This window comes from Streptomyces sp. NPDC037100, from assembly GCF_055606225.1.
In genome coordinates this window covers 10795-66750 of sequence record NZ_JBVJSX010000004.1, presented here as the reverse complement: position 1 = coordinate 66750, position 55956 = coordinate 10795, and the positions used below count along the sequence as shown (strand labels likewise).

General features: G+C 71.6%; 51 protein-coding genes and 1 pseudogene (1 of these 52 only partly in view). 29 read left to right on the top strand and 23 right to left on the bottom strand.

Going from position 1 to position 55956, the window contains the following annotated elements; translation table 11 throughout:
• Nucleotides 1–129, bottom strand: the start of a protein-coding gene (locus tag ACZ7EG_RS14525; protein WP_471078776.1) for an RNA polymerase sigma factor SigF. Its footprint begins 786 nt before the window's first position; the window shows 129 of its 915 coding nt (coding positions 1–129); it begins with the start codon at nt 127–129; the stop codon falls past the left edge of the window.
• Nucleotides 130–379: 250 nt separating this feature from the next.
• Here ACZ7EG_RS14525 and ACZ7EG_RS14520 point away from each other — a divergent pair, with 250 nt between their 5' ends.
• From ACZ7EG_RS14520 to ACZ7EG_RS14505, 4 genes are all read left to right on the top strand, one after another.
• Nucleotides 380–757 carry an STAS domain-containing protein gene (locus tag ACZ7EG_RS14520; protein ID WP_031102780.1) on the top strand — a complete coding sequence of 126 codons (378 nt, stop codon included), beginning with the start codon at nt 380–382 and terminating at the stop codon, nt 755–757.
• A gap of 243 nt (nt 758–1000) precedes the next feature.
• Complete coding sequence (locus ACZ7EG_RS14515; protein ID WP_471077274.1) at nt 1001–1555, top strand: ATP-binding protein; 555 nt, start codon at nt 1001–1003, stop codon at nt 1553–1555.
• Nucleotides 1556–1994: 439 nt separating this feature from the next.
• Nucleotides 1995–2696: an LPXTG cell wall anchor domain-containing protein gene (locus tag ACZ7EG_RS14510; protein WP_471077271.1), complete on the top strand. Its 702-nt coding sequence runs from the start codon at nt 1995–1997 to the stop codon at nt 2694–2696.
• A 92-nt stretch (nt 2697–2788) separates the two neighbouring features.
• Entirely contained in the window at nt 2789–3850 is a 1062-nt protein-coding gene (locus tag ACZ7EG_RS14505) for a hypothetical protein (protein WP_471078773.1), read from the top strand.
• Between the two features lie 59 nt (nt 3851–3909).
• Here the strand turns inward: ACZ7EG_RS14505 and ACZ7EG_RS14500 are convergent, their stop codons facing one another.
• On the bottom strand, nt 3910–5448 hold the full coding sequence (locus ACZ7EG_RS14500; protein ID WP_471077268.1) for a peptide MFS transporter: 1539 nt from the start codon (nt 5446–5448) through the stop codon (nt 3910–3912).
• Between the two features lie 514 nt (nt 5449–5962).
• On the opposite strand from ACZ7EG_RS14500, the gene ACZ7EG_RS14495 reads away from it, so the two are divergent.
• Nucleotides 5963–6640, top strand: coding sequence for a response regulator transcription factor (locus tag ACZ7EG_RS14495; RefSeq protein WP_471077265.1), 678 nt, complete (start codon nt 5963–5965; stop codon nt 6638–6640).
• A 28-nt stretch (nt 6641–6668) separates the two neighbouring features.
• On the top strand, nt 6669–7943 hold the full coding sequence (locus ACZ7EG_RS14490) for an ATP-binding protein (RefSeq protein ID WP_471077262.1): 1275 nt from the start codon (nt 6669–6671) through the stop codon (nt 7941–7943).
• A gap of 226 nt (nt 7944–8169) precedes the next feature.
• Here the strand turns inward: ACZ7EG_RS14490 and ACZ7EG_RS14485 are convergent, their stop codons facing one another.
• Complete coding sequence (locus ACZ7EG_RS14485; RefSeq protein ID WP_471077259.1) at nt 8170–8670, bottom strand: GtrA family protein; 501 nt, start codon at nt 8668–8670, stop codon at nt 8170–8172.
• A gap of 162 nt (nt 8671–8832) precedes the next feature.
• Here ACZ7EG_RS14485 and ACZ7EG_RS14480 point away from each other — a divergent pair, with 162 nt between their 5' ends.
• From ACZ7EG_RS14480 to ACZ7EG_RS14460, 5 genes are all read left to right on the top strand, one after another.
• Nucleotides 8833–9972 (top strand): 5-(carboxyamino)imidazole ribonucleotide synthase, encoded by a 1140-nt coding sequence (locus tag ACZ7EG_RS14480; protein WP_471077256.1) that lies wholly within the window; start codon nt 8833–8835, stop codon nt 9970–9972.
• Nucleotides 9969–10496: a 5-(carboxyamino)imidazole ribonucleotide mutase gene (gene purE, locus ACZ7EG_RS14475; protein WP_107092465.1), complete on the top strand. Its 528-nt coding sequence runs from the start codon at nt 9969–9971 to the stop codon at nt 10494–10496. Before ACZ7EG_RS14480 ends, purE begins: the two co-directional genes overlap by 4 nt.
• A gap of 5 nt (nt 10497–10501) precedes the next feature.
• Nucleotides 10502–11689, top strand: coding sequence for a dipeptidase (locus ACZ7EG_RS14470; protein ID WP_471077252.1), 1188 nt, complete (start codon nt 10502–10504; stop codon nt 11687–11689).
• A gap of 48 nt (nt 11690–11737) precedes the next feature.
• Nucleotides 11738–11869, top strand: coding sequence for a hypothetical protein (locus tag ACZ7EG_RS14465; RefSeq protein WP_471077249.1), 132 nt, complete (start codon nt 11738–11740; stop codon nt 11867–11869).
• 193 nt (nt 11870–12062) lie between these two features.
• On the top strand, nt 12063–13199 hold the full coding sequence (locus ACZ7EG_RS14460) for a dipeptidase (RefSeq protein ID WP_471077246.1): 1137 nt from the start codon (nt 12063–12065) through the stop codon (nt 13197–13199).
• A 255-nt stretch (nt 13200–13454) separates the two neighbouring features.
• Here the strand turns inward: ACZ7EG_RS14460 and ACZ7EG_RS14455 are convergent, their stop codons facing one another.
• On the bottom strand, nt 13455–13847 hold the full coding sequence (locus tag ACZ7EG_RS14455) for a VOC family protein (protein ID WP_471077243.1): 393 nt from the start codon (nt 13845–13847) through the stop codon (nt 13455–13457).
• A 14-nt stretch (nt 13848–13861) separates the two neighbouring features.
• Complete coding sequence (locus ACZ7EG_RS14450) at nt 13862–14233, bottom strand: VOC family protein (RefSeq protein ID WP_471077240.1); 372 nt, start codon at nt 14231–14233, stop codon at nt 13862–13864.
• Nucleotides 14234–14349: 116 nt separating this feature from the next.
• On the opposite strand from ACZ7EG_RS14450, the gene ACZ7EG_RS14445 reads away from it, so the two are divergent.
• Entirely contained in the window at nt 14350–14868 is a 519-nt protein-coding gene (locus ACZ7EG_RS14445) for a CGNR zinc finger domain-containing protein (protein ID WP_471077237.1), read from the top strand.
• 133 nt (nt 14869–15001) lie between these two features.
• On the opposite strand, the gene ACZ7EG_RS14440 is transcribed toward ACZ7EG_RS14445, so the two are convergent.
• The gene (locus tag ACZ7EG_RS14440; protein WP_471077234.1) at nt 15002–16345 is read right to left on the bottom strand and encodes a UDP-glucose dehydrogenase family protein; all 1344 of its coding nucleotides are present in this window, start codon (nt 16343–16345) and stop codon (nt 15002–15004) included.
• Nucleotides 16346–16534: 189 nt separating this feature from the next.
• On the opposite strand from ACZ7EG_RS14440, the gene ACZ7EG_RS14435 reads away from it, so the two are divergent.
• The gene (locus ACZ7EG_RS14435) at nt 16535–17692 is read left to right on the top strand and encodes an acyl-CoA dehydrogenase (RefSeq protein ID WP_471077231.1); all 1158 of its coding nucleotides are present in this window, start codon (nt 16535–16537) and stop codon (nt 17690–17692) included.
• 40 nt (nt 17693–17732) lie between these two features.
• Here ACZ7EG_RS14435 and ACZ7EG_RS14430 read toward each other — a convergent pair whose 3' ends face one another.
• Nucleotides 17733–18983, bottom strand: a complete 1251-nt coding sequence (locus tag ACZ7EG_RS14430) for a phospholipase D-like domain-containing protein (RefSeq protein ID WP_471077228.1) — start codon at nt 18981–18983, stop codon at nt 17733–17735.
• Nucleotides 18984–19221: 238 nt separating this feature from the next.
• On the opposite strand from ACZ7EG_RS14430, the gene ACZ7EG_RS14425 reads away from it, so the two are divergent.
• The gene (locus tag ACZ7EG_RS14425) at nt 19222–19587 is read left to right on the top strand and encodes a four-helix bundle copper-binding protein (protein ID WP_471077225.1); all 366 of its coding nucleotides are present in this window, start codon (nt 19222–19224) and stop codon (nt 19585–19587) included.
• Between the two features lie 61 nt (nt 19588–19648).
• On the opposite strand, the gene ACZ7EG_RS14420 is transcribed toward ACZ7EG_RS14425, so the two are convergent.
• Nucleotides 19649–20950, bottom strand: a complete 1302-nt coding sequence (locus ACZ7EG_RS14420) for an LCP family protein (protein WP_471077222.1) — start codon at nt 20948–20950, stop codon at nt 19649–19651.
• A gap of 119 nt (nt 20951–21069) precedes the next feature.
• Here ACZ7EG_RS14420 and ACZ7EG_RS14415 point away from each other — a divergent pair, with 119 nt between their 5' ends.
• On the top strand, nt 21070–21627 hold the full coding sequence (locus ACZ7EG_RS14415) for an acyl-CoA thioesterase (RefSeq protein ID WP_053675667.1): 558 nt from the start codon (nt 21070–21072) through the stop codon (nt 21625–21627).
• Nucleotides 21628–21831: 204 nt separating this feature from the next.
• Here the strand turns inward: ACZ7EG_RS14415 and ACZ7EG_RS14410 are convergent, their stop codons facing one another.
• Nucleotides 21832–23313, bottom strand: a complete 1482-nt coding sequence (locus ACZ7EG_RS14410) for an LCP family protein (protein WP_471077218.1) — start codon at nt 23311–23313, stop codon at nt 21832–21834.
• A 127-nt stretch (nt 23314–23440) separates the two neighbouring features.
• Here ACZ7EG_RS14410 and ACZ7EG_RS14405 point away from each other — a divergent pair, with 127 nt between their 5' ends.
• A complete protein-coding gene (locus ACZ7EG_RS14405) occupies nt 23441–24478 on the top strand; it encodes a glycosyltransferase family 2 protein (protein WP_471077215.1) in 1038 nt (345 codons plus the stop codon).
• Between the two features lie 90 nt (nt 24479–24568).
• Here ACZ7EG_RS14405 and ACZ7EG_RS14400 read toward each other — a convergent pair whose 3' ends face one another.
• A complete protein-coding gene (locus ACZ7EG_RS14400) occupies nt 24569–24907 on the bottom strand; it encodes a hypothetical protein (RefSeq protein ID WP_471077212.1) in 339 nt (112 codons plus the stop codon).
• Here ACZ7EG_RS14400 and ACZ7EG_RS14395 point away from each other — a divergent pair.
• Nucleotides 24896–25045, top strand: a complete 150-nt coding sequence (locus ACZ7EG_RS14395) for a hypothetical protein (RefSeq protein ID WP_471077209.1) — start codon at nt 24896–24898, stop codon at nt 25043–25045. The genes ACZ7EG_RS14400 and ACZ7EG_RS14395 overlap by 12 nt on opposite strands.
• A 75-nt stretch (nt 25046–25120) precedes the next feature.
• Here the strand turns inward: ACZ7EG_RS14395 and ACZ7EG_RS14390 are convergent, their stop codons facing one another.
• The 4 genes from ACZ7EG_RS14390 to ACZ7EG_RS14375 all read right to left on the bottom strand — a co-directional run bounded on the left by ACZ7EG_RS14390 (nt 25121) and on the right by ACZ7EG_RS14375 (nt 32222).
• Nucleotides 25121–26779 (bottom strand): LCP family protein, encoded by a 1659-nt coding sequence (locus ACZ7EG_RS14390; protein ID WP_471077206.1) that lies wholly within the window; start codon nt 26777–26779, stop codon nt 25121–25123.
• Between the two features lie 226 nt (nt 26780–27005).
• A complete protein-coding gene (locus ACZ7EG_RS14385; RefSeq protein WP_471077203.1) occupies nt 27006–28760 on the bottom strand; it encodes an LCP family protein in 1755 nt (584 codons plus the stop codon).
• A gap of 232 nt (nt 28761–28992) precedes the next feature.
• Nucleotides 28993–30753: an LCP family protein gene (locus ACZ7EG_RS14380; RefSeq protein ID WP_471077200.1), complete on the bottom strand. Its 1761-nt coding sequence runs from the start codon at nt 30751–30753 to the stop codon at nt 28993–28995.
• A 242-nt stretch (nt 30754–30995) separates the two neighbouring features.
• Complete coding sequence (locus ACZ7EG_RS14375; protein ID WP_471077197.1) at nt 30996–32222, bottom strand: LCP family protein; 1227 nt, start codon at nt 32220–32222, stop codon at nt 30996–30998.
• Between the two features lie 291 nt (nt 32223–32513).
• On the opposite strand from ACZ7EG_RS14375, the pseudogene ACZ7EG_RS14370 reads away from it, so the two are divergent.
• Nucleotides 32514–33259, top strand: a pseudogene (locus tag ACZ7EG_RS14370) (Tn3 family transposase).
• A 108-nt stretch (nt 33260–33367) separates the two neighbouring features.
• Here ACZ7EG_RS14370 and ACZ7EG_RS14365 read toward each other — a convergent pair.
• From ACZ7EG_RS14365 to ACZ7EG_RS14355, 3 genes are read right to left on the bottom strand one after another with little or no spacing between them, the layout of a single operon-like run.
• Nucleotides 33368–34204 carry an ABC-2 transporter permease gene (locus ACZ7EG_RS14365; RefSeq protein WP_471077194.1) on the bottom strand — a complete coding sequence of 279 codons (837 nt, stop codon included), beginning with the start codon at nt 34202–34204 and terminating at the stop codon, nt 33368–33370.
• Nucleotides 34201–35763 (bottom strand): DUF1349 domain-containing protein, encoded by a 1563-nt coding sequence (locus ACZ7EG_RS14360; protein WP_471077191.1) that lies wholly within the window; start codon nt 35761–35763, stop codon nt 34201–34203. Before ACZ7EG_RS14360 ends, ACZ7EG_RS14365 begins: the two co-directional genes overlap by 4 nt.
• On the bottom strand, nt 35760–36707 hold the full coding sequence (locus ACZ7EG_RS14355; protein WP_471077188.1) for an ABC transporter ATP-binding protein: 948 nt from the start codon (nt 36705–36707) through the stop codon (nt 35760–35762). Before ACZ7EG_RS14355 ends, ACZ7EG_RS14360 begins: the two co-directional genes overlap by 4 nt.
• Before the next feature lie 125 nt (nt 36708–36832).
• Here ACZ7EG_RS14355 and ACZ7EG_RS14350 point away from each other — a divergent pair, with 125 nt between their 5' ends.
• The 3 genes from ACZ7EG_RS14350 (at nt 36833) to ACZ7EG_RS14340 (ending at nt 40015) form a co-directional block, all read left to right on the top strand.
• Nucleotides 36833–38086 (top strand): sensor histidine kinase, encoded by a 1254-nt coding sequence (locus ACZ7EG_RS14350; protein WP_471077185.1) that lies wholly within the window; start codon nt 36833–36835, stop codon nt 38084–38086.
• Nucleotides 38083–38760 (top strand): response regulator transcription factor, encoded by a 678-nt coding sequence (locus tag ACZ7EG_RS14345; RefSeq protein WP_471077182.1) that lies wholly within the window; start codon nt 38083–38085, stop codon nt 38758–38760. The genes ACZ7EG_RS14350 and ACZ7EG_RS14345 overlap by 4 nt, the downstream gene beginning before the upstream one ends.
• A 520-nt stretch (nt 38761–39280) precedes the next feature.
• Nucleotides 39281–40015, top strand: a complete 735-nt coding sequence (locus ACZ7EG_RS14340; protein ID WP_471078770.1) for a recombinase family protein — start codon at nt 39281–39283, stop codon at nt 40013–40015.
• 198 nt (nt 40016–40213) lie between these two features.
• Here ACZ7EG_RS14340 and ACZ7EG_RS14335 read toward each other — a convergent pair whose 3' ends face one another.
• The gene (locus ACZ7EG_RS14335; protein ID WP_471077179.1) at nt 40214–40984 is read right to left on the bottom strand and encodes a TIGR03089 family protein; all 771 of its coding nucleotides are present in this window, start codon (nt 40982–40984) and stop codon (nt 40214–40216) included.
• Nucleotides 40985–41134: 150 nt separating this feature from the next.
• Here ACZ7EG_RS14335 and ACZ7EG_RS14330 point away from each other — a divergent pair, with 150 nt between their 5' ends.
• The 3 genes from ACZ7EG_RS14330 to ACZ7EG_RS14320 all read left to right on the top strand — a co-directional run bounded on the left by ACZ7EG_RS14330 (nt 41135) and on the right by ACZ7EG_RS14320 (nt 43986).
• Entirely contained in the window at nt 41135–42592 is a 1458-nt protein-coding gene (locus ACZ7EG_RS14330; RefSeq protein ID WP_471077176.1) for a peptidoglycan recognition protein family protein, read from the top strand.
• 134 nt (nt 42593–42726) lie between these two features.
• A complete protein-coding gene (gene manB, locus ACZ7EG_RS14325) occupies nt 42727–43809 on the top strand; it encodes a mannose-1-phosphate guanylyltransferase (RefSeq protein ID WP_471077173.1) in 1083 nt (360 codons plus the stop codon).
• Between the two features lie 39 nt (nt 43810–43848).
• Nucleotides 43849–43986 (top strand): hypothetical protein, encoded by a 138-nt coding sequence (locus tag ACZ7EG_RS14320; protein WP_471077170.1) that lies wholly within the window; start codon nt 43849–43851, stop codon nt 43984–43986.
• A 220-nt stretch (nt 43987–44206) separates the two neighbouring features.
• Here ACZ7EG_RS14320 and ACZ7EG_RS14315 read toward each other — a convergent pair whose 3' ends face one another.
• From ACZ7EG_RS14315 to ACZ7EG_RS14300, 4 genes are all read right to left on the bottom strand, one after another.
• Nucleotides 44207–45208 carry a DNA-3-methyladenine glycosylase family protein gene (locus ACZ7EG_RS14315; protein ID WP_471077167.1) on the bottom strand — a complete coding sequence of 334 codons (1002 nt, stop codon included), beginning with the start codon at nt 45206–45208 and terminating at the stop codon, nt 44207–44209.
• A 63-nt stretch (nt 45209–45271) separates the two neighbouring features.
• Nucleotides 45272–46603, bottom strand: coding sequence for a coenzyme F420-0:L-glutamate ligase (locus ACZ7EG_RS14310; RefSeq protein WP_471078767.1), 1332 nt, complete (start codon nt 46601–46603; stop codon nt 45272–45274).
• A 20-nt stretch (nt 46604–46623) separates the two neighbouring features.
• Nucleotides 46624–47583, bottom strand: coding sequence for a 2-phospho-L-lactate transferase (gene cofD / locus ACZ7EG_RS14305; protein ID WP_471077164.1), 960 nt, complete (start codon nt 47581–47583; stop codon nt 46624–46626).
• 34 nt (nt 47584–47617) lie between these two features.
• A complete protein-coding gene (locus ACZ7EG_RS14300; RefSeq protein ID WP_471077161.1) occupies nt 47618–48124 on the bottom strand; it encodes a cysteine dioxygenase in 507 nt (168 codons plus the stop codon).
• A gap of 657 nt (nt 48125–48781) precedes the next feature.
• Between ACZ7EG_RS14300 and ACZ7EG_RS14295 the strand changes: the two genes are divergently transcribed.
• The 3 genes from ACZ7EG_RS14295 (at nt 48782) to ACZ7EG_RS14285 (ending at nt 54494) form a co-directional block, all read left to right on the top strand.
• Nucleotides 48782–49045: a WhiB family transcriptional regulator gene (locus ACZ7EG_RS14295; RefSeq protein ID WP_020137941.1), complete on the top strand. Its 264-nt coding sequence runs from the start codon at nt 48782–48784 to the stop codon at nt 49043–49045.
• A 215-nt stretch (nt 49046–49260) separates the two neighbouring features.
• The gene (locus tag ACZ7EG_RS14290) at nt 49261–52953 is read left to right on the top strand and encodes a glycosyltransferase family 2 protein (protein ID WP_471077158.1); all 3693 of its coding nucleotides are present in this window, start codon (nt 49261–49263) and stop codon (nt 52951–52953) included.
• On the top strand, nt 52950–54494 hold the full coding sequence (locus ACZ7EG_RS14285) for a DUF5719 family protein (RefSeq protein ID WP_471077155.1): 1545 nt from the start codon (nt 52950–52952) through the stop codon (nt 54492–54494). Before ACZ7EG_RS14290 ends, ACZ7EG_RS14285 begins: the two co-directional genes overlap by 4 nt.
• A 10-nt stretch (nt 54495–54504) precedes the next feature.
• On the opposite strand, the gene ACZ7EG_RS14280 is transcribed toward ACZ7EG_RS14285, so the two are convergent.
• Entirely contained in the window at nt 54505–54960 is a 456-nt protein-coding gene (locus ACZ7EG_RS14280; RefSeq protein ID WP_471077152.1) for a metallopeptidase family protein, read from the bottom strand.
• Nucleotides 54961–55303: 343 nt separating this feature from the next.
• On the opposite strand from ACZ7EG_RS14280, the gene ACZ7EG_RS14275 reads away from it, so the two are divergent.
• The gene (locus ACZ7EG_RS14275; protein WP_471077149.1) at nt 55304–55678 is read left to right on the top strand and encodes a DUF3499 domain-containing protein; all 375 of its coding nucleotides are present in this window, start codon (nt 55304–55306) and stop codon (nt 55676–55678) included.
• A gap of 61 nt (nt 55679–55739) precedes the next feature.
• The coding region (locus ACZ7EG_RS14270) for a hypothetical protein (RefSeq protein ID WP_471077146.1) at nt 55740–55956 on the top strand (217 nt) is incomplete at its 3' end.

Below are 55956 nucleotides of genomic sequence, written 5' to 3'. Positions count from 1 at the left end.
GTCCGGAAGTCCGGCGAGGAGGCCGTCCTGTGTGACGAGCATCTCGGCCTGCTCGATGGGATCCAGATGGTCCGGAGGGGGTGTCGACGTCGCTTTGTGGGTACGCGATCCGTCGAGCCGGGGTGACATGGTGTCCTCCATCGTTCTCGGCATATGGCTGCCGGAGCCGTTAGGTGCACTGCGGTGTGCGGCGCCTCCAAAGCCGGCCGTGTCGGGTACGTGTCCTTACTAGGCCTACCCGCTTTCCCGAGCCCACCGCAAGTGCGTTCTGTGGGCATATGTCCGTTTGTGTGTAGTTGTTCGGGTGTCGAAGCGTGCTGAGAAGGCGTAGTGTTCGAGGTCGTCAGCAACCACCTCGGCGTCGGGAGAGAGAGACGGCATGGACCGCGGGACGGTCGGCAGCGCACAGTCTGGCCGGCTTCTGGTGGAGGTGCGGGAAGAGGGCTCTAGTGCCGTCGTGACCCCGGCGGGTGAGTTGGATCACCACACCGCCGATCTGTTGCGTGAGCCACTCGAGGACTGCCTCGCCAAGGGATTCAAGCGCCTCGTCATCGATTGCGCGCGCCTGGAGTTCTGCGACTCCACGGGGCTCAATGTGCTCCTCGGGGCGCGGCTGAAGGCGGAGGCCGCCGGTGGCGGCGTCTCGCTCGCCGGCATGCAGCCGGTGGTGGCGCGCGTGTTCGAGATCACGGGTGCGGACGCGGTCTTCAGTGTCCATGACTCGCTCGAGGCGGCCCTGGCCGACGAGTCGGGCTGACCGGCGGTGCGTCGGCGCGCGGTGCCTCGGCGATCCCTCTGTGACCGGTATCCCAGCCCTGTCACGTCTTTCGTGCGGAATACATGGGTGTTCAGTCGGTCCCCCAGGGCAGGAGACATCCTGAACCTGTCGGGTACCCGGCTGGCCGGGGCGCCACGAAACCGACGTGCCGCGCACTGCGTGACTGACTGTGTAGTGAATTTTTTTAATCGTGAACTGGTGAATCGGTGAGGTGAAGCGCTGATGAGCACCACCCGGCCTTACCCGCCGGGCGACCGCGGGCCGGATCCCAGCGGCGCTTCCGGGGCGTCCGAGGGCGGCGTAGCGGCGACCGGTGCGTCCGGCGAGGGCGCGGGAGCGCCGTCCGGGCCCGCGTCGCCGCCGGGGGGTCCGCAGGTGCGTCGGCTGAGCTTCGAGGACGAGAGCGGCGTCGTTCCGCTGGCCCGCGACTTCACCCGCCAGGCGCTGTACGCGTGGGGCTGGCTGCCCGCCGCCTCCGCCGACCAGCGGGCCGCCGCCGAGGATGTGCTGCTGGTCGTCTCCGAGCTGGTGACCAACGCCTGCCTGCACGCCGAGGGGCCGGACCAGCTGCGGATCTCCTGCGACAACAAGGTGATCCGCGTCGAGGTCGCCGACCGGGGTGCCGGCCAGCCCGCACCCCGTACTCCGCACCGCGCGGGACGCCCGGGCGGTCATGGCATGTTCATCGTCCAGCGCTTGTGCCTGGACTGGGGCGTGGTCCGTACGCCGGGAGCCTCCGGCAAGACGGTGTGGGCAGAACTGGGCGCTCCTGCCTGATCCTGGGGGGCCTCTGTCCGGTCTGCGCGCACCTGCCTGATCCTGGGGGCCTCTGTCCGGTCTGCGCGCACCTGCCTGATCCTCGGGGTCTCTGTCCGGTCTGCGCGCACCTGCCTGATCGTGGGGGCCTCTGCTCGATCCGGGCGCACCGGCGTGATCACAGGGGCACCTGCCTGCACGCTTCTTCACCTCCCGCCCGGTGTCCTTTCGGTCACGGTGCTCTCGCGGCCGTGCGTCCGAACGGGTGACCGTCCTTGCCGCGGGGCGCCGCCGCGCATCCCCCATACGTCGCTCAGTGCGCCGCATCCCCCATACGTCGCTCAGTGCGCCGGATCCCCCACAGATCCGGCGTGCGCTGTGTCTTCCCTCCTCAAGGCCCCGGGCGTACCTTGACGGCCCGATCTGATACGCCGTCAGGAACAGGAAGGGGAGCGGCACCGTGTCGTACCGGAAACGAACCGCCGCGCTCGCGTCCGCCGCGGCCCTGGCCGGCTCGGCGGTGTGGATGGCCGCCCCCGCCGCCCGGGCCGAGGTCGTCGACGTGAACTACCAGTGCAAGACACCGATCGGCGACAAGAGCGCCGTCTCTCCCATCGACATCAAGGGCGTCAAGAGCGGAGGCGGCTACCGGATCACCATGTCCTGGCAGAAGGGCGTCTCCTCCAGCCCGGTCGAACTGGGCAAGGGCGCGATGACGCCGAGCGCCACCATCGCCCTGGGCGGCGCGGACAGCGGCACCCTGTCGGTGACCGGCCCCGCCAACGACGCGGCCATCCCGGCCAACACGCCCATCAAGATCAGCGACCTGAGCGGCACGTACACGCCGAAGAAGAGCGGCGAAGTCACCTTCACGGCCGGCGTGCTCACCATCAAGGCGCTCGGCACGACGACCACCTGCACGCCGACGAACGACCCGGGCCCGTCCCTCACCCTCGACGTCGAGGCCGCGGGGGGCGGCGGCACGACCGGATCCGCCCAGGGCGGCGGCTCCGGCCCCGACACCGGCGCCGGACTTCCGCAGACCGGGCCCGAGGACTCGGCCGTCGCCCTCGGCACCCTCGGCGGCACCGTCCTGCTCGCCGGCGCTGCAGGTGCCCTGTGGCTGACACGACGCCACCAGGGGGCACGGGCGGGCCGTTGAGCGCGCGACCCGCCTGGCGGGTGCACCAGCGCAGGACCGCACGCCGCTCGGTCCGGCCCCACGCCGGCACCGTACGACCGCTGGAGCCGCCGATGCCGTCCGCCGTCCGTCTTCCGTACGTGTCGTTGCCGGTGCTGCTGGCGCTGCTGGTCCTGGCGGGTTCCGCGTCCGTCGGGGCGGTGGACCGGCCCGCCGTCGAGCTGTCCAAGGCCCAGGCGGGCACGGGCGGTTCGGTCACGGTCAGCGGCAGCGGCTGGCGGCCGCGTGCCCTGCTGACGCTGCTCGTGTGCGGGCAGGCGGAGCCGCGTCGGGGCGTGACCGGCGGCACCAATTCCTGTGCCAATGCCGACGGCCGGGCCGTCACGACCGGCGCCGACGGGCGCTTCCGCAGCGAACTGCCCGTCGTGGAGCCGCCCGTGCCATGTCCCTGCGTGGTGCACGTGGCCACCGTGACAGGAGCCGCGGCCGAGGCCGACGCGGCCCTCCAGGTCGCCGGACACGCGGTCGAGCCGCTGCCCGCGGAAGCGGCCGGCGGACGGCTGTCCCTGCTCGCGGAGACCCGGCTGCGGGGCTCCGGCGGTCTGCTCACCTGGTTCGGCTCCCCGCCCTCCCGGACCCTGGTGGTCACCGTCGGCAACGTCGGCACGTCCCCTGTGCGGAACCCGGTCTTCCAGGTCGGCACCTCGCACGGCGTGTTCGCCCCCCAGTGGCAGGAGCAGCGGTGGCGCGGCACGATCCGGCCCGGTGGCAAGGCTCGCATCGAGCTGCCCGTGGAACTCGGCGCCGGGGCGCACGGCGACTACACGGTGTCGCTGAAGTACGGCGGCAAGGTGCTCGCCGAACACCCCTGGGGCGTGGGCCGCCCCTGGGGCGTGACCCTGTTCTGGGTCCTCGTCCTCCTGGTCGTACCGGCGGCGCTGGTGCGGGGCGGACTGGCCGTGATCGACCACGCACGGCCCCGTCGCCCGGGCCACGCGGCCCGCCCGGCCCGCCGCCTGCCGCCCCCGGCCTCCCGCCGGGCCTCCGCCACGCCCAGTGGCCCGGGCGACGGGGCCCGCCCGGCCCGCCGCCTGCCGTCCCCGGCCGCCCGCCGGGCCTCCGCCACGCCCTGGTTCGCGCCGGACGGCGATCCACCGAGATCGACCGGGACATGAGGAAGGGCCGCCACACCCGGGGGTGTGACGGCCCTTCTCCCGGAGTCGGGCGGCCGCGCTCAGTGGACGTCGCCCATCAGGGACTTGACCTTCCTGCGGTACATGTACACCGCAAGACCGGCGAGCACGGCGAGCACCGCCTCCACGGCGACCGCACCGGTGCCGCTCAGGTCCACGCCGCCGACGGCCGGGTTGGAGAGCAGACCGGTCACCGAGTCGCCCGCCGTGACCGCGAGGAACCAGACGCCCATCATCTGGCTGGCGTACTTGGCGGGGGCCATCTTCGTCGTCACGGAGAGGCCGACCGGCGAGAGGCACAGCTCACCGACGGTCTGGATCAGGTAGATGCCCACCAGCCACATCGGGCTGACCAGCGTTTCGCCGCCGGCCATGCCCAGCGGCAGCAGGAAGAAGAAGAACGAGACCCCGATGAAGAACAGCGCCGCGGCGAACTTGGCGACGGTGCTCGGCTCCTTGCCCTTGCGGTTCAGCCACAGCCAGAACCAGGCGAAAACCGGGGCCAGCGCCATGATGAACACCGGGTTCAGCGACTGGTACCAGGAGGAAGGGAAGTCGAAGCCGAGCAGCGACCCGGAAGCCTTCGTCTCACCGAACGCCTGGACCGTGGATCCGCCCTGGTCGTAGATCATCCAGAACGCGGCGGCCGCGACGAAGAACCAGATGTAGCCGGTCATCTTCGACTGCTCGACCGTGCTGAGCTCCTTGTCCCGCTTGATGCGGATCAGCACGCCGGCCGGGATGACCAGGCCGATGACCGTCAGCGGGATCATCGCCCAGTTCAGCGTGAAGTGGCCGGTGAAACCGACGACGCCGTAGAAGACGGTCGCGGCGATCAGCCACAGCAGGCCCTTGCGCAGCCAGGACGTGCGCTCCTCGGCCGCCAGCGGCTTGGGCACGATGTTGCTCTGCGGGCTGAGGTTCCGGGTGCCGATGAGGAAGGCGGCGAGGCCGATGCCCATGCCGACCGCGGCCAGACCGAAGCCGAGGTGCCAGCTCACCTGCTGGCCGACGGTGCCGATGATCAGCGGCGCGAAGAAGGCACCCATGTTGATGCCCATGTAGAAGATGGTGAAGCCGCCGTCACGGCGCGGGTCGTCCGGTCCGTCGTAGAGGTGGCCGACCATCGTGGAGATGTTGGCCTTCAGCAGCCCCGAGCCCAGGGCCACCAGCGCCAGACCGGCGAAGAAGGGCGCCTGGCCGCCGGGCAGGGCCAGCACCAGGTGGCCCGCCATGATCGTGACGGCTGCGATCGCCACCGTCTTGCGCGGCCCCCAGACGCGGTCGCCGAGCCAGCCGCCGGGCATGGCGAGCAGGTACACCATCGACAGGTACACCGAGTAGATGGCCGTCGTCGTGGCGAGGTCCATGCCCAGACCGCCGCCCATGCTGCCCTTCTTGGCGTCCGGACCGCCGGAGAGCAGGTAGACGACGAGCAGGGCCCGCATGCCGTAGAAGCTGAAACGCTCCCACATCTCGGTCATGAACAGAGTAGCCAGTCCGCGGGGGTGGCCGAAGAAGGTCTTCTCGGCACCGGGGGTGCCCGGTCGGGCCGAGTCCTTCGTCAGGCTGGACGCCATGGTCGTTCCTTGCTGCTCGGGACGCGCCCCGCAGCAGCGGTGGTGCGCCCGGTGGGGGCTGCCGGCACCGGTGGGTACGGCCGTCCGTCCGACGCCTTCGGGGGGTCCGCTCCGGGTCACGGAGCGGTGGGCGGTCGCCACCGGGATCCACGCCTCTACGCGCGTCGCCGCACTACGAGGCCCGGCTACTGGTCGTTTCTCGTTGGGGCCGGCGAGAACCGGCCCGCACACAAAAGAGACCCTCAGGGCAAACGGCCTCTGAAGGTCGCCATGGTGCTACAGGCGTTGATTCACCATACGGCAGGACACCGACCCATATGGAAGGACTTGAGACACGGATCACAGGTGTCGGGGGAACCGCACGCCCGTTTCCAAGGTCCTTTCCACGATCCCACCCCATGGACGGAGGTTCTTACGCTTACCTCAGGCACGTAAGAACCGTGCATGCCGACGGTAAGAATCAGGGGTTCCGGTCACACCCCAGCTCAGGGCGTTGCAGGTCTACCATCACCTCATGACCCGTGTACTGCTCGCCGAGGACGATGCGTCCATCTCGGAGCCGCTGGCCCGTGCTCTGCGCCGGGAGGGCTACGAGGTCGAGGTCCGTGAGGACGGACCCGCCGCTCTCGACGCCGGATTGCAGGGTGGCGTCGATCTGGTCGTGCTCGACCTCGGCCTGCCCGGCATGGACGGCCTGGAGGTGGCCCGGCGGCTGCGTGGCGAAGGCCACGCCATCCCGATCCTCATCCTGACCGCGCGGGCCGACGAGGTGGACACCGTCGTCGGGCTCGACGCGGGCGCCGACGACTACGTCACCAAGCCGTTCCGGCTCGCCGAACTGCTCGCCCGGGTGCGGGCCCTGCTCCGGCGCGGCGTCTCGGAGCCGCAGCAGCCGCCCGCCACGCACGGCGTGCGCATCGACGTCGAGTCGCACCGCGCCTGGATGGGCGAGGAGGAGCTCCAGCTCACCGCCAAGGAGTTCGACCTGCTGCGGGTGCTGGTGCGCGACGCGGGCCGGGTCGTCACCCGCGACCAGCTGATGCGGGAGGTCTGGGACACGACCTGGTGGTCGTCGACCAAGACCCTCGACATGCACATCTCCTGGCTGCGCAAGAAGCTCGGCGACGACGCGGCCAACCCCCGCTACATCGCCACCGTGCGCGGTGTGGGTTTCCGTTTCGAGAAGAGCTGAGCCGCGAGGCGGGCTCGGGTAACAGGACATGCGTCGCCGACTGATCCAGTCCACGCTCGCCGTGGTGCTCGTCGTGATCGCCGTCTTCGGCGTCTCCCTCGTCATCGTCGAGACCCGGACGATCAGCAACAGCGCCCAGGAGCGGGTGGAGTCCGAGGCGGTCCGGCTGGCCAGCATCGTCGACAGCCGGCTCTTCGGGGCGCAGCAGGTCGACGCGGAGGTGCTGCGCGAGCAGGTCACGCAGGACCGCTACTACGCGGTGATCCGCATTCCCGGCGAGTCGCCCATCCAGGTCGGCGACAAGCCGGAAGGTGACGTCATCACCGCGACCGCGCCCGGCGAGGAGGGCGAGACGGTCACCGTCCAGGAGCCGCGCTCGTCGGTGACCCGCGAGGTCGGGCGGACGCTACTGATCATCGCGCTGGTCGCGCTGCTGGCGGTGGTGGCCGCGGTGCTGCTGGCCGTCCGCCAGGCGAACCGGCTGGCGTCCCCGCTGACCGACCTCGCGGAGACGGCCGAGCGGCTCGGCTCGGGCGATCCACGGCCCCGGCACAAGCGGTACGGGGTGCCCGAGCTGGACCGGGTGGCGGACGTGCTGGACGGCTCCGCCGAGCGCATCGCCCGCATGCTGACCGCCGAGCGCCGACTGGCCGCGGACGCCTCCCACCAGCTGCGCACACCGCTCACGGCGCTGTCGATGCGGCTGGAGGAGATCACCCTCACCGACGACCCGGACACGGTGAAGGAGGAGGCGACGATCGCGCTGACGCAGGTCGAGCGGCTCACGGACGTCGTGGAGCGGCTGCTGACGAACTCCCGCGATCCGCGCACCGGCTCCGCCGTCTCCTTCGACCTCGACGAAGTCATCCAGCAGCAGCTCGCGGAGTGGCGGCCCGCGTACCGCAGCGCGGGGCGGGCGATCGTCAGCTCCGGCAAGCGGCATCTGCGCGCGGTGGGCACACCCGGCGCGGTCGCGCAGGTCCTGGCCGCGCTGATCGAGAACTCCCTCATGCACGGCGGCGGCACGGTGGCCCTGCGCACCCGCGTCACCGGCAACCAGGCGGTCATCGAGGTCACGGACGAGGGCTCCGGAGTCCCCGCCGACCTCGGCGCCCGCATCTTCGAACGGGCGATCAGCGGCCGCAACTCCACGGGCATCGGCCTGGCGGTCGCCCGCGACCTCGCGGAGGCCGATGGAGGCCGCCTGGAGATGCTCCAGACCAAGCCCCCAATCTTCGGCCTGTTCCTGTCCCGCACGGCACTGCAGAAGCCCACGGACGACGAGGAGCCGATGGTCCGCTAGGGCCTGCCGTTCGGATCAGGCCACAGGAGACTCACGGTGCTGGTCGATGCAGGTGAGCGGGGTCTGGTGCGTGTGGCTGCAAGGCGGAGGGGGCGTCGACGCGATGGGGGCCCCTCCCACGCGAGCGCGGCCGAGCGTGGGGGAGTCGGCAACCGACGGCAACGCGGCAGATGTGCGTGTCAGGCCCCGCGTCTGTGGCGTGGCCCAAACGACAGGCCCCAGGGGGCTACGGCACCTGCTGCTTCGCCTTCGGCAGGTCGGTGGGACCGGTCCGCGGGACAGGGGCCGGCACGGGCTCCCGGGCGGGCAGCGCGCGGAAGACCCAGGAGCGGTAGGACCAGAAGCGGAACAGGGTCGCGATGCCGATGCCCAGGAACTTGAAGACGTTGTTCTGGAGCGGGGTGTTCCAGCCGAAGCCGTACGTGGCCGCGTACAGGACGCCGTTCTCGATGACCAGGCCGATCGCGCTGAACAGCAGGAACAGGGTCATCTCACGGGTACGGCGGCTCTTGTCGCGGTCGCGGTACGTGAAGTAGCGGAAGCCGACGTAGTTGAAGACGATCGCCGCGATGGTCGCGATGACGCTCGCGCGGACCACCTGGAGCTCGGTGGTGTGGCGTACGAGGTTGAAGACGAGGAGGTTGACCAGCACCCCGGCACCGCCCACGGCGCCGAACTTGGCGACTTCGCGAACGACCCGTCGGAGCCGGGAGACACCATGTCCCATGGTCGTGCAGGCCCCCGTCCGTCGTCGGCGTCGATCCAGCCATGCTAACCACCCTCCCGCGCGATCTTCCTGCGGATGCCGGTGGGCCGCCGGAGATGGTCCGGGCGGGGCCGGTGAGGGACAGGAAACCGGCCACCCTGGCGCGGCCGATACCCTGGGGGCGTGACGTTCCCGGTAGTCGGCATGGTCGGCGGTGGCCAGCTCGCTCGTATGACACACGAGGCGGGCATCCCGCTGGGCATCAGGTTCAAGCTCCTCAGTGACACCCCGCAGGACTCCGCTGCGCAGGTCGTGAGCGATGTCGTCGTCGGCGACTATCGCGACCTCGACACGCTGCGCGAGTTCGCCCGGGGGTGCGATGTGATCACCTTCGATCACGAACACGTACCCACCGAGCACCTCAGGGCCCTGGAGGCGGACGGCATCCCCGTGCGCCCCGGCCCGGACGCGCTCGTGCACGCCCAGGACAAGGGGGTGATGCGCGCGAAGCTCGACGCGATCGGCGTTCCCTGCCCCCGGCACCGGATCGTGTCCGATCCGCAGGACGTGGCCGCCTTCGCGGCTGAGGGCGACGGCTTCCCGGTCGTCCTCAAGACCGTCCGCGGCGGCTACGACGGCAAGGGCGTGTGGGTCGTCGACTCCGCCGAGGAGGCCGCCGACCCCTTCAAGGCCGGCGTCCCCGTGCTCGCCGAGGAGAAGGTCGACTTCCTCCGCGAGCTCGCCGCCAACGTCGTCCGCTCCCCGCACGGCCAGGCCGTCGCCTACCCGGTTGTGGAGTCCCGCCAGGTCAACGGCGTCTGCGACACGGTCATCGCCCCGGCACCCGACCTCGACGAGGCCCTCGCCCTGGAGGCCTCCGGGATGGCGCTGAACATCGCCAAGGAGCTCGGCGTCGTCGGGCACCTCGCGGTCGAGCTGTTCCAGACCCGCGACGGGCGGATCCTCGTCAACGAGCTGGCCATGCGCCCGCACAACTCCGGCCACTGGTCGATGGACGGCGCCGTCACCAGCCAGTTCGCCAACCACGTCCGCGCGGTCCTCGACCTGCCCCTGGGCGACCCGCGCCCGCGCGCCGAGTGGACGGTCATGGTCAACGTCCTCGGCGGCGACTACCCGGACATGTACTCCGCGTACCTGCACTGCATGGCCCGCGACCCCCAGCTCAAGATCCACATGTACGGCAAGGACGTGAAGCCCGGCCGCAAGGTCGGTCACGTCAACACCTACGGCGACGACCTGGACGACGTGCTGGAGCGCGCCCGTCACGCAGCCGGCTACCTGAGAGGCACCATCACCGAATGAGCCCTGTTGTTGGCATCGTCATGGGGTCGGACTCCGACTGGCCCGTCATGGAGGCCGCCGCCAAGGCCCTCGACGAGTTCGAGATCGCCTACGAGGTCGACGTCGTCTCCGCGCACCGCATGCCGCGCGAGATGGTCGCCTACGGCGAGCAGGCCGACGCCCGCGGGCTCAAGGTGATCATCGCCGGGGCTGGTGGCGCCGCCCACCTGCCCGGCATGCTCGCCTCCGTCACCCCGCTGCCGGTCATCGGCGTGCCCGTGCCGCTGAAGTACCTCGACGGCATGGACAGCCTCCTGTCCATCGTGCAGATGCCGGCGGGTGTCCCCGTCGCCACGGTCTCCGTCGCCGGTGCCCGCAACGCCGGTCTGCTCGCGGCCCGCATCCTCGCCGCACACGATGAGGAACTGCGCGGCCGGATGCGCGACTTCCAGCAGGAGCTGAACGACCAGGCCACCGAGAAGGGCAAGCGCCTGCGTTCCAAGGTCGAGGGCGCGGGCGGCTTCGGCTTCGGCGCGGGGAAGTGACGGCGATGTCCGCCCAGGAGGCGGCCCGGGAACTCCTGCGTGAGTTCCCGGTCGTCGACGGCCACAACGACCTGCCCTGGGCGCTGCGCGCGCAGGTCCGCTACGACCTCGACGCCCGGGACATCGCCGCCGACCAGAGCGCCCATCTGCACACCGACATCCCCCGGCTGCGCGCGGGCGGGGTCGGCGCGCAGTACTGGTCGGTGTACGTCCGCACGGACTCGCCCGACCCGGTCGCGGCCACGCTCGAACAGATCGACTGCGTACGCCAGTTGCTGACCCGTCACCCCGAGGACCTGCGGCCCGCGCTCACCGCGGCCGACATGGAGGCCGCGCGCGGGGAGGGCCGCATCGCCTCCCTCATGGGGGCGGAGGGCGGCCACTCCATCGCCAACTCCCTGGGCACCCTGCGCGGCCTGTACGGCCTCGGTGTGCGGTACATGACCCTCACCCACAACGACAACGTCGACTGGGCGGACTCCGCGACCGACGAGCCGAAGGCCGGTGGTCTGACCGCGTTCGGCCGTGAGGTCGTCCGGGAGATGAACCGGCTCGGCATGCTCGTCGACCTGTCCCACGTGGCGGCGACGACCATGCGGGACGCGCTCGACGCGAGCTCGGCCCCGGTGATCTTCTCCCACTCGTCGTCACGAGCGGTGTGCGACCACCCGCGCAACGTCCCCGATGACGTCCTGGAGCGGCTGCCCGCCAACGGCGGCATGGCGATGGTGACGTTCGTGCCGAAGTTCGTGCTCCAGGCGGCCGTGGACTGGACGGCCGCGGCCGACGAGAACATGCGCGCCCACGGCTTCCACCACCTCGACACCACCGCGGAGGCCATGAAGGTCCACCGTGCCTTCGAGGAGCGGCACCCGCGTCCGGTCGCCACGGTCTCGACGGTGGCCGACCACCTGGACCACATGCGCGAGGCGGCCGGCATCGACCACCTGGGCATCGGCGGCGACTACGACGGCACGGCCTTCACCCCCGACGGCCTCGCCGATGTCTCCGGCTACCCGAACCTCCTCGCGGAACTGCTCGACCGCGGCTGGTCCAAGGCCGATCTGGCCAAGCTGACCTGGAAGAACGCGGTCCGGGTGCTGGACGCGGCGGAGGACGTGGCCCGGGGGCTTCAGGCGACCCGCCCACCGTCCAACGCCACGATCGAGTCGCTGGACGCGCCCATCGGCTGAGCGTCGAGGGCGGGACGGTCGGTGCAGCCGGTCGCCCCGCCCGCGTACATGAGGGAACACTCGCGCATCGCGTTCCTCGTCGCCACCCCGAAGCCGGTCGGCGACCTCACCGCCGAGCGTGCCCGCGTCGACCGGATGATCGCCGGCCCGGTCCGCTCGCGGGACACCTGGACGAGGTGATCGAGGCCGCCCGGCTCCCCTGAGGGCACCCGCGCACGCGGAGCCGGCCCGGCTGGTCTGGCGGCGGGCCGCGCTCGCCGACCCGCTGCCGGGACGGTGCCGACGCCGTACTCCGAACGCCCCGCCCACCAGGAACCACGTCCCGCCCCGTGCGACGGTGGCCGTACCTCACGAACGACCGTACGGAGCCGCCATGGCAGATCTCCAGGACGACCTGCGCACCGCCGCCGTGGCCGCCGGCGAGTTCGACGAGCTGGCCGAGCCGTACCCCGACGAGGGCCTTGTCACGGCGGAGCCCTACGAGCCCGTCTCCGACCCGGACGACGCGCCCATGACCCGGGCCCGCGCCATCCTCGCCGCCCACCCCGTCGCCGACGGCTACAACGGACTGCCCTGGGCGCTCAAGCGCCTGTCCTGGTACGACCTGGAGGACGGCGAGAGCACCGTCGACACGGACGTGCCCCGGCTGCGCAGCGGCCATGTGGGTGCCTTGTTCTGGTCGTTGCACCTGCCCGAGGGCCTTGGCGCCGACCGGGCCGTCGGTGCCACCCTGGAGCAACTGGACCTGGCGAAGACCATCGTGCGGACCTGCGAGGAGGGTCTGCGGCCGGCCTGCACGGCCGGGCAGGTCGCGGACGCCCGTAACTGCGGCCGCGTCGCCGTGCTCCTCGGGCCCGCCGGTGCCCCGGCTCTGGGCGACTCGCTCGGTATCCTGCGCCAGCTGCACCTGCTAGGGCTGCGGGTCCTCACCCTGACCGGGGTGTCCTGGGCGAGTGACGCGGGGCTGACCCGGTTCGGTGAGGAGGTGGTGCGCGAGATGAACCGCCTCGGCGTGATCGCGGACCTCTCGGGCGCCTCCGCGCAGACCCTGCGCCGGGCCCTGAGCCTCTCCCGGTCTCCCGTGCTGTGCAGCCGCTCCGCGGCCCGGAGCCTGCGCCCCCACCCCGCCAACCTCCCCGACGACCTGCTGGCGGAGCTGGGCGCGGCCAAGGGGCTGTGCCTGGTGCCGCTGACGGCCGAGCAAGCGGGCCCCACCGTCCGTGATGTCGCCGACCACCTCGACCACATCCGGGACGTGGCCGGAGCACACAGCGTCGGCCTGTCCGGCACCTACGACTCCGGGGCGGCCCACCCGCAGGAGCTCGCCGACACCTCCTGCTATCCCCGGCTGGTCGCCGAGCTGCTGCGGCGCGGCTGGGAGGAGGCCGATGTGGCCCTGCTGACCTGGGGCAACGTCCAGCGCGTCCTGCGGGGGGCCGACTTCACGGCCCGCGCCGCCCAGCAGCGCCGCGAGCCGTCGACGGCGACGATCTCGGAGCTGGACGGGTAGCGGGCGCGCAGGCCCGGGCGTGCTTGTCGGACCGGGCGCGCCGGGCGTGCTGTTCGGGTCGGTCGCGGTGCCCGGCTCGAAGGTGTTCCGCTCGGCTGGTCGTGTTCGAGCCGGGGTGCGCCGGGCGTGCTGTTCGGGTCGGTCGCAATGCCCGGCTCGAAGGTGTTCCGCTCGGCTGGTCGTGTTCGAGCCGGGGTGCGCCGGGCGTGCTGCTCGGGTCGGTCGCGGTGCCCGGCTCGAAGGCGTCCCGCTCGGCTAGTCGTGTTCGAGCCGGCACAGGCAGAACGGGTGTCCCACCGGGTCGGCGTAGACGCGGAAGTCCTTCTTCTCGTCGTCCTCCTTGTCCAGCACCCGCGCGCCCAGCGCCAGCACCCGCTCCTCGGCCGCGTCCATCTCGTCCCAGGTCGACCCGGCGTCGAAGTCAAGGTGGAACTGCTGGGCGTTGCGGTCGGCCCGCGGCCATTCCGGGGCGGTGTAGCCGGGGGAGCGCTGGAAGGCGAGCCGGGGCCCGCCCGGGACGCGCAGCACCACCCAGTCGGCGTCGTCCTCCTCCGGCGTACCGCCGACGACCTGCGCGTAGAAGCGGGCCAGCTCGCGGGGGTCGGGGCAGTCGAGGACCACGGAACGGAAACGTGCCACGGCGGACATGGGACCTCCAGAGGTCAGCAGGCGCAGAGGCAGAACGGGTGCCCGGCCGGATCGGCGTAAACCCGGAAGGACCGGTTCCGGTCCTCGGCGTCCAGCGCTTTCGCGCCGAGGGCCAGCACGCCCTTCTCGGCCGCGTCCAGGTCGTCCACCACCAGGTCGAGGTGGAACTGCTGCGAGCCGTCGGGTGACGGCCACTGCGGCGGCACGTGTCCGGGAGCGGACTGGAAGGCCAGGGGAGTGCCGCCCGGCACCTTCAGGTCGACCCACACGTCGTCCCCGTCGGTCTCCACCGTCGGCGTGCCCCCGAGCACCTCCGCGTAGAAACCGGCCAGCGCGTGCGGGTCGGGACAGTCCAGGACGACGACACCCAGCTTGGCGAGAGCCATGACTTCCTCCTCGGAGTCGGCGTTACCTGCAGAGGCGGGTAACCAGTAACCGTTACTGCATGCTCCCTCATTGGAGGTAACCTCGCAAGGGGATTCGCGAGAGGTACGGTCCAGCCATGACGGAGAGATCGCCCGCGCCCGGCGGCCTGACCCTGGTCGAGGCCCTGGTGAACACGCTGGACATCGAGTCCGGCGTCGACGCGCTGGACACCCCCGAGGGCCGGGAGCGCCTCGGCATCACCGCGGACGAGACCGACCGGGCCCGTGCCCTGCGCGAGTCCCTGCGCGCGACCCTGCTCGCCCACGCCGGCCACCCGCCGCACCGCGAGGTCACCCCGCTCGGCGTACTCCTGGCCGAAGCCCCGCTCCTCGTCACCGTCGACGCGGCGGACGGCTCGGCCGCGCTGGCCCCCGCCGACGACCGTTCCCTGCACGCACGCGTGGCCGCCGCCGTCGCCGAGGCCCTGGTCGCCGGCACCTGGACCCGCCTCAAGGCCTGCGAGGCCGTCGACTGCCACTGGGCCTACTACGACCGCAGCCCGGCCGGCCGCGGCCGCTGGTGCTCCATGCAGGTCTGCGGGGCCCGCGCGAAGATGCGCCGCTACCGGGCCAAGGACGTCGCGAGGGACGTGTAGGGGGCGCCCTGACCCCCGTTGCCGCCCCGCCTCACGGCCGGGTGGTGCAGAATGCACGAAGACGCCGGTTCGGCCGACTGAGCCTCGGCCGAACCGGCGTCACCTGTCTCCGCGTCCGCGCGTCCGCCCGCGATCAGGCCTTCGGGCGCCCCATCGCCCGGTACGTCCAGCCGGCCTTGCGCCAGAGCTGCGGGTCCAGTGCGTTGCGGCCGTCCAGGATGACCCGCGCCGCCGCGACCTCGCCGAGGGCCTCGGCGTCCAGCTCCCGGAACTCCCGCCACTCCGTCAGATGCAGCACGATGTCGGCGCCGCGCACGGCGTCCAGCGCCGAGTCGGCGTAGCCGAGGGTCGGGAACACACTGCGGGCGTTGTCCATGCCCTTCGGGTCGTAGACCGTGACCTGGCCGCCCTGCAGGTGGATCTGCCCGGCCACGTTGAGCGCGGGGGAGTCCCGCACGTCGTCCGAGTCGGGCTTGAAGGTCGCACCCAGCACCGCCACCCGCTTGCCCAGGAACGGCCCGCCGCCCAGCGCCTGCCGGGCCAGCTCCACCATCTGCCCGCGCTGGCGCATGTTGATCGAGTCGATCTCCCGCAGGAACGTCAGCGCCTGGTCCGCGCCCAGCTCACCGGCGCGCGCCATGAACGCCCGGATGTCCTTCGGCAGACACCCGCCGCCGAAGCCGATCCCGGCCCGCAGGAACTTCCTTCCGATCCGGTCGTCGTACCCGATGGCCTCCGCCAGCTTGGCCACGTCACCGCCCGCGGCCTCGCACACCTCCGCCATCGCGTTGATGAAGGAGATCTTCGTGGCGAGGAAGGAGTTCGCGGAGGTCTTCACCAGCTCCGAGGTCGGGAAGTCCGTCACCACGAACGGCGAGCCCTCGGCGATCGGCGTCGCGTACACCTCCCGCAGCAGCTTCTCGGCCCGCTCGCTGCGCACGCCCACCACGAGACGGTCGGGGTGCAGCGTGTCGTCCACGGCGAAACCCTCGCGCAGGAACTCCGGGTTCCACGCCAGCTCGGCGTCCTGTCCGGCGGGCGCGTGCGCGGACAGGTAGGCCGCGAGGCGGTCAGCGGAGCCGACCGGCACGGTCGACTTGCCGACGACCAGCGCCGGGCCGTGCAGATGCGGGGCGAGCGAGGCGATCGCGGAGTCGACGTAGCTCATGTCGCAGGCGTACTCGCCGTGCCGCTGCGGGGTGTTCACACAGACGAAGTGCACATCGCCGAACGCGCCGATCTCCGTCCAGTCCTGGGTGAAGCGCAACCGGCCGCTGGAGCCCTCGATGCCGGCGACATGCTTGCGCAGCAGTTCCTCGAGGCCCGGCTCGTACATCGGGGCCTCGGCGCGCTCCAGCTTCTCGATCTTCTCGCGCACGACGTCCAGGGCGAGAACCTCGAAGCCCAGCTCGGCCATGGCCGCCGCGTGTGTCGCGCCGAGATAACCGGTGCCGATCACGGTGATCTTCAGGGCCATGGGGTGCTCCAGGGGTCTACGGCATGCGGTGCGCGCCCGAGCATATCCGGGGCATGGCGGCGGGCCTCACCGGGCAACTTCTCCGCTGTCGCCTAGCTCACGTATCACTCGGGTGGGCGACCCCATAAACTTTTGATTACTTAACGGTAGTTAGCGTCACCATCGCAGCGTTTTGGAGCGTGAGAGACCTTGGCCGGATCGGCTGACTTCGACCTGTACCGCCCGTCCGAGGAGCACGACATGCTCCGTGACGCCGTCCGCTCGCTGGCCGAGGCGAAGATCGCGCCGCACGCCGCCGCGGTGGACGAGGAGGCCCGCTTCCCGCAGGAGGCCCTCCAGGCCCTGGTCGCGAACGACCTGCACGCCGTGCACGTACCCGAGGAGTACGGCGGCTCCGGCGCGGACGCGCTGGCCACCGTCATAGTGATCGAGGAGGTCGCCCGCGTGTGCGCCTCCTCCTCCCTCATCCCGGCCGTGAACAAGCTGGGCTCCCTGCCGGTGATCCTCTCCGGCTCCGAGGACCTCAAGAAGCGGTACATGACCCCGCTCGCCAAGGGCGAGGGCATGTTCTCCTACTGCCTCTCCGAGCCGGACGCCGGCTCCGACGCCGCCGGCATGAAGACCAAGGCCGTCCGCGACGGCGACCACTGGATCCTCAACGGCGTGAAGCGCTGGATCACCAACGCCGGCGAGTCCGAGTACTACACGGTGATGGCCGTCACCGACCCCGCCAAGCGCTCCAAGGGCATCTCGGCCTTCGTCGTCGAGAAGTCGGACGAGGGGGTCTCCTTCGGCGCCCCCGAGAAGAAGCTCGGCATCAAGGGCTCGCCGACCCGCGAGGTCTACCTCGACAACGTCCGCATCCCCGCGGACCGCATGATCGGCGAGGAGGGAACCGGCTTCGCCACGGCGATGAAGACCCTCGACCACACCCGCATCACCATCGCCGCCCAGGCCCTCGGCATCGCCCAGGGCGCCCTCGACTACGCCAAGGGCTACGTCCAGGAGCGCAAGCAGTTCGGCAAGCCGATCGCCGACTTCCAGGGCATCCAGTTCATGCTCGCCGACATGGCCATGAAGATCTCGGCCGCCCGCGCCCTGACCTACCAGGCCGCCGCCGCCTCCCAGCGCGTCGACGCCGACCTCACCTACCTGGGCGCCGCCGCCAAGTGCTTCGCCTCGGACGTGGCGATGGAGGTCACGACGGACGCCGTCCAGCTCCTCGGCGGATACGGCTACACGCGCGACTACCCGGTGGAGCGCATGATGCGCGATGCCAAGATCACGCAGATCTACGAGGGCACGAACCAGGTCCAGCGCATCGTCATGGCGCGCAACCTGCCGTAACCCGCCTTCCGGGGGCCGGAAGTTCCGGCCCCCGGCGTTCTCACAGGAAGCGGCGGATCGGGGTCACCGCTGCCTCGGCCAGGCGCTCGGTGAGGGGGCGCCGCTTCCAGCGGGTGGCATCGATCGGCTCGCTCCGCTCCTTGTCGGCCTCGAAGTCGGCGTCGAGCTGCGCGGTGAAGTCCTCGTCGAGGACGGCCAGCACGACCTCCTCGTCGTGCTCGGTGGAGCGGCGGTTGAAGTTCGTGGAGCCGATGAGGGAGCAGACCCCGTCCACCGTCATGATCTTCGTGTGGAGCATCGTCGGCTGGTACTCCCGCACGTCCACGCCGGCGTCCACGAGCGTCTGGTAGTGCTGCCGCCCGGCCAGCAGGCACGCCCGCTGGTCGGTGTGCGGTCCGGGGAGCAGGATCTCGACCCTGACCCCGCGACGGGCCGCCGCGGCCAGGAGGTCGACGAAGTAGGTGTCGGGGGCGAAGTAGGCCGTGGCCAGCCGCAGGCGTTCCTGCGCCGAGGTGATCAGGACCCGCAGGACCGTCTGCATGTCGTGCCAGCCGAAGGAGGCAGAGCCCCGCACGACCTGGACCGTGGCATGTCCCGGCTGCTCCTGGGCGGTGAAGCGGTCGTGCTCGTCGTAGAGGTCGTCGTGACACTCGGCCCAGTTCTGGGCGAAGGCCGCGGCGATGCCGTCCACGGCGGGCCCGCGGACCTGTACATGGGTGTCGCGCCACTCGTCCGGGTTCCGGGCGGCACCGCACCATTCCTGCGCGATGCCCACGCCTCCCGTGAAGGCCGTGCGCTCGTCGGTGACCAGCACCTTGCGGTGGCAGCGGTGGTTCTGCCGCATCGGTGACAGGCGGGTGGGTCTGCGGAACCAGGCCACCTGGACGCCTGCCTCGTCCATGGCGTCCAGCAGGTCCGGCTCTATCTCCTTGGCCCCGAAGCCGTCCAGCAGCAGCCGCACCCGGACACCCGCGCGGGCCCGCTCGGCCAGAGCGGCGGCGAACTCGTGGGCGATGTCGCCGCGCCAGTACACGAACGTCATCATGTCGACGGTGTGCTCGGCGGCCCGGATGGCGGCCAGCATCGCGGGGAAGATCTCGTCGCCGTTGCGCAGCGGCACCAGCTCGTTGCCCTCGGTCGCGGCGATGCCGATCAACCGCTCCAGCCGCCTGCGCAGCCGCTGCTTCTGCGGACCTCCCGAACCCGTACCTCTCCGACCTCTCCGGCCGTTTTGATCACTCCGACCGCCCGGACCCGAGGTCCGCGGTTCGTCGTACATCTGCTGTGTCATGTGTGGGTCTCCCCCTGCACGGTTGCCCCGCCCCCGCCCTGCCGCGCCGGGCCCCGGCGCGCCTGCAACCCCTTTTTGCCGCTGTCGGCGCTTTCACGCAGAGCCCGCTGAGTCGTGCCTCACAGACGAAGACGGCCGCACACGGGAGGTCCGCCCTGTGGTGCTCATGGGGCCGGAGGCGTAGGACGAGAGGAGCGGGTGCCGATCCGCGGCTCCCGCCACCCCCTGGGAGGACGTCATGACCCAGCAGCCCGCCACCACCACCCCGCTGAGCCAGGAGATGCAGGACTGCGTCCAGACCTGCATGACCTGCCACAGCGTGTGCGAGGAGACCATGAGCTCCTGCCTGCAGATGGGCGGCCCGGCCCAGATGCAGATCATGCGCGCCGTCATGGACTGCGCCGAGATGACGCGCATGTGCGCCGACATGATGATGCGCCGCTCGCCGCTCATGGCCGACATGTGCGCGATGTGCGCCCGGGCCTGTGACATGTGCGCCGAGGCGTGTATGTCCATGCCGGAGGACGCGCAGATGATGCGCTGCGCCGAGGCCTGTCGCCGCTGCGCCGAGTCGTGCCGCTCGATGTCGGGCGCCTCGATGTGAGTACCGCCTCACGGCGAAGGGGGCACCCGCCCGGGTGCCCCCTTCGCCGTCGCCTGCCCGCTCAGTTGCCGGAGACGGTGACCTTCTCGTCGTTCTTCAGCTGGTTCACCAGCGTCTTCATCTTCGCGGTGTCCCACTGGAGGTTGCCGTTGGCGGAGTTGCCGGCGATCGGCATGTTCATCGACTTGCCCTCGCCGCCGCTGACACCCTTCATCGCCCAGAACATGGACGCCAGGTCGAACAGGCCCATGTCCTTGTCGACCACGAGGGTGTCGAGGCCGGCGCTCATGGTCGGGTACAGCTTGAAGGGGTTCAGGACCGTGCCCGGGGTGGCGACCTGGTTGGCCAGGGCCGAGAGGAACTTCTGCTGGTTCTTCGTACGGTCCAGGTCGGAGCCGGCGAGCGCGTAGCGGGTGCGGACGAAGGCGAGGGCCTGCTCGCCGTTCAGCGTCTGCGTGCCCTTCTTCAGGTCCGCACCGGACTTGGTGTCCTTGATGTCCTGCGGGATGTCCATCTCGACGCCGCCGGCCGCGTCCACGATGTTCGCGAAGCCGGCGAAGCCGATCTCCACGTAGTGGTCGATGTGCAGGCCCGTGTTGGCCTCCACCGTGCGGACCAGCAGTTCCGGGCCGTCCTCGGCGTAGGCCGCGTTCAGCTTGGTCTGGCGGCCCGTGGCCGGGTAGAGCTTGCCGGAGTCGGAGCCCTTGAACGACGGGATCGTGACGTTCGAGTCGCGCGGCAGCGAGATCAGCGTCGGAGCGCCGCCACCGGTGTGCAGGATCATCATCGAGTCCGTGCGCTTGCCCTCGGCGGACCCGGTGTGCAGCTTCTTCTTCTCCTCGGCGGACATGCCCTTGCGGCTGTCGGAGCCGACGATCAGGTAGTTCGTGCCCTCGCCCGCCTCCGGACGGTCGATGACCTTCGACAGGTCGACCTCGCGGTTGAGCTTGGAGTCGGCCCAGAAGTACGTGCCGACGCTCGTCACGACCAGCAGCGTCACCAGCGTGATGGCCGTCACCTTGATACGCCGGCGCCAGTCCGGCGCGGGACGCGGCTCGTACATGCCGTCGCCCGGGCCGCCGGGGCCTCTGCCGCCGGGGGAGCCGTAGACCTGGCCGGTGTTGTAGCCGCTGTCGTAGCCGTCACGGGGGCCGTAGCCACCGCCGTCCACGTAGGACGGCTGCTGCGGTACGCCGCCGCCGTACGGCGGGGCACCGCCGTATCCCGCCTGCCCGGGCGATGCCGCCGGGCCGCGGCGGACCTGCCGCATGACGCGGGCGCTCTCGGGCTGAGCGCTCGAGCTGCCGCGTCCGAAGCGGTTGCCGCGGTTGTCACCGGAGAATCCCTCGGGCCAGTCATTCATGCGCCCCAGTGTGCAGGTCTCCGTAGTGCGCCATACAAGAGTCGTCGGAAAATCAGAGCACGGCTGTGGCGAAGCTGACACAAAACCCCCACGCGCAGCCTCGGCTTAAGGTAGAGGCCATGACAGACCAGGCCCCAGCTGCGGATTCCGGCAGTCCGGACATCCCGGGCAAGCCGACTTCGGCCTCCCGCACCACCCTCAGCCACATCATGACCCACAACGACACGAACCTTCTGGGGACCGTGCACGGTGGGGTGATCATGAAGCTGGTCGACGACGCGGCGGGGGCCGTGGCCGGACGGCACTCCGGTGGGCCGGCGGTCACGGCGTCCATGGACGAGATGGCGTTCCTGGAGCCGGTCCGCGTCGGTGACCTGGTGCACGTCAAGGCACAGGTCAACTGGACCGGCCGGACGTCCATGGAGGTCGGGGTCCGGGTCCTGGCCGAACGCTGGAACGAGTCCGCCCCGCCCACGCAGGTCGGCTCCGCCTACCTCGTCTTCGCCGCGGTGGACGCCGACGGCAAGCCCCGCCGGGTCCCGCCGGTCCTCCCGGAGACGGAGCGCGACAAGCGCCGCTACCAGGAGGCCCAGATCCGCCGCACCCACCGCCTGGCGCGCCGCCGCGCGATCATGGATCTGCGGGAAAAGCGAGCGGCAGAGGGCTTCGAGGACTGACCCGCACCGCCCGGGCTCCTAGGGCCTGTCGTTTGGATCACGCCACAGACGCGGGGTCTGGCACGCACATCTGCCGCGTTGTCGTCGGTTGCCGACGCTCCGCGTCGACGCCCTCCTCCGCCTTCCAGCTGCACGCACCAGACCCCGCTCACCTGCATCGACCAGTACCGTGCGTCTCCTGTGGCCTGATCCAAACGACAGGCCCTAGCCGCACGCCACCTCGTCCCCCCGCACCACCCCGAACTCGCCCTGTCCCGGGTCCTCGGCCCGCACCTTGCGGACGCGTTCGAAGTCCTGGCCCGCGATCACCTTCAGGGTCGCGCCCAGGCCCGTGACCGCGCGCAGCTCGCTGCCCGGCAGGGCGGTCGCGAGGGACTTGGCCGAGCGGTCCCAGCGGGGGTCGTAGGCGACGACCGTGCGCTTCACGTCGAGGGTGGCGGCGTTCACGGGCGCGCGGGTCGTGCGGAAGCCCGTCGCCGCCAGGGCCGCGTCCACCCTGCGGCCCAGGCCGGGCGTGCGGGTGCCGTTCTCCACCTGGACGCGGATCTGCTGCGGGGCGACCGACACGACCAGGGCGGCGCCGCGCGGCCGGTGCACCGACAGCGGCTGGTCCTCGCGCAGGGCGTGGAAGAGGCGTTCTGCCTTCACGGGGTCCCACTTCAGCGTGGAGCCGACGCCCTTCACGGCGTATCCCATGCGCCCGATCGGGACCGTGGTGAACTCGGAGGAGGAGGGGGAGAAGTTCCGCATGGCCCGGCCCAGGTCCAGCATCTCGTCCGTGCCGAAGCCCTTGTCGGCCCGTACCGAGCCCAGCACCGCCCGCGTCACGTCCCGGAACTTCATCGGGTTGAGGAGGATCCCGGACGAGGTGATCCGTTCCACGAGCGCCGCCATGAAGCGTTGCTGCCGCTTCATGCGGCCCAGGTCGGAGGCCCCGTCGACATGCCGGGCGCGCACGAACTGGAGCGCCTGCCCGCCCCGGAGCGTGTGCCGGCCGGCCGGGAGGTTCAGCCCGGTGTAGCTGTCTCGCAAAGGGTCGGCCGTGCAGATCTGCACGCCTCCGACCACGTCCACCGTCTTCATGAAGCTGGTGAAGTCGACCTCCAGGTAGTGGTCGATCTTCACCTTGGTCATGTTCTCGACGGTGCGTACGGTCAGCTGCGGCCCGCCCTCGGCGTACGCGGCGTTCAGCTTGAGGGGGTGTCCGTCGTGCCGCTCGCCGGACGTACGGTCGACATGCGCCGGCGTCACCGCGTACGAGTCGCGCGGCAGGCTCACCACGCTGGCCCGGTCCCGGTTCTCCGAGATGTGCACGATCATGATCGTGTCGGTGCAGTGGCAGGGTGCGCCGCCCAGCCGGTACGTGCGGCGCTCCTCCTGGCCGATCTTCTCCCGGCCGTCGGTGCCGACGAGCAGGAGGTTCATGCCGTGGCCCGCCTGCGGGCGGTTCTTCATGTCCTTGAAGGGGTCGACCCGGGCGATGTCCGCATCCAGGCTGGTCATCACCGCGTGCCCGATGCCGGCGGAGGCGAGGACCACCACGGACAGCGTGGTGACCGCCCGCAGGGCCCAGCGCGGCCTGCGCGCGGGCGGTGCGGGCCTGCGCGGAGCGCGGCGGGAGGACGGGGGCTGCGGGCGGCGCTGGGGGCCGGCGGTGGACCGGGAGGACCGCGGCGGCGTGGGCATGGGAACACCTCCGGACGACGGCCGTACGTGGGATCTGTGAAACCGTAGGCCGATACGATCTGCGGCCCGCGGTACCGCCCCGGCGGCGCGCAACGGTGTCCCCCGTTCGCGGTAACGTGACCCCCCTATGAACGCCAATCCCGACGTGCGGCTCCCCGCCGTTTCCGTGATCATGCCCGTCCTCAACGAGGAGCGGCATCTGCGGGGAGCAGTCCAAGCGATCCTCGCGCAGGAGTACGCCGGCGAGATGGAGGTCGTGATCGCCCTCGGTCCGTCCACGGACCGCACGGACGAGATCGCCGCCGAGCTCGTGGCAGAAGACGCGCGTGTCCACACCGTCCCCAACCCCACCGGCCGTACGCCCGCGGCGCTGAACGCGGCGATCAGCGCCTCCCGGCATCCGATCGTCGTCCGCGTCGACGGGCACGGCATGCTCTCGCCGAACTACATCGCGACCGCGGTACGCCTCCTGGAGGAGACCGGCGCGCAGAACGTCGGCGGCATCATGCACGCCGAGGGCGAGAACGACTGGGAGCACGCGGTCGCCGCCGCGATGACCTCGAAGATAGGGGTCGGCAACGCCGCCTTCCACACCGGTGGCCAGGCCGGCCCGGCGGAGACCGTCTATCTCGGTGTGTTCCGGCGCGAGGCGCTGGAACGGCAGGGCGGCTACAACGTGGAGTTCATCCGCGCCCAGGACTGGGAGCTGAACTTCCGCATCCGTGAGGCGGGCGGCCTCATCTGGTTCTCACCCGAGCTGAAGGTGTCGTACCGGCCGCGGCCGAGCGTGAAGGCGCTCGCCAAGCAGTACAAGGACTACGGTCGCTGGCGGCACGTGGTCGCCCGCTTCCACGAGGGCTCGATCAACCTGCGCTACCTCGCCCCGCCGGCCGCCGTGTGCGCGATCGGGGCCGGGATCCTGGTGGGCGCCCTGCTGACCCCGTGGGGTTTCGTGGTGCCGGGCGGTTATCTCGCGGCGATCCTGCTCGGCTCGGTCCCGGCGGGCAAGGGCCTGCCGCTGAAGGCGCGGCTGCAGATCCCCGTGGCGCTGGCCACCATGCACATGTCGTGGGGCTGGGGCTTCCTGACCAGCCCGCGGGCGCTGGCGAAGAAGGTCATCGCCTCCCGGCGCCCCGCGGTGCGCGCCGACGCCGCCGCGAGCTGACCCGACGCGGCCAGGGCCCCTTCCCGTTCGGGAAGGGCCCCTGGTGTGTGCGTACGCCGGAGACCGCAGTGCGGTGCTCGTCCCGGCGGGTCAGCGGGCCCCGGCGGCGGCCGCGGCCTTCAGAATGGTGCTCTTGCGTTCCTTGAGCGTGTTCAGCAACTGCTCGTTCTTCTCGATCGCCCGCTCCTGGTACGCGACCTCGACGGCGTACCAGACGCCGATCACGTTGTGCTCGCGTTTGCAGGCGACATCGGCCTGGGCGACGCGGATCTCCTCGGACGAGGCGGTGGCCGACGTGGTGAACCGCTTGTCCTCCACAGCGCCCATGGGGGAGGAGTAGGAGTAGCCCCGCTCCTTCATACAGGCGGACCAGGCGGTGAACGCCTTCTTCGCCTCGGCACGGTGACCGTCGTCGTCATGGCCGTCCACCGCGAGTGGACGCCCGTCATCCATCCGGCGACGGTCGTGACCGCCCCCCTGGTCGGCCTGGCGACCGGAGTACTCGCCGGTCTCTACCCGTCCTGGCGCGCCGGCCGCATCCAGCCGGCGGAGGCACTGCGCCGCTGACCCGCCCCCGGATGCGGAGCGGGGCCCGCCGTCCGGGAGGACGGCGGGCCCCGCTCTCTCATGCCGCGGAGACGTTCACCACTGGTAGGGCTGGTACACGTCCATGCACTCCGTCTTGTCCGCGGTCAGCGCGTCCGCGGAGTCGGGCAGGTCGCCCGCCTCGGGCGCCTTCTGCTTCGGGTAGGTCGTGCCCTCCCGCCAGTCGCTGCCGATGGTCAGCGTGGTGGTCACGTCGTCCGTGGCCCGCACCTGACTGCTCGGGACGCCGACCGCCTTCGCCACCGACAGCGCGTTGGCCCGGCCCTGCTCGCCCGTGCTCTTCGGGTACGTCACCTGGGTCCGGGCCTGCGGGTCCTGCCCGCTCGCGGAGACGGCCCGGGTGAAGCCCTCCCGCTGCAGCGCCGCCACGATCGCGGCGGCCCGCTGGGGAACGGCGGCCCGGCCGTCACCGGCCGTGCCGTTGACGACGGAGACCGACAGCCCCGCGGCCGGCGCGGCGGCGGGCCCGGTGGCCTTCCCCGAGGCCGGGGACGGGTCCGCGTCCGTGGCCGTGCGGGCCTTGCCGCTCTTGTCGAAGGAGACGTCGTCGCGGAGCATCGCCCACAAGGTGTCGGCGTCCTCCGGCTTGGGCACCAGGTGGTTGCGGTTGAGGGGGTCCTCGATCCACGGCATCGTCGTCATCGTGATGCGGTTCGTCGGAACCGACTTCAGCTGCATGCCGAGGTCGTACAGCTCCTTGACCGTGCCGATCTCCTCGGACACCTTCAGTGCCTTCGTGCCCGCCTCGGCCAGGCCCATCAGGCGGCCGGTGTCGGTGAAGACGTTCTGCTGCTTCAGCGTCCGGATCATCGCGTTCATGTACATGTGCTGCGCCTTGGCGCGCAGCGGGTCACTGCCCCAGGCGTGGCGGGTGCGCAGCCACTGCAGCGCCTCCTTGCCCTGCACCTTGTGCGTGCCGGCCTTCAGCTTCAGTCCGGAGCCGCCGCCCTGGCCGGGCAGCGGCCGGTCCCACACGTTCTGGTTGACGCAGACCGGGACACCGCCGACGGCGTCCGCCATGTCCACCACTCCGGCGAAGTCGACCATCATCCAGTGGTCGATGTACACACCGGTCAGGTTCTGCCAGGTGGCGAGGGTGCAGCCCGGGCCGCCGCGCTGGAGGGTCTCGTTGATGATCGTGTTCTTGGCCGGGTACTTCTCCCCGGTGTCGGGGTCGACGCACTTGGGGATGTCCACCCGGGTGTCCCGCGGGATGCTCACCACGGACGCGCTCTCGCGGTCCGCCGAGACGTGCAGGAGCATCTGCACGTCCGCCAGGGGCTTGCTGCCGACGTTGTCCCTGCCGCCGCCGAGCTTGACGTTCTCCGCCGAGTTCCGGCTGTCGGAGCCTATGAGCAGGATGTTGAGCGGGGTCTGGCCCGCCGCGTTGGGGCCGGTCTTCTTGACGTCGGACTCGCCGCTGTTGCGTTTGCCCTTGTCGATGTTGCCGTTGAGGTGGCGGTAGTAGAGGTATCCGGCGCCGGCCGTCCCGAGTATCAGGAGCGACAGAACGATCGCGGACCAGCGCAATATCCGGCGTCCGCCGCCGCGCCGCCGGCCGTGCCGACGGCCGTGGCCGCCTCTGGCCCCCTCGCCCCCGCCCTCGGCGGGCGCCGCCGTCCCCGGACGCTCGTCCTGGGCCAGGCCGCCCGCATCGGGCCGTGTGCCGCCTGCGCGCACGTCACTCTGCGCCATACCCCTGCCTCCCCACCCCAATGGCCGACCCACGGGTTGGCCCCGCGTCGTGTTCGGATCACGGCGACCCGTGTCCGTCCGGACCACGGGTTCCCCCACCGCTCCGCCGGAGCAGGGTCGTCCCCGCTTCCGGTTGGACCTCTGACATGCCCGGTCGGATGTACGCCCGGCCGATTCGTCCGGGCTTGCTCCGTCCACCTGTTAGACGCAGGAGGGGACGGTCAGGTCACTTCGCGCACTCGACCTTGTCGGCGGTGGCCTTCTGCACGTCGTCCGGCACCTTCGCCGGAGTGGTGAGGGGAACGCCCGCGCCCTCGAAGTCCTTGCCCAGGGTCAGCGTCATCGACGGCAGCCCCTGGGAGTTGGTCACGCTCTCGCCCGGCTTGAGCGCCGCCCCCGAAAGGCCCATGATCTCCGCGAGCCGGCGCGCCTGGTCCGCCTCGTCGGGCCCGTACTCCAGCGTGGTCTTGGCCAGCGGCTGTTCGGCGTTGCCCGCGTTCTCGGACTTGGTCACGCCCTCCTGGACCTGCAGCCAGCTGAGGGTCTCCTGGGCGCTGCCTGCGACGGCACCGCCGTTGAGGATCCGCACCCGGACCTCGGAGGCCGGTGCCTTGGTGCCCTTCAGCCGGGCGGCCTCGGCGGCCTTCTCCTTCTTCTTCTCCTGCTTCACGGCGGTCAGCGACACGTCGTCGCGGACCATCGCGAACAGCTGCTGGGCCTGAGGCTCCTTCAGGACCACCGTGGCCTTGACCTTCTCCGCGGGGTTGTCGACGACGGGCACGGTCGCGAACGTGAGGTTCTTCGTGTCGAACTTGCCCAGCTCCGCCCCGAGATCAGCCAGTTTCTTGATCGTGCTGATCTGCGAGTCGACGGTCAGCGCCTTGGTGCCCGCCTCGGCCAGCTTGATCATCTTCGACGGGCTGGTCAGGGTGTCGTTGGACTTCAGCTTGCGCATCATCGAGCCCAGGAACTGCTGTTGCAGTTCGATCCGGCTCAGGTCACCGCCGAAGCCCACGGAGTGCCGGGTCCGGACGAAGGCCAGCGCATCCTCGCCCTCGATCGTGTGCTCGCCCTTGGGCAGGTCGAGCTTGGAGTCGGGGTCCTTGATGTCCTTGGCCAGGCAGACGTCGACCCCGCCCACCGCGCTGGTCAGCGTCTTGACCGCGTTGAAGTCGGCCACCATGAAGTGGTCCATCTTCAGCCCGGTGAGCTCGGTGATCGTGCGCATGGTGCAGCTCGGCGTGCGGTCCTCCTGCCCCAGGCTGTTGTTGAAGCGGGTGCGCTGCTTGCCCGGGATGACCTTCTCCGAGCCGTCCTCCATCGTCGTCGGACAGTCCGGGATGTCGGTGATCAGGTCGCGCGGAATGCTCAGCACCGTGGCGTTCGTACGGTCCTTGGAGACGTGCAGTACGAGCGTGGTGTCCGCGTGCCCGGCGCTGTTCTTGTCGCCGTAGCCCTCGTTGCCCTTGCCGGTGCGCTTGTCGGTGCCGATCAGCAGGATGTTGATCGCGCGGTCCTTGCTGAACCCGCCGGTGCCGGCGCCGTCGTCGGAGACGGACGTGATGTTGTTGTTGAGGTGCTCGTAGTAGAGGTACGCGGCCCCGCTCGCCCCGATCAGCACGAGGGCCAGGGAGCCGCCGGTCCACATCAGGACCTTTTTGCCCTTCCCCTTCTTCGGTTCCGGACGGCGCCCGCGCCGTCCGGCGGCGGCGTCGGCCGGGGCGCCGGTGCGTCTGCGCGGGGAGGGAGCCTCACCGACGGATGCCGCAGCCCCGGAACGCCGGGCGGGTTCGGCCCGGCGGGCACGTGCCGCACCGCCCGCCCTGGTCGGGCCACGGCCACCGGAACCACGCGGCCCGGGAACGGACGACTGCGCTGTGGAAGGGGCCAGTCGCAGTTCGTATTCGCCGGTGTTCGGGTTGAGTACCCACTGGTCTGCGGGATCGACGTCGTCCGCCCGCCCACGGCCTTGCGCGTCCACGGTTGCCTGTTCCTCCGTCGGGCCACGCGGCGCCCTCCCCCGGAAGGCGCACGGTGCTGGTCAAGCAGTGCACTCCCCCAGGACGGAGCTCATGGGCGAGAGCACTGGATCGCACACACTATCCGCACACTTCGGCGTCAAGCGACGCGGGTGAGAAAATGCACGTTCTCACAACTGGGCAATCCCGCCCATTTGTTTGAAGGAACTTTGGCGAACGCGAAGTAAAAGCACGTTACTTGGCGCACTCCACCTTGTCAGCGGTGGACTTCTGCACCCCTTCCGGTGCCTTGGTGGGTGCGGTGAGGGAGACCCCCGCCCCTTCGAAGTCCTTGCCGAGGGTCAGCGTCATCGCGGGCAGCCCCTGGTCGTTGGTCACGCTCTTGCCCGGCTTCATCGCGGACCCGGACAGACCCATGATGTCGGCGAGGCGGCGTGCCTGGTCGGCCTGGTCGGGCGCGTACTCGAGGGTGGTCTTCGCCAGCGCGGCGGGTGCGTTGCCCGCGTTCTCGGACTTGGTCACGCCCTCCTCGTTCTGCAGCCAGCTGAGGGTCTCCTGGGCGCTGCCGGCTACGGCACCGCCGTTGAGGATCCGCACCCGGACGTCGGAGGCCGCAGCCTTGGTGCCCTTCAGGCGGGCGGCGACCGCGGCGGCCTCCTTCTTCTTCTGTTCCTTGACGGCGGTGAAGGAGACGTCGTTCCTGATCATGTCGAAGACCTGGGGGGCCGTCGACTCGTTCAGCACGACGGTGGACTTGACCTTCTCCGTCGGGTTGTCGATCACCGGCGTGGTGGTGAAGGTCAGGTTCTTGGTGTTGAGCTTGCCCAGCTCCAGACCGAGGTCCTTCAGCTTGCCGATGCTGTCCAGCTGCGAGTCGACGGTCAGCGCCTTGGTGCCCGCCTCGGCCAGGTCGAGCATCTTCGACGGGCTGGTGAGGGTGTCGTTGGACTTCAGCTTGCGCATCAGCGCGCTCAGGAACTGCTGCTGCAGCCCGATCCGGCTCAGGTCCCCCCCGAAGCCGACGGCGTGCCGGGTGCGCACGAAGGCCAGCGCCTGCTCGCCCTCGATGGTGTGCATGCCCTTGGACAGCTTCAGGTGCGAGTCCGGGTCGTCGAGGTCCTTGCCCACACAGACCTCGACCCCGCCCACCGCGCTGGTCAGCGTCTTGACCGCGTTGAAGTCCGCGACCATGAAGTTGTCCGGCTTGACCCCGGTCAGCTCGGTCACGGTCCGCATCGTGCAGCTGGGCGTACGGCCGTCCTGGCCGAGGCTCGTGTTGAAGCGGACCTGCCGCGTGCCGGGGATGATCTTCTGGGTGCCGTCCTCCTGCGTCGTCGGGCAGTCCGGCACGTCGGTGATCAGGTCACGCGGGATGCTCAGCGCGGTTGCGTTCGAGCGGTCCTTGGAGACGTGCAGCAGGATCGTGGTGTCGGCGTGCCCGACACTGCCCGCGTCGCCGTAGCTGTCGTTGCCCTTGCCGGTGCGCTTGTCGGTGCCGATCAGCAGGATGTTGATCGCCTTGTCCTTGCTGAAGCCACCGGTGCTCGCGCCGTCGTCGGAGACGGACGCGATGTTGTCGTTCAGGTGCTCGATGTAGAAGTACGCGGCGCCCGCGCCGGCGACCAGCACGAACGCCATCGTGCCGCCGGTCCACAGCAGGACCTTCTTGCTCTTCGAGGCCTTCTTCGCCGGGCGTCGTCCGCGCCGTCCCGGCAGCGGCTCCTCCGGCGCCCCGCGGCGTCTGCGCGGCGGGGGCACCGCGCGGCCGGGCGTCTCGGGCCGCGACCGGCCGGGCGCCTCCGTCCGTCCGCGGGTCTCCGTACGGCCGCGCGCGGGCGGGGCCGCCTCGGAAGGGCGGGGCCTGCGAGGTGCGGGGACGCCCGACTGCGGCGCCGAAGGCCCCAGTCGCAGTTCGTACTCGCCGGTGTCCGGGTTGAGCACCCACTGATCTGCGGGGTCGATGTCGTCCGCCCGCCCACGGCCTTGCGCGTCCACGGTTGCCTGATTCCTCCGTCGGGGGACGCGGCGCCTTCCCCCTCCAAGGCGCCCGGGTCTCGGTCACACAGTGCGCGACCTCGGGACCGTCCCCGGGGGCCGGGCGCACCGGATCGCTCACACTAACCGGCCCTTTCGGCGCCGGGCGACGACGGTGACCCACGCCACGTTCACACACTCGGGCAATTCGCCTATTTCCCGGGTGGAGAGTTCATTGCCTTGGAGTGGCCTTGGTGCCCGCTTTACTCACAGGTGTCCTCGGCTGCCGTGTTCCCCCGATACGTCGGTGGAGGAGAAACGGTGACGGCGGGTTCGAGGTGGGGGCCCGGATGTGCGTCCCCGTACGACGTCTCGCGCGCGCCGGACAGGCGCAGCGGGGCGGCAGCCGGCGGGCCGTTCCCCGCCACGACCAGGGGTGCGTCCGTACGCAGCCGCTCGAAGAGCCGGTCCGCCGCGGGCTCCACGAGTTGGTCGCGATTCGCGTCGTACGCGTACGACTCCCGGGGGACGGTCAGAAATTGCACTTGTTCCATGGGGATGTCGCGCAGGCCGCGCACAAGGTCGTACAAACCACGCAAGCTGGCCAGTGCCGGGTCGGTGGTGAGAGACGACGTGGCGGCATCCAGCACGGGATACAGCTTCACCGGATTCAGCAGGACTTCGTTGCCGCGCACCTTGTTGACGAGTGCCCCGAGGAATCGCTGCTGCCGCTCCATCCGCTCGGTGTCGCTGCCGTCGCCGAGGGACTTGCGGGCGCGGACGTAGCCGAGGGCCTGCTCGCCGTCGAGTGTCACGTGCCCGGCGGGCAGCCGCAGCTTGGCGGCCCGGTCGTCGATCGGCTCCCGCAGGCACACCTCGACGCCGTCGACCGCGTCGACCATCTTCTTGAAGCCGTGGAAGTCGACGACGACGTGGTGGTCGATGCGGATGTCGGTCAGCTTCTCCACGGTCCGGATGGTGCAGGCCGAACCGCCCAGCTGGAAGGCCTGGTTGAACATGGCGAACCGGGGCGCGCTGCGGGACCCGTCCGGGCGCCGGCAGCCCGGCAGGTCCACCATCAGGTCCCGGGGGAGGGAGACGGCGGTGGCACTGCCCCGGCCCGTCGACAGGTGCAGCAGGATCGTGGTGTCGGACCGCTCGGTGCCGGAGTCCCGCCCGTAGCGGGCGTTGCCGGTCCCCTCACGCGAGTCCGACCCGATCAGCAGGATGTTCCGGGCGTCCTTGACCAGGGAGGTGGGCCGCTCCTTGTCGTACCGCGCGAGTTCGGCGGCGGCCGCCTCGTCGGGCGTGATGTTCCCGCTGAGCTTCGCGTACACGGCCCAGCCGGCCCCGCCGGCCGCCACGAGGAGAGCCGTGGCCCCGAACGCCGTGACGCGCACCCACCGCCGTCGGCGCCGCCGCACCAGCCCCCGCCCGCTGGCGGACGCCCCCGCGCCCGGACCGACCCTGTAGCCCACGGCAGCAACCACCCCTCCTGAACCGGGAACGCCCCGCGCGCACTGCTCCTACGACCATGGCGCGAATGGCGTTCGGGGGGCGGGTGGGGATGGGCCGAACGGGGAGGAGCCGGGCCACCGGCCTGCCGTGCCGCGGGGGAACAGGCCCTGTTCTCCCGAAGCTGCCGCGAAGTGACAAGTAGCTCTCTGTAGCGGATCTGGGTGCGCTTGTCAGGGTTCTCGATCTTCTGGGTTCATCGGTGGCTGCACTCGGCGACGTAGGTCCGGTCATGACGACCGGAGGGAGCGCGCGGTGCGGCAGGAATGGGAACCGGAGGACCTGATCGAGGTCTGGACCTGCTCCCCAGGCTGAAGAACGTCGGCTCGGCGCGGCTGTACCGGCCGGCGGCCGGGGAGGACGAGAAGTGGCCGCACCTGGCGCCGGTGCCGTCGACCAAGACGATCGACTGGGACCTGATCCGCCAGCAGTACGACCAGATCGTGAAGTACACCACCGCCCTGCGCTTGGGCACGGCCGCGGCTGAGCAGGTCCTGCGTCGCTTCACCCGCGGAGGGTCCAAGCACCCCACTATCGCGCGATTGAGGAACTCGGGCGGGCAGTGCGTACGGCGTTCATCTGCGACTACCTCGCCGACACCGACCTGCGGCGCGAGATCAACGACGGGCTCCAGGTCGTGGAGAACTGGAACTCCGCCAACCACGACCTGTTCTACGGCAAGGATGGCGACCTGACCGGCTCCGACAAGGAGTCCCAGGAGGTCTCCATGCTCGTGCACCTGCTCCAGTCCGTTCTGGTGCACGTCAACACCCTGCTCCTTCAGGACATCCTGAGCGAGGAGAAGTGGCAGAAGCGGCTCACCGACGCCGACCGGCGGGCCCTGTCTCCGCTGTTCTGGACCCACGTGAACCCCTACGGTCGGTTCGAGCTGGACATGAACTCACACCTCGCCCTCGCCGCCACGGCGTCCATGGTGCCCGGCCCTCGCACCGTGCCCGAGGCGGAAGCCGCCCGATCGGCGGCGGACAGTGGGGCCGGGTCGGCATCCTGAAGACCCGCCCGCCCGGCGTCGCTCCCGATCGGCTGGATCGTTGACCGGGTGAGGTGCCGGGCCGGGGAGGGGCCGGAAGCCACCGTGCTCGCGGACGGCTCGGTTCGGCTACGCGTCGCGCCTGTGCAGCAGCAGGCTGCCGACCAGCAGCGCGGCCGCGGCCCACGTGGCGAGCACGCCCAGGCCGGCCCATGGGCCGATGGGCAGCTCGTGCAGATGGACGGTGGCTTGGACCGCGAGTCCGGCGGTCATGGGCGAGATCTGCTGGAGGTGGCGCTGCCACTCCGGGTCGTTGATCACCTGGGTGACGACCGGGAAGAGGTAGAGCAGCCCGAGCACGATCCCGATGGCGCTCGCCGCCTCCCGTACCGCCGTCGCCACGCCGAGGCCGATCAGGGCGATCAGGACGAGGTAGAGGACCGAGCCCACGGCCGCGCGCAGGGTCGGGCCGTCGGCCAGGGACAGCGGGGCATAACCGTGCGCCTCGGTGAATCCGTTGCCGGGCAGGATGTAGCGGCCGGCGAGGAGGGAGACCAGGACGGCAGCCGTCCCAAAGGCGAGGACGACCGTGGTGAGGATCGTCGCCTTGGCGGTGAGGACGGTGATCCGGTTCGGCACCGCCATGAGCGTGGTGCGGATCATCCCGGTGCCGTACTCGCCGCTGACGGCCAGCACCGCGAAGACGGCGATGACCGCCTGCCCGACGGTGACGCCGGTCAGGGCGAGCTTGACGGCGTCCTGGCCGCACCCCGCGTCCGGGCACTTTACGGCCTTGGCGGTGCCGCAGCCGACGGCCACGGTCAGCGCGACGGCGAGCAGGAGCAACCTGCCCATGTCCCCTGCGGTGCGCAGCTTCGTCCACTCCGCGCGCAGGGCACGGCCGAAGTCCCCTCGCCACGCGCCGTCCGCCGTGCTCGTGAGTCGTGCACCGCTCAGGAGACTCATACGTCCCTCCCGCGCAGCCGCACCACGGCCAGACCGAAGGCGAACGCGGCGTATCCGCACAGCACGGCGAGGCCGGCCCATGGCGCCAGCGGGTAGTAGCCGGTCGACGGCTCGTACACGCTGAGCACCTGCGCGTACTGCGGCAGAGTCTGCTGGATGGCGAAGCCCGCAGCCGGGGTCACCCGCAGCAGCCACTCTGAGACGCCCGGGGGCAGTACGCCGGGGGTGGCAAGCAGGAAGGGCAGCACGATCGACGCGATGACCAGGGCGACCACCGTGCCGCTGCGCCGCAGCAGGGCACCGACGCCGAGAGCGAGCACGGCGGCGGCCGCGCAGAGCAGGCCCGTGCCGACCATGACGCGCACTTCGGTCGCCGACGTGACGGGGAAGACATGGAAGCCCCTGCCACGCGCGCTGCGTTCCCCGACGGGAATGGTGATCGCGGCGGCCACCAGGCCCATGGCGAACGCGACGCCCCCGGCCACCAGCGCCTTGGCACCAAGCACCCGGCCCCGCAGGGGAGTTGCCGCCATGGTCGCGCGCAGCAGACCGCGCCGATACTCGCCAGTGATGAACACCGTGCCCACGGCGATCACCACGATCAGCCCGGCGAAGGTGCCGACGAGGAAGTTCTCGACGGAGAAGCCGACGCCCATGACGGGCCCGCCGACGACCGGTGCGATGTCACCGGCCCCGGTCACGGTGAACCCGCCGCTGTCGGTCTGGGTGAAGCCGCCCTTGGTGGTGTTCGTGTAGCTGCCGGAGGTGCCCGCGTCGCCGCCCACCTGTGTGCCGCTCCACGCTCCCTGGGACCAGTCGCCCGTGAGGGCGGGGCGGCCGAAGGCGCCGGTGGCCACGGCGGGGCTGAAGCCCGTGCCCGCCGCGGTGTCCTGCTTCGCCTCCGGTGACGTCGCGAAGAGCCCGGCCTGCACGGTGCGCGCAAGCCCCGGCAGCTTCGCACGGCCGACCTTGGTCCAGTGGGAGCCGTCGGTGGAGGTGGAACCGGTGAGACGGTCACCGGAGCGGACCAGGCGCAGCCAGCGCGGGGACTCCTGGGAAACCTTGCCGGAAGGGCCCGCCGTGTCGTGCGTGTAGTCGTACTGCATGCGCACGCCGTGGCCGCCGGTGGCCATGACCGCCGCGTACGGGGATCCCTGGGTGAGGCTTTCCTTCACGATGATCCCTGTCTTCGCCCAGGGCTGGGCGCCCTGGGCCGTCTTGCCGGTCCCGGTGTCGGCCACACCGGTCAGGGACCGCAGGGGAACGGTGAGGGCGCCGTCGCCGGTGAGCGTCTTGTGGACGAAGTAGAAGCTGTCATTGACGGCCTCGCCGCGGGGGCCCTTCGGATACGAGGCGGAGCCGGCGCCGCGACCGCCGGGGGCGGGGGCGGCCGTTCCGAGCAGGCCGACCACGACCGTCACCAGGAGCGCCCCCGCCATGGCGAGGACCCAGCCGCGTACCGTACGGAACTTCGTCCACTCGGCGTGCAGCGTCCTGAGGAACCCGCTCGGCTCAGCGCGCCTCGTGGCCGGGGGGCGAGGGATGAGGGTGGCTGTCATCGCGTGGCCTCGCCTGCCGGGATGCCGCGGTACTCCACCGCGTCCCGGGTGAGCTCCATGTATGCCTCTTCGAGCGTCGCCCGGTGCGCGGACACCTGGGAGAACGGCACCCCGTTCCGGGCAAGCAGGGCCACGATCTCCTCGTCGGGCAGGCCCGTGACGCCGAGGGTGTCGGGGCCGGTGGCGCGAACGGTGGCACCCGCACCGTGCAGGACCTGGACGGCGCGCGGAGGCGCGGAGGTACGCAGGGTGACCCGGCCGCCGGACGCCTCGGCGAGCAGCGCGGACACGCTGGTGTCCGCGACGACCCGGCCGCGGCCGATCACCACGAGATGGTCCGCGGTGTCTTCGAGTTCGCTCATCAGGTGACTGGAGACCAGGATGGCGCGGCCCTGCCGGGCCAGCTCCGTCAGGAAGCCGCGCATCCACACGATGCCGTCGGGGTCGAGGCCGTTGAACGGCTCGTCCAGCATGACCACCGGCGGGTCACCGAGCAGCGCCGCCGCGATCCCCAGGCGCTGGCGCATGCCCAGCGAGAAGCCGCCGGCCTTTCGCCGGGCCGCCGTGCCCAGACCGGCCTGTTCGATGACCTCGTCCACGCGCCGGGCCGGCACGCCCTGTGAGTGGGCCAGCCACAGCAGGTGGTTACGGGCGGTGCGGCTCGGCTGCAGCGCGGAGGCGTCGAGCAGTGCCCCCAGATGCCGAAGCGGGCGATGCAGGGTGCGGTACGGCACCCCGTCGACCAGGGCCTTTCCCTCCTCCGCCGCGTCAAGGCCCAGGATCACGCGCATGGTGGTGGACTTGCCCGCGCCGTTCGGGCCGACGAAGCCGGTCACCCGTCCGGGCCGCACGGTGAACGTCATTCCGTCCAGGGCCAGCTGCGGCCCGAAGCGTTTACGCAGACCGATGACCTCGATCGTCGCCTTCGTACTCTCATCGCTCATGGCCCCCACCCTGTGACGCAGCGAGTTACAGGGGCCGAACGGCCGCTGTCATCTCGCTGTTAGGCGCCTCGGCTTAGCCTGGCCCGGTACGTGTCCTGGTGCGGTGGCGAGAGGGGAGCATGCGGATGAAATGGGGTCCGCCCCGACGGCTCGCGGGCCTGACTGCCCGGCTCGGCCTGCGCCGTGGCACTGCCCGCACCCGCTTCACCGCCTTGTACGTGACTCTGTTCCTGCTGTCGGGAACGGCGCTGCTGGCCATCGCGGCCGTGGTGGCATCCGGCGGATCGCGCTCCAGCCAGACCGCCCCCGATGGCGGCACCGATCAGCCCGCCACGGCGGCACAAGCCCAGGGCCGCATCGACGAGCTGGAGCAGCAGCTGACCCAGGCACACGACACCCAGTCCCGGCAGATCCTGATCGGCTCCGCCATCGCCCTCGGCGTCATGGCGGTGATCTCGGTCGGCCTCGGCTGGTTCGTCGCCGGCCGGGTGCTGCGCCCGCTGCGCGTGATGACAGCGGCCACCCGCCGGATCACCGCCGACAGCCTGCACGAACGCCTGGCCATCGGCGGCCCCGGCGACGAGGTGAAGGACCTCGCCGACACCATCGACGACCTCCTCGGCCGCCTGGAGGACTCCTTCGACGCCCAGCGTCTCTTCGTCGCCAACGCCTCCCACGAGCTGCGCACCCCGCTCACCACGATGCGGGCCTCCCTTGACGTGGCCCTCGCCAAGCCGGGCCCGCTACCCGAGACCACGGCCATGCTGGCCGCCCGGATGCGCGCCGAACTCGACCAGATGGACCGGCTGCTGGAGAGTTTCCTCGTCCTGGCTCGCACCCAGCACGGCGAGTTCACCGACTCGGCACGCCTCGCCCTCGGCCAACTCGCGCTGACCGCCCTGACCGGACGGGCAAAGGACATCGCGGCCAAGGGCCTGACCGTGCGCGAAAACCGGATCGACGACTCCGCGTGGGTGTGGGGCAGCCAGACGCTGCTGCGCCGCGTGGCCGACAACGTGGTCGACAACGCGATCGCGCACAACGACCCCGGGGGCTGGATCAGTGTCGCGGTACGGGCCGAAAGAGACGGCGCGGGCGCAGTGTCCCTCGTCGTCGAGTCCAGCGGGCCGGTCCTCGACCAGCAGCGGGTGGCGGACCTCGCGCAACCCTTCCGCCGCCTTGGCGCCGACCGGACCGGCACCGGCCAGGGCAGCGGCCTCGGCCTCTCCATCGTCGCGGCCATCACCCAGGCCCACCACGGCACCCTGGACCTGCGTGCCCGCCCCGACGGCGGCCTGCGCGTGACCATCACCCTCCCCCGTACGGACGGCAGGGCGACGGCGGAAGCCCCCGACACAGAGACGGGCGTGGCGCGTTGAGAGTCCTGGTGGTCGAGGACGCCCGCCCCCTCGCCGAAGTCATCGCCGAGGGACTGCGCGACCAGGGCATGGCCGTAGACGTGGCCCACGACGGGCTCGACGCCGCGGCCAAGCTGGACATCAACACGTACGACGTCGTCGTGCTCGACCGCGACCTGCCAGGCATCCACGGCGACACCCTCTGCCAAATGATCACCGAGCGGGACGGCCGCGTGATGGTCCTGATGCTGACCGCCGCCGACTCACCCCGCGACCGCGTCAGCGGCCTCACCCTGGGCGCCGACGACTACCTCGCCAAGCCCTTCCACTTTCCCGAACTCGTCCTGCGCATCCGCGCCCTGGCCCGCCGTCGCCCCGCCGCCCGGTCCCGCACCCTGAGCGCGGCGGGCATCGAACTCGACCCGATGCGCCGCACCGCCAGCCGCGACGGCCGCCAACTCGATCTCTCTGTCAAGGAATTCGCGGTACTCGAAGCCCTCCTGAACGCGAGCCCCGCCTTCCTCAGCGCGGAAGGGCTCCTCGAACAGGTCTGGGACGAGCACGCCGACCCGTTCACCAACACGGTCACGGTGACCATCAGCCGTCTGCGCCGGAAACTCGGCGACCCTCCGGTCATCGCCACCACACCCGGCGTGGGATATCGGGTCATCGACCCAGCCGTCCCACCTGACTGAGCAGCCGACAGGGGCCGGCGGCCCACGATCGGAGGCGGTGCTCCGTGCACCTGACTCCAGTCATCTGCGAGCCGACTTCGGAGACTGACACACGCGGTTACTCTCACAAACGGTCCTTTGCGCGAGCAAGGTCAATCGGTAGTCGCTGAACCGCCGCCGAACCCGGATTCGTTCTCAAATCCCGTTCTCACTCAAAAGCGGGACGAACCCCCTTCTGAGACTTGCATTGTGCGAAACTCCCGGCCCATGACGGGCCCTCAGCAGCCTTCCCCGCCCGGCCGGTCGGACGCCGACGATGTCGAACAGCACGCCTGACCGAAGTGTGACGCGCAGCCCGGCTCACCGTGCCGCTCGCGCGGCGGGGCGGTTGCCTCCGCCTACCACACCCGCCGCTTCACCAAGGTGCCCCGACTGAAGAAGGCGCTGCGGGTGCCGACCCCGGCCGACCGCGGCCCGGGCCGGCCGTGGCGGCCCGGCACCCCGCCGTCGGCGCCGGTCGACCCGGACCTGCCGAGCGCCGATATCCGTATCGGCCTACGCGCGCTGCTCGACCCTCGGGCAGGAGCTCGACTCCCAGCTCGACGCGCTCAGCAAGCACGGCATCCCCCGGGACAAGATCTTCAGCGAGAAGATCGGCACCCGGGTGCGGGTCCGCCCGAAGTTCGAGGAGGCACTGAGGACGGCGCGGGAGGTCAAGGCGCACGCCCCGCACTGCCGGGTCATCTTCACCGTGTACGAGATGAAGCGCCTCGGCCGCGACGCCGCCGAACTCACCGCGCTCGCCGACCACCTCACCGCCCACGGCCTGGTCCTGGAGATGCTCGCCGGGCCCCTGCTCGGCATCTACGACCCCACCGGGCCGGGGAAGCTCATGTTCGCGTTCTTCGCCGCCATGGCGGAGACCGAGCGGGAGAACATCCGCGAATCCACGCTCGAAGGGCTCGACACCGCAGCCCGCAAGGGCAAGCACGGCGGCCGACCGCCGGTCATCACCGACGACATGCTGCACACCGCGCTGCGGCGGCGCGCGGGCGGCGAGTCCGTCGAGCAGATCCAGCCCGACCTGATCATCCCCACCGGCAAGCGCAAAGGGCAGAACCCGTCCGTCGCCAGCATCTACCGGGCGCTCGCCGAGCACGCCAAGCGCGAGGCATACCCCGAAGCCGTCGAGCAGGCCCACGCCGACCTCGCCGCCCTCCAGGCCGACGAAGTCCCCGGCCCCCGTCTCGCTCTCCCTGACCGAGCGTCACTCTGATTACACAGAGCTACTTGTCACTTCGCGGCAGCTTCGGGAGAACAGGGCCGAACACGGTGTCTGCCGTGCGAGTCGCGGTGTCGGCAGGCGGCTGTGCCGTGGGTGGTGGTGACGGTGTCTGTCGTGTGAGACCCGGTGTCGGTGGCCCGCCGCGGCCGGGTGGTGGTCGTGACCGCGTCTGCTGTGCGACGCCCGGTGTCAGCGGCCCGCCGTGCCGCGGGCGATCACCGTGACCCGTTCGCTCTCCACCCGCTTGTCCAGCACCCCGTCCCCGGCCTGCTCCAGGTGCCGGCACAGCACCACGGAACCCCCGGTGGCCAGCGGCCCGAACAACCCGGCGTTCAACCCGTCCCACGTGTCGTACGGCAGCCCCGACAGGATCCGCGACCCGGGCCCGGTCAGCCCCAGCGCCGTCGCCTCGGCCCGGGCCCGCTCGACGACCTCGGCCCCGCTGAACTCCCGCCCGGCCACGATCAGCGCAGGCCCCTCCGGATCCACGGGTGCGTACGGCACGAACCGGTCACCCTGCCCCGGCACCTCCACCGCGTAGTCGGTGAAACCCTCGGGCACCTGCGGGAACCGCCCTCCGAGGGGCCGCAGCGCCATCGCGATCCGCGAACCGGAGCACGCCCGGGCCTCCTCCAGCCGGTCCGGCCCGCTCACCACGACGTCGGCCGACCGGGCCTCCCCGGACACGTCCGCGACGACTCCCACCGACGCACACGCCAGCAGCCACACCGCCGTCTGCCAGTGCGCGGGCAGCAGCAGCGCCACCCGGTCCCCGGGCTCGACGGACAGCTCGTCCTGGAGGAGGTTCGCGGTCTTGGCCACCCAATTGGCGAAGGTGGCCACGGACAACTCGACCCGTTCACCCGTGGCGTCGTCGTAGAAGGTCACCAGGGGGCGGCCCGGATCCGCGGCGAGCGCGGAACCCAGCAGGTCGGCAGGGGTGCGATCGGTGGCGTTCACCCGCGCAAGCGTACGCAACGCACCGGCCCCCACCCAACGGCCCGCCCAGCGCCGCACCGCGAATCCGCCACCGGTTCGGCCGAACCCCGACCGATGGTCCGTCAACTCCCAGATAGACAGACTTGTACGACTATGTCCAAGATCAGGGGCATGCGTGGATTCCTTGCTTCCTCGATCGGTGTCACCTGCGCGGCCGCTCTGGCCCTCCCCCTCACCCCTCCCGCCCTCGCGGCGTCGGCGAGACCGCCGGCCACGGGAGCCGCGAGACCCGCGGCCCCTGCGGGTTCCCCGGCCATGAACCCGGCCGAGCGGCGCGCGGCCGAGCCGTATGCCGCCGGCAGCACTCAGTCCCTCCCCCTCGAACCCCTCGGCGGTACCCGCGCCACCCCCTCGGCTCCCCCCACCGAGCAGGGCGTGTCCCGCCGCGCCGTACGTCACTTCTCCCTCGTCGGCGTCATCTGGGACGACCCCGACGCCGAGCTGCACGGCCGCGTCCGGGTCCGCACCCGCGCCGCCGGTACCGGCACCTGGTCGGGCTGGCAGGACCTGGAGACGCACAACGCCGACCACGCCGCCGACCGGGGCACCCCCGAGAGGGCCTCGGGCCGCGTCCGCGGCGCCACCGCACCGCTGTGGGTGGGCGACTCCGACGGTGTGGAACTCCGGGTCAGCTCCGAGTCCGGCGGGAGGGCAGCCGCCTCCCGCGCGCGCCTGACGGACACCCGCAACCTGCCCGCCGCGCTCCCGCTGCCCTCGGGCCTGCGCCTCGAACTCGTCGACCCGGGCGAGGCCGACTCCACATCCCTCGGCGTCGGGGGTCCCAGCGCCGCCGACGCCCGCAACGCCGAGTCCTCCGCCCTCGTCGAGGCCTCCGCCGCCAACGCCGACCTCGCCGCCCTCGGCGCCACCGAGATCGCGGCACTGACCCGCGCCGCGACCGAGCAGGAGTATCTCGCCCTCAACGCCGACGGGCTGACGCAGCAGCAGCGGCAGGCGAAGCCGTACATCGGCCCCCGCCCGGGGATCGTCACCCGGCGCGGCTGGGGTGCGGACGAGGGGTTGCGGGAGAGCGGCCTCCGGTACACGAAGAAGGTCAAGGCGGCCTTCGTGCACCACACGGCCAGCGGCAACAAGTACCGCTGCTCGCAGGTCCCGTCACTCATCCGCGGTATCTACCGCTACCACGTCAAGAGCATGGGATGGCGGGACATCGGCTACAACTTCCTCATCGACAAGTGCGGAAAGATCTACGAGGGCCGCGCCGGGGGCGTGGCGAAACCGGTACTCGGCGCACACACGCTGGGTTTCAACAGCAACAGCATGGGGATCGCCGTCCTCGGGTCCTACGGCGCCAAGAAGCCGTCCAAGTCCGCGGTCAAGGCCATCGCCCGGCTGACCGCGTGGAAGCTGGGGCTGTACCGGATGAATCCGAAGGGAAAGACCTACCTGAAGTCGGCCGGCAGCAATCTGCACCGAAAAGGCAAGAAAGTACGTCTGAACGTGATCTCGGGGCACCGGGACGGTTTCAAGACCGAGTGCCCGGGACGCAAGCTCTACGGAAAGCTCGGCTCGGCCCGCTCCAAGGCGGCCCGCTACCAGGGCCGCTGAGCACAGGTTCACCGCCGTCGGGGGGCAGCGGACGGGCATGCCGCACGGCCAACGAAGGCGCCACGGAACGATCTGCATACACTGACCGGCCGAAAGACAGTTCGGCCGGTCCCGGCAGGAAGCAGAGACGACACGTGACTGAAGCGATCCTCCTGGTCGGCGGCAAGGGCACCCGGCTGCGCCCGCTCACGGTGCACACGCCCAAGCCCATGGTCCCGGCGGCCGGGGTGCCCTTCCTCACGCATCAGCTGGCGAGAGCGAGAGCGGCCGGTGTGGAGCACATCGTCCTGGCCACCTCCTATCTGGCCGAGGTCTTCGAGCCCTACTTCGGTGACGGCTCCGCGCTGGGACTCCACCTCGAGTACGTCACCGAGGAGGAGCCGCTCGGCACGGGCGGCGCCATCCGGAACGTGGCCTCCCGGCTGCACTCCGGCCCCGACGACCCGGTCCTGATCTTCAACGGCGACATCCTGACGGGCCTGGACATCCGGGCCCTGGTCGGCACCCACGAGACGACGGGCGCGGACGTCTCCCTGCACCTCACCAAGGTCACCGACCCGCGCGCCTACGGCCTGGTCCCCACCGACGACACGGGCAGGGTCCTGGCGTTCCTGGAGAAGCCGCAGACCCCCGAGGAGATCGTCACCGACCAGATCAACGCGGGGGCGTACGTCTTCCGCCGCTCGGTCATCGACTCGATCCCGCTGGGCAGGCCGGTGTCGGTGGAACGGGAGACCTTCCCCGGCCTCCTCTCGGCCGGCGCGCACCTCCAGGGCATGGTCGACTCGACGTACTGGCTGGACCTGGGCACCCCGGCGGCCTTCGTCCGGGGTTCGGCGGACCTGGTACTCGGCCGGGCCCCCTCGCCCGCCGTCCCCGGCCGCTGCGGCGACCGCCTGGTTCTGCCCACGGCCCAGGTCGCGTCCGACGCGAAACTGGCGGGCGGCACCGTGGTGGGCGAGGGCGCCTTCATCGCCGAGGGCGCGCGGATCTTCGGCAGCACGATCCTGCCGGGCGCGGTCATCGAGCCGGGCGCGGTCATCACCGACTCCCTGATCGGCACCCGGGCCCGCGTGGGCCGGCGCTCGGTCCTCACCGGCACGGTCATAGGAGACGGCGCGGTGGTCGGCCCCGACAACGAACTCCTGGAGGGCGCCCGCATATGGTGCGACGCCCGCATCCCGGCAGGAGCGGTCCGCTTCTCATCGGACCAGTAGAAACTGCAGGGGGCGGGGCCCCGCTATCCAGCCGCGGGAGTGCGCACCCACCCAGCCGCGGGCCTGCGCGCCGTGCCCTCCGCGGGCCTGCGCGGCCGCCTCTCCGCGGGCCTGCGCGGCCGCCTCTCCGCGGGCCTGCGCGGCGACCCCCGCTGCGGGGGCCCGCCCCGCCCCTAGCTGCGGGCATGCATGCCGCCAGGGGCGGCACGGGTGGGCGCAGCGGCACCCCGCTCCGCCGGGCTGCGGACCCACCCGGCCTCAGCACAGACGCAGCAGCACCTCACTACGCCGGGTTGCGGACCCACCCGGCCTCAGCGCCGACGCCGAGCACCTGAACCCCGACAGTTCGCGCGCAACACCCTGCCCGCACAAACGCCGAGCCCCCGAAGCCAACAGCTCACAACCGCCCGATGTCCCACCGCGGCATCTTCGGCGCCCGCCGCGCCGGCACCCTCCCGCTCAGCAGAATCAACCGAGCCGCCCGATGCCGCTGCCCCGCGTACGGCTCCAGCAGCTCCAGCATCACCGCGTCATCCGCATCCCGGTTCCCGGCCAGCGCCCAGCCCACGATCCCGGGCAGATGCAGATCCCCCACCGTCACCTCGTCCGCCGCACCATGACTGCGCTGCACCGTCTCCGCGGACGTCCACGGCCCGACCCCCGGCACGAGCTCCAGCCGCGCCCGAGCCGCCCCGGGCTCCATCCCCACGGCCTGCTCCAGCCGCGCGGCGACCCGCACCGCACGCAGGATCGTCGACGCCCGCTTGTTGTCGACCCCGGCCCGATGCCACTCCCACGACGGAATCAGCGCCCACGTCCGCGGCTCCGGCACCACGTACATCCGCGCGGGGGCGGGCCCCGGCGCCGGCTCCCCGAACTTCCGCACCAGCAGCCGCCACGCCCGGTACGCCTCATCGGTCGTGACCTTCTGCTCCAGGATCGACGGGATCAGCGACTCCAGCACGAGCCCGCTGCGCGTCAGCCGCAACCCCGGCCGCCGGTGCCGGGCCGACGCCAGCAGCCGGTGCCGCGGCACGAACGCCGACGGATCGTCCGCGGCCCCGAGCAGCTCCGGCAACCCCTCCAGCAGCCACTCGGCCCCGGGCCCCCAGGCCTCCCCGCGCACCCCACCGCCGTAGGCGCACACCCTCAGCGTCCCCGGCCCGGCCGGAGTGAGACTGGTCCGCCACACGGACCCGTCCGGGGTCGCCCGGAACGTCGGATCGCCGGGCCCGCGCCGCAACGGCCCGAGCACCAGGCCGAGATCCAGCGGCCCGTCCGGCACCCAGGTGCGTACCCGCCCCGGTCCCGTCGCCTGCCGTGGCACACCCGGGGGCACGGCGACATGCCCGCCGCGCACTGTCGTACGCGTGGGCCGTGGAGCGAACCGTCCTGCCATGAATGACGTCCCTGGGATCCGTGAGGGGGCAGCCCTACGAGCGTAGGCGCCGCCCGGCACCTGTCACCGCACCTCGATGAACGCTCCCGCGTCCCGCTCGGGCCGCGGTCGCGGGTCTCCGGCCGGATGCCCGACCGCCACCGCCCCCATCGGGTCCCAGCCGGCGGGCAGGTCCAGCACCTCGCGCACCACGTCCCGGCAGAACATCGTCGACGACACCCAGGCCGAACCCAGCCGCTCCCCGGCCAGCGCGACCAGGAAGTTCTGCACACCGGCACCCGTGGCGACCACGAACATCTCCCGCTCGGCGCCGTCCCGCCGCGGGTCGCCGTACGTGTGCGAACCGTCCATGACCAGGCAGGGGACGACGAGGTACGGCGCGTTGCGCAGCACGTCCCCGCGCCGGACCCGCTTGGCGATGGACTCCTCGCTCTTGCCGTCCCGCCGCAGATCGGCGATCCACGCGTCCCGCATGGCGTCGAGCAGCCGTGTCCGCGACTCCTGCGACTCCAGCAGTACGAACCGCCACGGCGTCGTGTGGTGCGGGGCCGGAGCCGTCACGGCAGCGGCCACGGCCCGCCGTACGGCACCCGCGTCGACGGGCTCGTCGGTGAAGGCCCGGACCGTGCGCCGCTGGGTCACGGCCTGCCGGACCGCCTCCGAGGTGCCGAGGCGGAACATGTCGTCGCGTGCGCCGCGGACCATGGCCCGCGCTCCCTCGCCGTCGTCGCCCTGCGCGACCAGGTGCGTGAGCCCGCGCACCACGGCGACGGGCAGCCCCGCGGCCTTGCCCTTGACCAGGTCGCCGGCGGCGGCCAGTTCGTCGGCCGTGGCGACGACGGTGGCGCTCAGCGGATTGCCGTACGCGTCCGTGCCGCCGCGCAGATCGTCGAGCACCCGCACTCCGGCGGCGCCGATCGCGACGTCCGTGAGCCCGGCCCGCCAGGGCCGCCCGAACGTGTCGGTGATGACGACCCCGACGTCGACGCCGAGCGCGTCCCGCAGCCCCTCGCGGACGGCGCGAGCGGAGGCGTCGGGGTCCTCCGGCAGCAACAGCACCGTCCCGGACGGGGTGTTGGACGCGTCGACCCCGGCCGCGGCCATGACCAAACCCTGCCGGTTCTCGACGATCCGCAGGGCTCCGCGCCGGGCCACCACCCGGACCGTCTCCGCGTCGATCGCGGCCTCCCGGTCGGCGGCCCGCACGATCCGGCCCTCCGCCTTGGACACGATCTTCGAGGTGACGAGCAGCACGTCCCCGTCGGCCAGGCCGGGCTCGGCGGCCGCGATCAGCTTCGCCAGGTCGTCCCCGGCCGCGACCTCCGGTATGCCGCCCACGGCCCACACCCGGTACCCGCCGGCGCCCCGCTCCTCGTCGGTGACCTCGGCAGACACGTGGGGGGAGGAATCAGCGCTCACGCCCCCCGCACCTCCTCGGCCAGTGCCAGCGCCTCCTGCGCCATCCGCGCGGTGGCGTCGGCGTCGCTCATCATCAGCGGCACGGCCCGGCAGCGGATCCCGGCCGCCTCGACCCGCTCCACCGCACCGGCGTCCACCGAGTCGACGAGCCAGCCGTCCAGCAGGCCCGAGCCGTAGTGCTCGGCCACCGCCGTGGCGGTCGACTCGACGCCCACGGCGGCGAGCACCTTGTCGGCCATGCCCCGCACAGGCGCGTCACCGACGATGGGGGAGAGGCCGACGACCGGCACCCCGGCGTCGGCGATCGCCTCCCGGATGCCGGGTACAGCGAGGATCGTGCCGATCGACACGACCGGGTTGGACGGCGGGAAGAGGATCACGTCCGCCTCGCCGATGGCCTCCAGGACGCCCGGGGCGGGCTTCGCCCGGTCGGCGCCGACCGGCACGACCGCCCGGGCGGGCACCGAGGCGCGCAGCCGCACCCAGTACTCCTGGAAGTGGATCGCCTTGGTCTCGCCGTCGACCTCGACGGCCACATGGGTCTCGACGCGGTCGTCGGACATGGGCAGGAGCCGCACGCCCGGCTTCCAGCGGTCACAGAGCGCCTCCGTCACCGCGCTCAGCGGGTATCCGGCGCCGATCATCTGCGTCCGCACGATGTGCGTGGCGAAGTCCCGGTCGCCCAGGCCGAACCACTCGGGCCCGACGCCGTAGGCCGCGAGCTCCTCCTTGAGGTGGAAGGTCTCGTCGGTACGCCCCCAGCCCTGCTCCTCGTTGATGCCGCCGCCGAGCGTGTACATCACCGTGTCGAGGTCCGGGCAGACCTTCAGCCCGAAGAGGTGGATGTCGTCCCCGGTGTTGCCGATGACCGTGATGTCCGCGTCCGGGACGGCCCGCTTCAGACCACGCAGGAACCGGGCACCGCCGATGCCGCCTGCCAGAACCACAATGCGCATGGGGGCCAGTCTTGCAGGCTCCTGCGACAACCGGTCAGGCAGTCACCACGCCCGGTACGCTCCGGGCCTCGCAGTGCTGCGCGGTGTGCATCGGCATCTCCGTCAGGCCCGGGTAGTACACGTGCAGGCTCACCGCCGGCTCCAGCGCCTCGTTCACGACCTCGTGCACGTACCCCGGCGCGAACACGCGCTGCGCGCCCGCCCGCAACGCGCGCGTGCCCCGCTCCGTGCGCTCGGTCAGCGTGCCGTCCAGGACGGTGAGCACACCGGAGGAGCGGCCGTGGTCGTGCAGCCCGCTGCCCTGCCCCGGCACCCAGGACAGCAGCCACACCTCGTAGCCCGGGCCGGTGCGCAGCCGGTGGTACCAGCGGCTGACGGCGTCGTAGCGGATGAGGTGCTCCCACTGGGAGCGGTCCTCGGCGACGGAGCGGGCCAGCCCGACGAACTCGGCGACGGTGGCCGGGTGCTCGCGCGGGGTCTGGAGGAGGTGGGTGACTTCGAGGAGGTCGCCGGCGATCTGGAGGTCGCTGTCGCTGTTCATGGGGTGCGTGGTTCCTCAGTGAAAGAAGGTCAGAGGGAACGGAAGCCGAGAGACGGGTGGCTCGGCCTTCAGCTGGAGCAGGTGTGGCTCAACAGCTGGAACAGCAACAGCTACAGCGAGTGCGGGCAGCACCGTGGGACCCGGCGGTGCGGGTCGAGGTGAGCGCCAAGTTCGCGAGCATGCCCACAAGGACACCGGTTCACACCTTCGCTGTCAACTCGACACCCGGTATGTGGGACGTGGTTCACCTCATCCGGTCGATCGCTCAGATGAAAGGTTTGTTCATGGCCCGCCCGGGACACATGGCGTCCATCCGGGCACACAAACCCCGTTGCGTAGTCGTGATCCGACTGTGATCCGTTTCGCTTCGACGTGTGTGTCGGAACGAGATCGAACTCCTGGGCGTCCTTGCTCGTACAGGGCTGCGTGGGGTCCGGCGGAAGATGTGAGCCCTCGCGGGCTCTCTCGGTGTGTCAGGTTTTATGGTGATTTGAACACTTTCCGCATGGGCTTGGTTCCGCAGAGTGAATAAGGGGCTCAATAGCAGATCTCGGCTTGACTCGCCCGGAGCAGCACACTTGTAATTTCACTCGTGTCGTTCAGCCGGAATCGGTAACGGCTAGATCACGGGGACGCGAAGACAGACGAGGGGCGCACATGACCGAGACGGTGCAGCAACTGCTGGTCGACGACGCGGACGAGGAGCTCGGCTGGCAGGAGCGCGCGCTGTGCGCCCAGACCGACCCCGAGTCCTTCTTCCCCGAGAAGGGTGGCTCGACCAGGGAGGCCAAGAAGGTCTGCCTCTCCTGTGAGGTCCGCTCCGAGTGCCTCGAGTACGCCCTCGCCAACGACGAGAGATTCGGCATCTGGGGCGGCCTGTCCGAGCGGGAGCGCCGCCGGCTGAAGAAGGCGGCCGTCTGACCCCTCACCCCTCTCGTGAACGGCCCGTCGCCCGTGGGTCATCCACCGGCGGCGGGCCGCTTGTCCGCCCGTCTCCCGGCCACCGCCCCTCAACGAGGCGCTGCGCGCCGCCCCTACTGGACTGCCGATAGTGTGGTCGCTCGTCCGAGACGCCCCGCCGCCCCCACCGGGCGCAGGCGTCCACCGCAGTCCACCGAACCGGGGCCCGTACCTCGATGTCCGTGCACAGCCACCCGGCAGCTCCTCACGACACCGCTGCCGCACCTGAGTTCCCGCGCCATGTGGTGACCGCGGTCCTCGTCTCCCACGACGGCGCCCGCTGGCTGCCCGACGCGCTCGCCGGGCTCCTCGGCCAGGAGCGACCCGTCCAGTACGCGATGGGGGCCGACACCGGCAGCTCGGACGCCTCCGCGCAGCTGGTCACCGACGCGCTCGGCGCCGACCGGGTGCTGCACCTCGCCCGCCGCACCGGTTTCGGCCAGGCCGTCGAGGAGTGCGGCCGCACCGCCCCGGTCCTCACCCCGGACGAGCTGCCGTACCTGAAGCGCCCCAGCGGCTGGGACCCGCTCACGCGCTCGTGGCGCGACGACGCCTACGACCTGCCCGAGCTCCCGCACGGCGAGCCGGTGCAGTGGCTGTGGCTGCTGCACGACGACTGCGCCCCGGCCCCGGACGCCCTGGCCCAGCTGCTGCGGGTCGTGGACAACGAGTACGAACTGGGCCGCGAGGACGTGGCCGTCGTGGGCCCCAAACTCCGCGGCTGGTACGACCGGCGGCAGCTGCTGGAGGTCGGCGTCTCCATCGCCAACTCCGGCCGCCGCTGGACCGGCCTGGACCGCCGCGAGCAGGACCAGGGCCAGCACGACCACGTCCGGCCCGTGCTGTCGGTGTCCACCGCCGGCATGCTCGTGCGCCGCGACGTCTTCGAGCAACTCGGCGGATTCGACCGCCACCTGCCCCTCATGCGCGACGACGTCGACCTGTGCTGGCGCGCGAACACGGCCGGATACCGCGTCCTGGTCGCCCCCGAGGCGGTCGTCCGGCACGCCGAGGCGTCCAGCCGCGAGCGCCGCACGGTCGACTGCGTGGGCCGCACCGCGGCCTCCCCGCACAAGGTCGACAAGGCCGGCGCCGTCTACACCCTGCTCGTCAACTCGCGTGCGGCCGTGCTCCCCTGGGTGATCCTGCGGATCGTGCTCGGCACCCTGCTGCGCACCGTGGCCTACCTCGTCGGCAAGGTCCCCGGGCAGGCCGTCGACGAGATCCGCGGCCTGATCGGCACACTGCTCCGGCCCGAGCGGATCCTCGCAGGGCGGCGCGGCAGAGGCGCACCCCGGATCGACAAGGGGGAGCTGCGGGCGCTGTTCCCGCCGCCCGGCGCGACCGTCCGCGTCACCGTCGAGCAGATCGCGGGCAGCCTCGTCGGCCGCTCCGACCCGGAGGTCGCGACCGGCGCCGGACGGCACGGCAGCGCCGTCGAGTCGGGCCCCGGCGGCGACGACGCCGACTTCCTGGAGATCGAGCAGTTCGCCCGGCTCAAGCGCATCGCGCGCAAGCCCGGCCCGGTGCTCTTCCTCGTACTGCTGCTCGTCTCCCTGGTCGCCTGCCGCCAGCTCCTCGGCGGCGGCGCGCTCGTGGGCGGCGCCCTGCTGCCCGCACCGGCCGACTCCGCGGAACTGTGGGCGCGCTACCTCGACGCCTGGCACCCGGTGGGCGCCGGCGGCACCTCGGCCGCACCCCCGTACATCGCGCTGTTGGCGATGCTGGCGTCCCTGCTGTTCGGCTCGACCGGCCTCGCCGTCACCGTCCTGCTCGTCGGCTCGGTGCCCCTGGCCGGAGTCGCCGCCTACTTCGCCTCCCGCCCGCTCGTCGAGTCCCGGCTGCTGCGCGCCTGGGCTGCCGTCGTCTACGCCTTCCTGCCCGCCGCCACCGGCGCCCTCGCCGGCGGCCGCATCGGCACCGCCGTCCTGGCCGCGCTGCTGCCGCTCATCGCCCGCGCGGGCATCGCGGCCGGCGGCCTGGCCAACTCCACCGGAGCGCGTGGCAGCTGGCGCGCCACCTGGGCGTACGCGCTGCTGCTGACCATCACCACCGCCTTCACGCCGATCGTGTGGCCCATCGCGCTGCTCCTCGGCATCGGGCTGCTCGTGGTGCGCCGGAGCGACATCACGGCCTACGGGCTGCGGTTCCTCGCCCAGCTCGGCACACCCCTGCTGCTCCTCGCCCCCTGGTCACTGACGCTCCTCCCGTTCGGCTTCCTCGAGGAAGCGGGTCTCGCGTACGGCCCCTCGGCCGCGTCCCCCCTCGACCTGCTCGGCGCCAGCCCGGGCGGCCCGGGCACCGTCAGAGGACTCATGCTCATCGGCATCGTGCTGGCCGCCCTCGCCGCCCTGCTGCGCTCGGAACGCCAGTCGGCCATCCGGACGGCCTGGGCGGTCGCCCTGACCGGTTTCGTCTTCGCGGTCCTGTCCAACAACTCCACCTGGGCCGGACCGGCGACCCTCGTCTACGGCATCGCCCTCCTGGCGGCCGCCGCGCTGGGCGCCGACGGGGCACGCGCGCGGGTCGCCGAGCAGAGCTTCGGCTGGCGCCAGCCGGTCGCCGTGCTGATCGCCTTCGCCTCTGCCGGGGGCCCCCTGCTCATCGCCGCCGGCTGGATGATCCGCGGCGCGGACAATCCCCTGGAGCGACGCGACCCGACCCAGGTCCCCGCGTTCGTCGCCGAGGAGAGCGGCACCCGCGACCAGGCCCGCACCCTCGTCCTCGACAGCGACTCCCGTGCCCACGTCGGCTACATGCTGGTCCGCGGCTCCGGCGCCCGCCTCGGCGACGGCGAGATCGCCGCGGCCGACGGTGAGAACAGCAGACTCGACAAGGTCGTCGCCAACCTGGTCGCGGGCTCCGGCGCCGACCAGGCCGACCAGCTCGGCGGCTTCGCCGTGCGCTACATCCTGGTCCACCAGGGCGCGCCCCGCGAGGTCACCCGCGTCCTGGACGCCACGCCCGGCCTGGCCCGGCTCAGCCAGCAGGACGGCGGCGCGCTGTGGCGCGTCAACCGCGAAGTCGCGCGCGCCACCATCGCCCCCGCCTCCGGCGCCGGCACCCCGCAGCCCGTCGCCGCCGGGCCCGTCGACATCCACACCACGATCCCGGCCGGCACCGGCGGACGCGTGCTGCGCCTCGCCGACTCCGCCTCCGACGGCTGGACCGCCACGCTCGACGGCAAGCCGCTGACCCCCACCACGGTCGACGGCTGGGCCCAGGGCTTCCGGCTCCCCGCCACCGGCGGCACGCTGGACGTCACCTACGACGACCCGATCGGCCACACGGCCTGGCTGTGGGCCCAGGGCCTCCTCGCGGTCGTCCTCGTGGTGCTCGCCCTGCCCGGCCGGCGTCGCGACATCGACGACGACCTCCCCGACGAGCCGGCGCCCCCGGCCGAGGCCGTCGCCGGCGAGGGCCGCCGGGCCCGCCGCCTGCGTGCCCAGGCGGAGGCCGAGTCCGAAGAGGCCGCCGCCCCCGAGGAGTTCGAGCCCCCGCAGCCCCCGCAGCCCCAGCAGCCACCGGCGGCCGTGCCCCAGCAGCAGAACTACGGCCAGTGGGACAACGCCGGCTACCAGGGCGGCGCGTACACGGGCTACGGCGACCAGTACCAGAACGCCCCGTACCCGGCCGACGCCTACGGGCAGCAGTACCAGGCGGACCCGTACCAGGGCGGCCAGGGCGGCCAGGGCGGCCAGTACGACCCGTACGCCTACGGCGGCCAGGGTCAGACCCCGTCCTACGACCAGCAGGGCTACGACCAGGCCTACGACCAGGGCCAGGGCCACGGCGCGCCGTACGACCCGGCGCAGCAGCACCACCCCCACGGCACGGGCAGCGAGCGTCCCGACGGGAGCCAGCAGTGAACCGCACCACCCTGTCCCTGATCGCCGGCACGACCGCGCTCGCCGCCGTCACCGGCTTCGCCGCGCTGTCCGCTCCGGACGACGCCCCGGGCCCCGACACCGCCAAGGCGGCCGCCCAACTGCCCGTGGAGCGCACGAGCCTGCTGTGCCCGGCGCCCAGCACGTCCGACCTCGCCGAGACGTCCTACACCTCCTTCACGCCCGTCACGAAGGGCACCGGGAGCGGCGGTGAGGCCGAACTCCGGGCGGCCACCGAGGAGTCCGCGGACGCCTCGCCCGACGACAAGGGCACGGAGAAGGACACGGACCAGGGCAAGGGCGACGGGAAGTCAGGCAAGGACAAGCCCGTGGAGCCCGTGCTGACGCCCAAGGAGCCCGGCAAGCCGGTCACCGGCGACAGCTCCGGCGGTGAAGCGCCCGCGCTCGTCGGGACCGCGGACGGCAGGTTCGCGCCCGGCTGGACCGTCCAGGAGACCACCGAGGTCGCCGCGGGCACCGGGCGCGGCCTGCAGGGCGTCAACTGCACCGCCCCGGACACCGACTTCTGGTTCCCGGGCGCCGCCACGGACGCCGACCGCACGGACTACGTCCACCTGACGAACCCCGACGACTCGGCCGCGGTGGTCGACATCGAGCTCTACGGCAAGGACGGCGTCCTGAAGTCCACGGTGGGGGAGGGGATCACGGTCCCGCCGCACGCCGCCGAGCCGGTCCTGCTGTCCACCCTCGCCGACGAGCGGCAGACCGACCTCACCGTGCACGTCAACGTCCGCAGCGGACGCGTCGGCGCCGCCGTGCAGGCCCTGGACGACAAGCTCGGCGGGGACTGGCTGCCCGCGTCCACGGACCCGTCGGGCAGCCTGGTCCTGCCCGGCATCCCCAAGGACGCCACCTCCGTGCGCCTGGTCGCCTTCACTCCCGGCGACGCCGACGCGGACCTCAAGGTGCGCCTCGCCTCCCCCTCCGGGCTGATCACCCCGGCCGGGCACGAGACCGTGCACGTCAAGGGCGGCATGACGACCGCCGCCGACCTGGGCGACGTCACCCGCGGCGAGGCGGGCTCCCTGGTGCTGACCCCGACGGACCGGTCCGTGCCGGTCGTGGCGGCCCTGCGGGTCGTGCGCGGCAAGGGCGACAAGCAGGAGACGGCGTTCATCCCGGCCACCCGCCCCGTCGGCACCCGCGCGACGTCCGCCGACAACAGCGGCAAGGGCAGCACCCTGTCCCTGACGGCCCCCGGCGCCGCCGCCACGGTCAAGGTCACCGCCTCGGCCGGCAGCGAGGGCGGCACACCGGTGTCGAAGACGTACACGATCAAGGCCGGCACGACCCAGGACATCGAGCCCCCGGTCCCCGGCGGCCTGAAGGGCACCTACGCACTCACGGTCGAGCCGGTCTCCGGCGGCCCGGTCTACGGGGCCCGCACCCTTGCGGCGAACGAGGGCGGTGTCCCCGCCTTCACCGTGCAGACACTGCCGGACGACCGGGGGACGGTGGCGGTGCCGGAAGCGGAAGAGGACCTGTCGGTACTCCAGAAGTAGGCCGGCTGTCTCAGCCCTGCTCCTCGCCGTACCGCGGATCCACCGTCTCCGGCGTCAGCCCGAGGAGCTCGGCGACCTGCTCGACGACGACCTCGTGCACCAGCGCCGCCCGCTCGTCGCGTCCCTTGGTGCGGATCTCGACCGGCCGTCGGTAGACGACCACGCGCGCGGGGCGTCCCTCGCGCGCGCTGATCGTGCCGCCGAGCGGCACGGCCTCGTCGTTCCACGCCTGGCCGGGCCCGTCGAGCCGCGGCACCTCGAGGACCAGGAAGTCGATGTCGGCGAGTTGCGGCCACCGCCGCTCCAGGCGCTCCACGGAGTCCTGCACCAGATCGGCGAACGCCTCCGCGCGGCTCGCGGCGAGCGGCACTTGCGGCGGTGCGATCGGGCCGCGCATCCCTCGTCCGTGGCGATCACGACGGCGGGGCCCGGGGGCGGCGGCACGGGGCGTTACGGGCTTGTCCATCACTGGGGAAGGGTAGTCCCCGCCGCGCCCCCGCGCCCGGCACCGCACGACGGCACGGGCGGCTTCCGGCCGCCGCCCTGCGGCATGTCGTTACATGACCATTCAAGCCAAGGTTGGGCTCAAATCCGTATCCCGTCGAGAGCGGCACCCTCACGGTATTTGAGGGTTTTGTGATGACTCTTGATTGCTTGTGGGATCGACCGACACCTCGGGCGTCGATGTCCTGGCAGGTCAGGAAGGTGCACCCGAAGGGGTGTGTGCGGCGTTTCACAGCGCGACACGGGGGAGTGACCTGGGGGAGAGTCGTCGCGGCCCGCTCAAGAGTGCGGTACCGTCCAACGTCGTGAGCCCTGTACGTCGCTGTTCGCGCACCGCCTGCGGCCGTCCCGCCGTCGCGACGCTGACGTACGTCTACGCCGACTCGACCGCGGTCCTCGGCCCGCTCGCCACCTACGCCGAACCCCACTGCTACGACCTGTGCGCCGAGCACTCCGAGCGCCTCACCGCCCCGCGCGGCTGGGAGGTCGTCCGGCTCCTCGACGCTTCGGCTCCGGCCCGCCCCAGCGGCGACGACCTGGAAGCGCTCGCCAACGCCGTGCGTGAGGCGGCCCGTCCGCGGGAGCGGGCGGCCGAGGCAGGCGGCGCAGGCCGCGGTGCCGACCCGAGGGAGGTCGCGCGACGCGGCCACCTGCGGGTCCTGCGATCGCCCGACAACTGACCCCACCCCCGGTTTCCTCGCGCGCCCCCACGACGCAAGCTTGGCGCGGACATGAACATTCATGACCATTCACCCTGAGGCGGGGTCCTTCGGGCGGCTCTCCTACAACCCGCGCACTCAAGCCTTCGGGCGGCTCTCCTGCGATCCGCGCACTCAAGTCTTCGGGCGGCTCTCCTGCGATCCGCGCACTCAAGTCTTCGGGCGGCTCTCCTGCGATCCGCGCACTCAAGTCTTCGGGCGGCTCTCCTGCGATCCGCGCACTCAAGTCTTCGGGCGGC

Coding starts and splice junctions, on each gene's coding strand:
- ACZ7EG_RS14520 (WP_031102780.1), top strand. CDS start 380: ATGGACCGCGGGACGGTCGGCAGCGCACAGTCTGGCCGGCTTCTGGTG.
- ACZ7EG_RS14515 (WP_471077274.1), top strand. CDS start 1,001: ATGAGCACCACCCGGCCTTACCCGCCGGGCGACCGCGGGCCGGATCCC.
- ACZ7EG_RS14505 (WP_471078773.1), top strand. CDS start 2,789: ATGCCGTCCGCCGTCCGTCTTCCGTACGTGTCGTTGCCGGTGCTGCTG.
- ACZ7EG_RS14500 (WP_471077268.1), bottom strand. CDS start 5,448: ATGGCGTCCAGCCTGACGAAGGACTCGGCCCGACCGGGCACCCCCGGT.
- ACZ7EG_RS14495 (WP_471077265.1), top strand. CDS start 5,963: ATGACCCGTGTACTGCTCGCCGAGGACGATGCGTCCATCTCGGAGCCG.
- ACZ7EG_RS14490 (WP_471077262.1), top strand. CDS start 6,669: ATGCGTCGCCGACTGATCCAGTCCACGCTCGCCGTGGTGCTCGTCGTG.
- ACZ7EG_RS14485 (WP_471077259.1), bottom strand. CDS start 8,670: ATGGGACATGGTGTCTCCCGGCTCCGACGGGTCGTTCGCGAAGTCGCC.
- purE (WP_107092465.1), top strand. CDS start 9,969: ATGAGCCCTGTTGTTGGCATCGTCATGGGGTCGGACTCCGACTGGCCC.
- ACZ7EG_RS14470 (WP_471077252.1), top strand. CDS start 10,502: ATGTCCGCCCAGGAGGCGGCCCGGGAACTCCTGCGTGAGTTCCCGGTC.
- ACZ7EG_RS14465 (WP_471077249.1), top strand. CDS start 11,738: ATGAGGGAACACTCGCGCATCGCGTTCCTCGTCGCCACCCCGAAGCCG.
- ACZ7EG_RS14460 (WP_471077246.1), top strand. CDS start 12,063: ATGGCAGATCTCCAGGACGACCTGCGCACCGCCGCCGTGGCCGCCGGC.
- ACZ7EG_RS14455 (WP_471077243.1), bottom strand. CDS start 13,847: ATGTCCGCCGTGGCACGTTTCCGTTCCGTGGTCCTCGACTGCCCCGAC.
- ACZ7EG_RS14450 (WP_471077240.1), bottom strand. CDS start 14,233: ATGGCTCTCGCCAAGCTGGGTGTCGTCGTCCTGGACTGTCCCGACCCG.
- ACZ7EG_RS14445 (WP_471077237.1), top strand. CDS start 14,350: ATGACGGAGAGATCGCCCGCGCCCGGCGGCCTGACCCTGGTCGAGGCC.
- ACZ7EG_RS14440 (WP_471077234.1), bottom strand. CDS start 16,345: ATGGCCCTGAAGATCACCGTGATCGGCACCGGTTATCTCGGCGCGACA.
- ACZ7EG_RS14430 (WP_471077228.1), bottom strand. CDS start 18,983: ATGACACAGCAGATGTACGACGAACCGCGGACCTCGGGTCCGGGCGGT.
- ACZ7EG_RS14425 (WP_471077225.1), top strand. CDS start 19,222: ATGACCCAGCAGCCCGCCACCACCACCCCGCTGAGCCAGGAGATGCAG.
- ACZ7EG_RS14420 (WP_471077222.1), bottom strand. CDS start 20,950: ATGAATGACTGGCCCGAGGGATTCTCCGGTGACAACCGCGGCAACCGC.
- ACZ7EG_RS14415 (WP_053675667.1), top strand. CDS start 21,070: ATGACAGACCAGGCCCCAGCTGCGGATTCCGGCAGTCCGGACATCCCG.
- ACZ7EG_RS14410 (WP_471077218.1), bottom strand. CDS start 23,313: ATGCCCACGCCGCCGCGGTCCTCCCGGTCCACCGCCGGCCCCCAGCGC.
- ACZ7EG_RS14405 (WP_471077215.1), top strand. CDS start 23,441: ATGAACGCCAATCCCGACGTGCGGCTCCCCGCCGTTTCCGTGATCATG.
- ACZ7EG_RS14395 (WP_471077209.1), top strand. CDS start 24,896: ATGGCCGTCCACCGCGAGTGGACGCCCGTCATCCATCCGGCGACGGTC.
- ACZ7EG_RS14390 (WP_471077206.1), bottom strand. CDS start 26,779: ATGGCGCAGAGTGACGTGCGCGCAGGCGGCACACGGCCCGATGCGGGC.
- ACZ7EG_RS14365 (WP_471077194.1), bottom strand. CDS start 34,204: ATGAGTCTCCTGAGCGGTGCACGACTCACGAGCACGGCGGACGGCGCG.
- ACZ7EG_RS14360 (WP_471077191.1), bottom strand. CDS start 35,763: ATGACAGCCACCCTCATCCCTCGCCCCCCGGCCACGAGGCGCGCTGAG.
- ACZ7EG_RS14355 (WP_471077188.1), bottom strand. CDS start 36,707: ATGAGCGATGAGAGTACGAAGGCGACGATCGAGGTCATCGGTCTGCGT.
- ACZ7EG_RS14350 (WP_471077185.1), top strand. CDS start 36,833: ATGAAATGGGGTCCGCCCCGACGGCTCGCGGGCCTGACTGCCCGGCTC.
- ACZ7EG_RS14330 (WP_471077176.1), top strand. CDS start 41,135: ATGCGTGGATTCCTTGCTTCCTCGATCGGTGTCACCTGCGCGGCCGCT.
- ACZ7EG_RS14315 (WP_471077167.1), bottom strand. CDS start 45,208: ATGGCAGGACGGTTCGCTCCACGGCCCACGCGTACGACAGTGCGCGGC.
- cofD (WP_471077164.1), bottom strand. CDS start 47,583: ATGCGCATTGTGGTTCTGGCAGGCGGCATCGGCGGTGCCCGGTTCCTG.
- ACZ7EG_RS14300 (WP_471077161.1), bottom strand. CDS start 48,124: ATGAACAGCGACAGCGACCTCCAGATCGCCGGCGACCTCCTCGAAGTC.
- ACZ7EG_RS14295 (WP_020137941.1), top strand. CDS start 48,782: ATGACCGAGACGGTGCAGCAACTGCTGGTCGACGACGCGGACGAGGAG.
- ACZ7EG_RS14290 (WP_471077158.1), top strand. CDS start 49,261: ATGTCCGTGCACAGCCACCCGGCAGCTCCTCACGACACCGCTGCCGCA.
- ACZ7EG_RS14280 (WP_471077152.1), bottom strand. CDS start 54,960: ATGGACAAGCCCGTAACGCCCCGTGCCGCCGCCCCCGGGCCCCGCCGT.